Raw genomic sequence first — 51,870 nt, 5'->3', positions numbered from 1 at the left:
GGCCAATCAGCCGTTCTCTGGCTGGAATGACGTGTTCCCCGACCCCGGCATGACGGTTGCCGCCATCGACCGGCTCGTGCATCACTCGACGATCTTCGAGCTGAATGTTGAGAGCTATCGCCGCCGTAAGGCCAGCGACAAACAGAGCGCGCGCCGACGACAATTACCCAACGACAACTACGAAGAAGGAGCGACAACCATGGCCTCTTAACCAGCGACAACTACACCCGTCGACCGGCCAAGATGGTTGTCGCTGACCGGCCGTGCTGCTTGACGCCGTCTAGATATCGGTTGGTCCGCGATTGACGCTGCTTCGGCGTGGGTAGAGCCGCCCCATAAATCTTTGGAGTTGATTCGATTGAACTGAGTCTGCACAAGCGTGAAGCGCGGTCAGCGTGCACTTGCGGCGCGGGATTCCGGCACGGTGGCTCGCGATAGAGCGCAAGTGGTCGCTTCGCCGGTGGATACCCGAGTGACGTGCAAGGTATTGCAAACGATAGCGTTAACGCTGCAGAAAACCGCAAGACGACCCCGGCAAACCGATCCCAGCTGTCGTTGGGTCGTCTGCGCGCGGGCGTTCTCCGTACCTGTGAGTGTGCTTGCTACGTGCCAGGCGCGGGACTCCATAAAAAACTTGACTTCGCGAAAGAATGCTCGAATAGGTCAGAAATGCTGTCTGATTAAATCAATTGACGCAATAAATAAACTTAAAAGTCTATAAATCATACGGACTAGTTCTTTATTCGCAAAAAAGTTGCAGGCGCCTGCAACTTTTTGTGCCCTCATTGAGCGTAAATAGCGTTATAGCTATTTGATTTTAAAGGGATACGCGTGGAAAGCAGGTCGTTCTATTAGTGTGCAAATTTTGGAACACTTTTCGCGCCGTTTGGATCGTTCTCTGGTTCAGCGCGCGTCTAGTGGAAAGCTCCACAAAAACATCACCATTCTGCGAAAACCGTTGCAGGCGCCTGCAACTCGTCGCCTCGCCAGATCCCGTTGCGCAATGGTATGCAAAATAGCTCGGCTTTTACGGGCCGGTGACAGCGAGCAAAAGCCCCCCTGTTCCTGTGAGCATTCATCGACTTTCTCTCTCGTCGTACTGGATAGACTCGATACAGCAGAGTCGGAGTTAGATAGGAAAACGAAGCGAAGGAAAAGCTCGTCTCCGACTTTCGAACAATCTTGTCAACACCACGCTCAAGGACACCGAACTTGAAAACCCCCGTCTTCGCCGTTGACGTCGGCTACGGCAATACGAAGTACGCATACCGCGATGTGAATGGCGCGGTCACTAGCGGCATTTTTCCGTCACTCGCGCCGCTGGCCGCGAGCCGCACGCTTTCAGCCTACGGTGAGAGTGTGTTTCCCACACGCAAGGTCGCAAAGATCTCGATCGAGGGCATCGAATACGAAGTTGGCCCTGATGTGCCGATAACTGCGGCTTACGGCAGGACAGGCCGCGCGCTCGCAGACGCCTATGTGTCGACCGACAACTACGCGGCATTGCTTTTTGGCGCGTTTCATTTCGCCGGTGTCACGCACATCGAGCGTCTTGTCTTGGGCCTGTCTGTTCACAACCTGGAAACATATTCAACGGAGCTAAAGCTGCTGTTCGCTGGAGAACATGACTTTGGTCACGGCCGCGTCGTGGTCGAGAAGGTAGTAGTCATCCCACAGCCTTTGGGTTCGCTTGCGTTTGCTGCCAGCGGGCGCCGCGGTGGCTTTGGACATGACGATGCGCACCTTCTGGTCGATGTAGGCTACTTCACGACGGACTGGATCTGCGCGAAAGGCTTCACGATGGACGATAAACGCAGTGGCGGCATTCCCGGTGGCGTATCACACGTTTGTCAGCGGATCGCGAAACTCATTTCACGTGACGAAGGCGAGCAGCTCGACGACATCGAACGTATCGACAAGGCGTTGCGAGAGAGGGCCCCCTTCTATTTCTATGGCAAGAAGATCGATCTCGCACGGTATGTCGCATTGGCCGACCCGATCATGACCAGCGTTGCGACCGAAATGCAGAACGAAGTCGGTCGCTTGCACGACATCCGCTCGATCATTCTTTCGGGCGGTGGTGCAGCGCTCTACAGCATTGCAATTCGGCACACGTTCCCGCGTGCTGTCATCGAACTGATTGACTCGCCATGCCTCGCAAACGCGCACGGATTCCTGATCGTCGGCGAGGCTGGACTCGCGCGTGAACGGGAGGTGGCATGAACAACAAAATTGAGATGACGATTACGATCAATCCTCTTGTTTCGCCGCTGCTGTACGAACGATTGAGTCGCTGCACTACGCCTCGCGAACGCGCAGCAGTATTCAGATCGCTTGCCGAGGCGGAACTTCGTGAACAGCTGATGCAGCGTACGCGAGCATCACAGCGCGAATCGGTATTGTCCACGTCGGCGCGCCCCAAAACGTCGAGGTTACCAGCGAGCGACGCGATCGCGACCGAAGACTTCCAGACTTTGACCGCAGATGATGCGGCGCACGTTGCGCCGAAGTTCAGCGTAGAACTGCTCAATCAACTGGCCGGTTACCTCGACTAGCTACGCGAACTTGACTTTCCCAACAGCGTGCAAGGATGAGTTCTGACCCAGGTGACGCAGCGCGTCGCGCTGTGCACCCGGGTGTCTACGTCAAGGAAAAAATCGACATGGAATACGAACACCTATACGCCATCCTTCAAGGCCAACGTCTGGATGAGCCACTCTCCTGGATCTATCTTGCGGCGCTGGTCGCAGTGGCAATCGCGGGTTGGAAATTCGGCGGAGTTCTTTTCGACGCACGTCAGCGCCCGGAGGACGAGCAATGAAAAGCCTCCAGGCAGCAGTGAGAATATTTCTAGGCTGGCACTGGCTTGCGCGCCGTGCTTCGATTGCGATCTTCTGCTATCTGCTCGCGCTTGTCGGTCTGTTGTTTTACGCAGGGGGTATGCCGGAGGGCGGCAAGTTTCTTTTTACTGTTGGCAGCTTGGGCTTTAGCTGGGCGATCGGATTCCTCTATCTGATACGAATGATTTTTTCCCTGCTTCTGCGGTGCCGTCGCCTGTTTATGTAGATCTGGACGCTTCGGAAGGGCCACGAAGCAGTGGCTCGCAACAGAGGGGAAACACCGTCGCCCCGTCTTTTGCTCTACCGACCTTTGTCCATCGGATCGGATCAACGGAAGCGGCGGCTCCTCACCAAGCGCTGCTCGAATCGAAGGCGCGCGTGTCCAACGATGCGAGCGGATCGGCGATACGGCTCGACAAATCGCCTTGTCAGCGGCGGGCCTTTGAGATTACAGGGTGGAAAGGGCTGGAGACGAGTTCCGTGCTAGCGGACGAACCTCTGACTCCTTCCGCGGATAGACGACTGGGGCCGGCTTTTTACACCTGTGAATTGCACTCGTGATAGTCGGACCAGCACGCTCAACGCCCGTACTGCATGAAGAAGCGCGGCGGAGTTCTGCACCGGCTGCAGGACGTACGGCGAGAAAGCCGAGTGATTTTGCGCTTGTATCGCCAGACCAAGCGCCGAAAGCTCGACAGAAGTTGCATCATTCCGGGTTTAGCCTTTTAGGCGCCTAAACGGGAAATTGGCGAAACGGCGTGCGCTGCTTGGGGACACCGAGTTTGCCTATGCACGGGGACAGTGTTTTGCGGCGACATGAGGGGCGGTTCCCAGCATCAAGCGGCTGGAGCCAGCGCGCGCCTTGCCTGGACCCACTCGCGGGCGCCTGCGCGACCGGGTTTCAGCAGAAATTGACAGACTGGCTGGGGCAGCCCTTCGTCGCGAAGAGGGGCTGCCGCAGCCGTGATACTCTCAATACCGCTGTCATCTACGGACTGGGAATGACGATGGGTTGGAGTTTCTTCGCACTGGCTGTCGCCCTCGTGCTCGGCGCTTTGGGCCTGGTCATGGACCACAACGGTCGCAAGGCGGACCGCGAACGCGCAACCGGTGGGCGGCGATACAAAGGAGATTGAATACAGGTTTCCAAGCTCGTAGCTAAAGGTAGCGTTCGCGGATCTCCTCATGCATAGCATGTGCGGCACGCTTGTCGGCAACAGGCGACCCGGGAAGAGCAGGGGCATGTCGGATAGTGAAAGGAGCGGTTTATTCCCGCGTCCCTGTCAATGGACGACTAAAACGAGGCGATATGCGCGTCTTTCTGAGGCAATTGCGGGGATTTCCGGCAGAAAGTAGTGAAATCGTTGCAAATTTCGTATTAAAGGTTGCCGGCAGTCGCGTGTCGGATTGTTGGGCGCACACTAGTGGCTCCTCGGCGACGAACGGCGGATCAAAAGATGCGTGAAAAGCATCATCATTTCGCTAAAAGCGTTGCAGGCGCCTGCAACGCTTGGCCGCCCTTCACGTCGCACTATGGTTCCAAAATAGCTCGGCTTGGTATTGTCGCGCTGTTCGTCGCATTTGGGCTGTGCGGCCTGGCCATCATCCCGGATCGAAGCCGCCAGCAAAGCTGGGAGCGCCGTGCAAACAAAGGATGTACTCTCCGCGGAGGAAATAACAATGAGCTTCGCCGTTTTTGCTTTGATTGTCGGGTTGGCCATCTGCTGGTATGGCGGCTATATGACCAGGAAGGGCCGGGAGGCGGATCGTGAACGCCGTTCGCAATCGGACTGAGCGGACGACAGCAGCGTGAGCCTCAGCTGTCCCGTCGTTGTCGCGCATTCGAGTGCGGTTATTTACATTGCTGGGCGCTCTTTCGAGCGTTCCATGCTTTGGCGCCTACGCGCGCACGGGACGCTTCAGTGGCCATCCAAGTCGAAGGCTGGCAGGCGCTCTACATTGGGCGCATCGCAGTGGTTGCAACAGGATGCGCACTTTTCGACGAACAGGCGAGGGCGGCTGCTGATGGTTAAGCACTTACACCGGCGCGGTGTTACCCTATAACTGGAACGCATCCACGGTCGGAGAAACATGATGAGCTGGAGTTTTGGTGCACCGGGAGTCGCTATCTTACTTGCCGCGATGGGCCTGATCATGGACCGCAACGGTCGCAAGGCCGACCGCGAACGCGCAACTCGAGGACGTCGATAACAACGGAGACTTCATATGGGTTTCGGCATTGTCGCGATGATCGTTGCGTTGGGCCTGTGCGGGGTCGGCATGCTCATGGAGCGCAACGGTCGCAAGGTTGACAGCAAACGTGCCAAAAGAAGACATCTAGTCCGCGGAGAATAATCATGTATTTCGGACTCTTTGCTTTGGCTATTGGGTTGGCCTTCTACTTCTACGGTGGCTATATGGTGAAGAAGGGCCGTGAGGCGGATCGTGCGCGCCGCTCGCGGACGCAGTAAATGGGCACGGGCAGCCTACTCTGTACACCGCTATAGTCTACTGACGGAGAACGATGATGGGATGGAGTTTCGCGGCGCTGGCAGTCGTCATCATACTCAGCGCATTTGCCTTGGTTTTGCTCCATAACGGTCGCAAGGCAGACCGCGAACGCGCAAACAGAACGCGTCGACTTCACGGAGAATGAGCATGGGTTCTGCACTTTTTACCTTGTTTGTCACATTGGTCATCTACTTTTACGGTGGCTATATGGTGAAAAAGAGCCGTGAGGCAGATCGCGAGCGTCGCTCGCGTTGGCACTGAACGAACGACTGCTGTTTCAGCTTTCACTATCGATTTCAATCAAGGCCGCGTTTTCGTACGCGGCCTTCTGTATTTCTGGCCGGTTTCGTGGATTCGAAGCTTGGACTCCTGCGCCCTGCACGCCTTGCGTTACACCTGTCAGCGTAACCGACAAACCTCGCAGCCTGTCTTGCGTAGCTGGTGCGAAGGAGCGTTGCCTGCGTCGGTGCCTTACCCGGAGCCGCTCGCCGGTTGTGACACCACGACGAATGAACGGAACGTGAAGAACGTTGCGTTCCAACGCGATGCTGGTTCTTGACATATGCCGACGCCATTCCATTTAAAAACCGTAGCCACTCCCTAACGTCGGTGCTGCCGGTGGCTTGGCTGGCATCGTACTGGAATCATTTAGATATCCTGATGAAGTTCTCCGCCGCAAGCTTGACTTTGCGACGGGCGCGGAATACTAGGCTGGCGAACGTCCTCCGGAACGAGGCGATCGCTAACCTCGCTAACAGGAGAGTTGAGATGATGTTCGATGAAACGCCTCGATGCCAGCGTGTCCGGGATCTCGGGTTTGCTGCACACAGATGCGGTGTTGAGATGGCGCACGGACCACACGACGAACCATGCGTCTTCAATGGGGCAGCGGATGGTTTGCGTTGTCGCCGTTGCTTGATCGGATGCGTTGACAAACGGGACAGCTGGATAGCTTCCTATGTCCGTACGACGCTAAGAATGATGGCGGGCGATATCTTTTCGGTATCCCGCCACACCACCGACTTCGCTTCGCGTGCGTTGCAGGATCGTTTCATCTCGGACACGGATGCCGTGCTGAAACGAGTCCTTGACCTTGCCGCTCTGCGTTATCTGCGTGATGGTTCGACTACCGTCACGCAGGAGGACGTGACGGACGCGTTGCGCTTGTTACTCATGGAGGCCAGCCGCCCGTGAAGAGTTGGACATGCGACAGCCAGGATCCGATTCGACACGCGCCGGATCATGCGTAAGCCGATCGACGGACACTGAGTTGAAGTGTGCCGTCGATCCCCTTAGTAGCGGCGCAGTTGCGCCAAGTTGCGTTGAAAGCCCTCAATCAAACGCTGTCGCCTTCGTCCGTTTACGGTTCGTCGCCGGGGCGAACTCGGCACGCCACTCATCCTGCGAAATGCACGGTAGTCCGAGTGCCTCAGCGACGCGTTTAAACGCACCCGCCGTGTCGAGAAGATCGCGCTGCGCGATTACCTTGTGGGCGAGTCCATGCATGATTTTTTCGGGCGCGCCATTGAGTCGCGCCGCGGTCAATTCGGTTTCGAAATCGACAGCGCGGTTCAAGACAGCGGCGATCGGCATCTTGAATTGCTGAGCCTTCGCAAAAGACGTTGATCCCGGAAGCGTCGCCTCGGGCAATAGCGTGATCTCCGCTTCACGCGCATATTCGGCCACGATGGGGTAGACCTCCTCGAGGGCGGCGTTCGCTGGGGCGTCGGTACAGAGGATCCTGATGCAGGACGCAGCCACACCCGCCGCACTTAATTCCGCAAGCGTTTCTACGGCAGCCTGCTGTGATGCGGTGTCCGGAGACGTCGAAACGATGATCGTTTTCAGTTCGGTAAGAACAGGGCGCCTTGCCTGGATGAATGCGATCATGGCTTTCCGGTCTTCAGGCGTCACGTCGATAATCCCCCCGCGCCGGGATGTCATCAAGGTGCAGTAGTGATCCTGAAGTGCTGTTTCACTTGTCGCCAAATGTATGTTGCCCCCTTGTTCGTCGGACATATGAAGCGGGCGGGGATTGATAAGCAATCCTCCAGTCTGTGCGTGAAGAACTTGCGCTGCTGAAGTTTGCGCGGCACCGTTCGAGCTTTGAAAGTGAGCCACAATCAGATGAGTCATGGTTGATCCTTCGATGGTTGTAGATGGAGCGATGAAAGGCATTAAGAACGTTGCTTACTTGCGATTGACGTCGGCGCGAACCGTATCCTGTGCATACGCTTCGCGCTTGGCCCGGCGTCTGCGACTGCGGGCGAGTTGCGAGGATTCGAGCGGCAGGTAGGTTCGCAAGCGAAATGCGTCCCACTGTCGGTTCTCGATGGGGCGACGAATACGCGGGATCACAACGGAGCGCAGAACTTTGCCGCTGTAGCCTGCGTGCAGACACACAAGGAGCACGGCGCTTAGTGCGACCAGCGCGTCATCGACATGGCAGTCCTGGTGGTCGAGATGGTTGGCGTATGCACGAAGTGTGTCCTCCGGAATATCGAGGATGGAGGTGGGCGATAGGCCGCGCGATTGGAGGAAGTCTTCAAACTGTCGCCATAGTGGTAGCAGCGTTTTGACGGCGTTCTCGCTGCTGTATCGGCTAAGCACGCCGCGCGCTTCCTCAGTGAGTGGGGATTCCAGCACGTTGTCTTGCTCCTTTGTAAGTGTTTGCTTGGTAGCTGTGATGTAATTTGCAGTGCAGATTAAAAGAATTTTTGTCTGGGCCTTTTCCCTCCATGATTTGTTTGAAAACGGCGTCCACGCGCTGGCCTTCGCCGCCTGTCGGCAGGCTCGTGAGACGCGGATCGATCCTCGGGGCGGCTCGTCGCGGACAACGCGGCGTCCTTCGTTTGCTTGCGGGGAACGAAGTCGCTCGGCAAGTGGATTTTTTCTGGGAACCGATGGCGGATTTGCCAGCAGTAGACCTCGAGAATCATCCTCACCCGCGACGGTCCGTGACCGAGGCGGTCCGAGACCTGGGTCAGTACGTCGACAGGTGATACGCCGCGATCCAGTGCGGCGTTAGCGAAGTCGACTGCATACGTGAATCTCAGACTGTGGCTCGCGAGTTCGCGACGCATTGGCAATTGCTCAAAGCGCGATTTCAGGCGGGACTTTGCGCTTTTAAGATCGTCGTGGCAGCCGCTCACCAACTCAAAGTCGCGATCGCGGCAGAACGCCAGCGCTGCGTTGATTGCGTCGAGCGTCTCGTCGATATGGTCGGCCAGCACTTCGGTGCGGCGCGGGCGGCCGTTCTTGGCTCCGCGTTCGACAGGCAGGCGCCGATCTCCCTGCAAGATTAGATCGCGCCACGTTTCTAGTGACTTGCCGCACATGAGTGCCTCGCGCATGCGAAGTCCAAGCCAACGCATCAGGCGAATCACGTGCACGACGCTGCTGTCGAACGCCTGCGCTGCGACGAGCAGGTCGCTGAATTCCTGGGGCGTACGAGCTCGATGCCTGCCATGCCGGTCTCGTCGCTCGAGCTGGAGGTCTCGACTGCGGGTTGAGCGGGACACATCCTGGCCGGCCGTACCTTGAATCACTGAGAGCGACGCTCGATAGTTCGCGAGGGTGCCAGGTTTCATCGCGCCGGCAACGAGGAACCAGACGAAGTATTCGAGCATCCAGTCTTCCGCCTGGTCCACCGCTTCCAGCGTGTGACCAATGCGCGCGGCGAAACGCGAGAACTCGCTCCAGTGCAAGCGGCGGTGCTTCTGTGACTCTTTGCTTCCTCCGGCGTCCCGACTCATCTGCGCGGCGTGGTTGACGCCTCTTGATCTTCGTCCCATAGGGTTCCTTTCCTGTGGCTGGCTGGTTTCTCCGCCTGTACTTCAACCTAATGCGCGGGGCGGCGACGCGCATGAGGGCACCCTGTTGCCATCGGCCGCGATGGCGGCGTGTCCCAGGAGGACACGTGATTGCGCGGGATCAACGCGGGTGCGACGTTGATCTGCTGTGTGATTCGGAAGTGCAAAAAAATTGGGCAGAGGCGGTTTAGCTGAGGGTCCCCGGTTAGAACCGGTGGAGAGGTCTGCGCTTGGAAATGAGAGCCCGGGGGGCGGTATGAACACCGCGCGTTGTAAGGCGACGCATTCGATGTCCAACCGCATTTGTGTGCATGCAGCACGTGGGCGATGACGGCTCGCGTGAGGGCGAGCACGATGGGGGCGGAATCTCGGGTGAACAAGTCACGTCGGGATCGCGCTTGAGGGCGTGTGAACGGGTTGATGTGCGCCAGAGCGGCGCGTGGCAGACCAGAACGTTCAATGAGCTCGAGCGTTTCAAGGATGCGAAGAAGGACCACGATTGTCGGCAAGCGGACAATTGAGACACGCCGCTGATCCCGGTTGCACCAGGAGCTCAGTCATGCCTTCGGGTAGCCACCTTCGATTTGGGCAAGTAACGTGTGCAGCGTTCGGGCGGGAAAACGCAACCCCGCACAAAAATGCCACACGACGCTTCGGGAGCACTTGGCTCCAGCAAGGCGAGGAAAGGATGAGCGATCAGTGAATCGTCGGTGATCATCATTACGCTGGCCAAAGTCAGGCCGGAAGGCTGCAAAGCCTTCGTTTGCGCGCAAGTCAGATCTGCTTAGCGCCTTGCGGCGCGAGACTTTTCAAAGGTGTCGCAGGACCGTCAGCGGATAGACCGTCGGTGCCGGTTAGCGACTTATCAAGGGAGGTAAGCTTCGCGTTAGCTCACACCAAGGCTGTTGAACGAGCAGGCGTAAGTGACGACGAGAATGATGAGGCGACTTGGAAGCCACGAGCAGTCACAAAGCGGCATGCGGGGGGTAGCACGAATGCATAGGATATTCGCCTGCGTCGGAGAAAAAACCGATCACTCGACGGGCTCCCCGAAACGGAACATTGCATTCCTCGGTCTAGCTTGGTAAGGCTAGATCAACGTCTCAAAAGAATTTTGGGCGATAAGAGCCCTTACCCGCAAAAAGCGGTTTAAAGGTCGATGCTCTGGTGAGCACAAGCAGCGACATTAAATCTCAATCATATGAGGATAGTCAAGCGCTTCCTTTGCGATGTGCATCATTGCCGATGCCAATACGGTCATCGTTTCGTTTCCGGAACCGTGCTGACGGCCGTTGCCCGGTAGACCTTACGGCTTGCGCCATACGCGAGCCGCGCCTGGTGTTACGGCGCGCGGCAAGGACACGTCCCAGCAACCGCGGGCAAAGGCTCTTGCCTCGTTCCCCATGCCGTGTCCGCGGCTCAAATGCGCGGGGAGCCATATTGGGCTCTGTTCGCTGCCGGCGCGGGTCTGGACGGGTTGGGTGCGTGTGGAGGTCATCACCCTGACGCAATTCCACAACGAACAGCAGAATTGCCGCTGTGGTCCCTCGCTACGTGCCTTGGGCAAACAGCGCGCGCTTCATCTTCTGCAAGGTGCGGTACGGCGTCACGAAGTGAAGCAGGCTCTTCGCCACGCCCGCCCAGTCGCGCCAGTTCAGCACATTCAGATAACGCAGCTGCAGGCGCAGCGTCGAGACGATCTGCCGCCGCCGCTTCGTTGCGCTGATCCCGCCTTCATTCAGTTCGTAGTACAGCCCGAGTTCGGGCAGATTCGCGCACTCATAGCGCTCCATCAATCGCAGAAACAGATCGAGGTCCTCAGCGGCCGGATATTGCACCCGATAGTTGCCCACGGTGAGCACCGCATCGACGCGCAGCATCACCGAGGGATGCACGAGCGGCGAGCGCAAGAGGCGCGTGCGGCGCAACTCGCGTGCATCGCTGCTTGGACGCAGCATGAAAAGCGGCTCGCCCGCGCGATTGACCACCTGAGTCCACGTGCCGAGCGCCGCGAGCGCCGGCTCTGCTTCCATGCGCGCGCGCTGTTTCGCGAGGCGCTGAGGCGCAGCGAGATCGCCCGCATCGATACGCGCCGCATAACGAAACCCGCGCGCCGCAAGTGCCTCGATACCCGCCTGCAAGGCGCGCTCGATGCCGCCGTTCTTCGCCATGCGCAAGACTTCCACGCACATGGCGGGCACCTCGGGCGCGACGATGGCTGGCGTGCTCCCGTCGTCAACGACGAGGGCATAGATCGTTGCGTCCTCATCGAACGAAGCGAGCGTGCGCGCGACGTCGTCCTGGCCGTTGTACGCGGGCATGAGCACGGCGACGTCGGCAAGCACGCCCTCGCGTGCATCGCGCATGGGAAGCGCGGCGGAATTCATCATGAAGCGAGCTTGAAGCGGATGTAGTAGAGGTTCACGCAGGCCGCCGCGAGATAGCCCGCCGCGAGGCCGCACAGCGCGCCATACGAACCAAGCCGCGGTATCGCCACGAGATTCACCGCGAACGCCACCGCGAGCGCGAGCAGCCATTTCGCGAGTAGCACGAATTTCGCCTGATATTTGAGCACGACGAGGTTGCCTATAGCTTCGAGTCCGGCCGGCACCGACAGCCACACGGCCCAGCGGAAGATGCCGATCGCGCCTTCGTAGTCCGGCCCGAACACACGGCCGATGATGAAGCCCGCGAGGGCATCGAGCACGAGCGCGCCGGCCACCATCAGCACGGCCGTCATCGCGAAGAGGTGCACGAGGTTGCGGCGCAGCTGTGTGGTCTGCTGCACGCGGTAGACGAAGGCGGGCGCTATCGTCTGCGAGAGCATGAGGGCGAGCGTGATCCAGTTCTCGTTGAGCTGCTGCGCGGCCGAGTAGCGGCCGAGGTCGGCGAACGAGATCGTGCGCTCGAGCATCAAGCGGTCGAGCTTCAGGAACAGGTACATGCAGATGAGCCCGAGCCAGAACACCGTGCCCGCGCTCGCGAAATGCTTGAAAAGCGAGCGGTCCACGTGCCAGCCGAGCTTGCCGCCGTGGTGGCGCCGGAAGTAGAGCACGAGCGCCGCGCCGATCGCCGCCGATTCGAGCGCCCAGAGCCAGCCGAAGGTGGCGGGCGCGAACGCCGCGCGCGCAAGCAGAAACACAAGCAGCGCCTTGATCACGGCCGTCGTCATGCTCGCGAGCAATTGCGGCTTGCTGTAGGTCATGCTCTGCAGCCACGCGTTGATCACGCCCACGAACGGCTCACGAAACAGCATCGTCACGGCAAGCCCGGCGAGCATGGCGCCGACCATCGGATCGGTTACGCCGAGCGCAATGCCCGCCCACGTGACGAGAAGCGCCGCCGCCGACACGCCAATGCGCAGCGCAAACGCGCTCCCGAGCACGGTGCCGAGCTGCTCCGGCGGCCGGTTGACGATGGTGGGCACAAGAATCTCTGCGCCGCACACCCACGTAATCGGCGCGAGCACGAGCAGGAGCGTGTTGGCGTACTGCCACTTGCCGAATACGTCAGGACCGAAATAGCGCGCGAGCACGCCGCTGATGGCGATGGCCACCGCGATCTGCGTGACGCGCTCGAGCCCGAGCCACACGATGTTTGCAAACGCACGGGCGACGTCGGGGTTGCCAAAGCGCTTGAGGCTCAGCATCGCGCATCGCCATGGCAGGAGGCGCTAAAAAAGGGACAGGCACGCGGCACGCGCAATCTTTCCGCCATTTTTGACGAATATTTTGGCAATAAAAGGAAACGGCGAAGCATTAAAATGGGTGCATACCACTGCCGAAAAACGGCAATTATAGTTGTAACGGAACCCACTTTTCGTAACGCCAGAGGCTTACCGTCGCCTGTCTGTGTTACGAATAGACCCGAATTGCCATCAGGACGTGAGCCTCAACGTCAACTACCCCACCCTGAAAGGTGGAGCTTGAGGCGGTATATATCAAGCTCGGGTTGACCAGACCGAGCGCCGCAAGGCGCTACGTTGCGCAGAAGACAGCAGACCCACCGCCGGATGCTTCACCCAGTCCGGCGCACTGGAAGGGGCGGTTGCAGACAAGCGACCGGGTAAGCGCGAAACGGATCGTCCCCGTCAGCTTTTTCGCTGGCACCTGCTGCGCAACATCGTCGAGGGGAGACTTCCCGCAAGGGATGCGTCACAAGGCCCGTAAGGGCAACAGTTTTACAGGAGCAGCCGTGGCCGTATTTGTGCTGGATCGAAGGGGCAGACCGCTGATGCCGTGCACCGAAAAGCGCGCGAGGTTGTTGCTCGCCCGTGGCCGCGCGCGCGTGCATCGCGTCATGCCTTTCGTGATCAGGCTCACCGACCGCAAGGCCGACGCCTGCTCGTTCCAGCCGCTGCGCGTCAAGCTCGATCCCGGTAGCAGGGTCACCGGCATTGCGCTCGTGCGCGAGGCAGATGACGGCATTGCCGTGCTTAACCTCTTCGAGCTGGTCCACCGTGGCCGCCAGATCAGCGAGGCGTTGACAGCTCGGCGGGCGTTTCGTCGCCGTCGTCGAGGCACCAACCTGCGCTACCGTGCACCGCGCTTTCTCAACCGCAGCAAACCCGAAGGCTGGCTGGCGCCGAGCCTGATGCACCGCGTGCACACCACGATGGCGTGGGTGAACCGCATCCGCCGCTTAGCGCCGGTCGCAGCACTCTCGTCGGAACTGATCCGCTTCGACATGCAGGCGCTTGAGAATCCGGAAGTCTCGGGCGTCGGGTATCAGCAGGGCACGCTCGCGGGCTACGAGGTCCGTGAGTATCTTCTCGAGAAGTGGAACCGTACTTGCATCTACTGTGATGCCACGGATCGCCCGCTGCAGGTCGAGCACCTCACGGCCAGGGCGCGCAATGGCAGCAACCGCATCGGCAATCTGGGGCTTGCCTGTGGCGGCTGCAACCAGGAGAAAGGCTCGCTCAACGTGCGGGAGTACGTCAAGGATCCGAAGCGCCTCGCGCGCATCCTCGCCGCCGCCTCGCGTCCGTTGAAAGACGCCGCAGCCGTCAATGCGACGCGCCGGGCGCTAGCCGATGCACTGCGGGCCACCGGCCTGCCGCTCGAACTCGCCTCAGGTGGGCGAACGAAATTCAACCGTGTCACGCACGGTATTCCGAAAACCCATGCCCTCGATGCCGTGTGTGCAGGCTGCGTCAACGCGGTCCGCGACTGGCAGCGCCCGTCGCTGACGATTGCAGCGACCGGGCGCGGCAGCTACCAGCGTACGCGCCTTACGCGCTACGGCTTCCCCCGGGGCTATCTCATGCGGCAGAAGCAGGTGCAGGGATTCCAGACCGGCGACCACGTGCGCGCTGACGTGCCGCACGGCAAGAGAGCTGGCGTCCATACCGGTCGTGTTGCGGTTCGCGCGACTGGCTCGTTTAACATCCAGACAGCCACCGCTGTCGTTCAGGGCATCAGCCATCGCCACTGCACGCTCATTCAGCGTGGTGACGGCTATGCGTACCTTCAACCCAAGGATAGCTTCCGACAGGAAGACGCGGGTGATGGGCGTGCTTCGCACGCCGCGCTATCCCTCCCCGGCATGAATCCGGGGTTTCTCGCGCAATCTGATGATTTCGAAATCGATTTTCAAGGCATATGACATCCGCGGCGTGATCGGAAAGACGCTCGACACCGACACCGCGCGCGCCATTGGCCGCGCGTTCGGCAGCGAAGTGCGTGCGCAGGGCGGCGACGCCGTGGTGATCGCGCGCGACGGCCGGCTCTCGGGTCCCGATCTCTCGCGTGCGCTGGCCGACGGCCTGTGCGAGGCCGGCGTGGACGTGGTCGACGTCGGCATGGTGCCCACGCCCGTGGGCTACTTCGCCGCGAGCGTGCCGCTCAAGCTGGTGGGCGGCGAGCGTAGCGTCGACTCCTGCATCGTCGTGACGGGCAGCCACAATCCGCCCGACTACAACGGCTTCAAGATGGTCCTGCGCGGCAAGGCGATCTACGGCGACCAGATCCTCGCGCTGTACGACCGCATCGTTGCAGACCGTTTCGACGCGGGCGAGGGCAGCTACACGAAGTACGACATCGCCGACGCCTATGTCGATCGCATCTTGAGCGACGTGAAGCTTGCGCGTCCGCTAAAGATCGTGGTCGACACCGGCAACGGCGTGGCTGGCGACCTGGCGCCGCGCCTGTTCAAGGCGATGGGCTGCGAGCTGGTCGAGCTTTTCACGGAAGTAGACGGCACCTTCCCGAACCACCATCCGGACCCGGCGCACCCCGAGAACCTGCAGGACGTGATCCGGGCGCTCAAGGAAACGGATGCGGAGATCGGCTTCGCGTTCGACGGCGACGGCGACCGCCTGGGCGTCGTCACCAAGGACGGCGAGATCATCTACCCCGATCGCCAGCTCATGCTGTTCGCCGAGGAAGTGCTCTCGCGCAATCCGGGCAAGCAGATCATCTACGACGTGAAGTGCACGCGCAATCTCGCGAAGTGGGTGAAGGAAAAGGGCGGCGAGCCGCTCATGTGGAAGACGGGCCACTCGCTCGTGAAGGCGAAGCTGCGCGAAACCGGCGCGCCGCTCGCGGGTGAGATGAGCGGCCACGTGTTCTTCAAGGACCGCTGGTACGGCTTCGACGACGGCCTGTACACGGGCGCGCGTCTGCTCGAAATCCTCTCGCGCGTGGCCGACCCGAGCAAGCTGCTCAACGACCTGCCGAACTCGCACGCCACGCCCGAGCTGCAACTGAAGCTCGAGGAAGGCGAGAACTTCGAGCTGATCGCGAAGCTGCAGAAGAACGCGAAGTTCACGGGTGAGGACGAGGTCATCACCATCGACGGCCTGCGCGTGGAATATCCGGACGGCTTTGGTCTCGCCCGTTCGTCGAACACCACGCCCGTGGTCGTGATGCGCTTCGAGGCCGACAACGATGCCGCGCTCGCGCGCATCCAGGCCGATTTCAAGCGCGTGATTCTCGCCGAGAAGCCGGACGCGAAGCTGCCGTTCTAAGGCCCGGGGGCCACCACGCCCCTTGCGACTCCTTGCGGCCACATGACGCGCCCAACGGCGCCCCGCCAGTCACGGCGCGGCGCCGTTTGCATTCCTTTCCGCGCATTTCCCCGGTTTTTCTTTGCATTTGCGTGCGGCGCGCTAAAATTGCCCACCTTTTTAATCTGTCCGGCCCAAGAGCCTTGAGCGTGCAAAAGATCCTCATCGTGCGCGTGTCGTCGCTTGGCGACGTCGTCCACAACATGCCCGCCATTGCCGATATCCGGCGACGGTACCCCGACGCGCAGATCGACTGGCTCGTCGAAGAGAGCTTCCAGTCGCTCGTCGAGCTCGTGGAGGGCGTGCGCCGCGCGATTCCGTTTTCGCTGCGCCGCTGGCGCAAGGGCCTCCTCTCGGGCGCCAACTGGCGCGAGATCGGCGCGTTCCGGCGCGCGCTCGCAGCCGAAAAGTACGACCTCGTGATCGACTGCCAGGGGCTCATCAAGACCGCCTGGGTCGCAAGCTGGGCGCGCGGGCCGCTCGTCGGCCTCGGCAATCGCACCGATGGTGCGGGCTACGAATGGCCCGTGCGCTTCTTCTACGACCGCTCGATCCGCATCGAGCCGCGCACCCACGTGGTCGAGCGCACGCGCAAACTGGTTGCGGGCGCGCTCGATCTCGCGCCGCCGTCGCCCACCGACGACATTGAGTTCGGCCTCGACACCTATCGCGCCGCGCAGGCGCTCGCAGGCGTCGGGCTGAACCTGCCGGTGCCCTATGTGGTGTTCGTGCACGCCACGTCGCGCGCCGACAAGCAGTGGCCCGACCAGCACTGGATCGAGCTGGGCCAGGCGCTCGTGCGGCGCGGCGCGTCGCTCGTGCTGCCCTGGGGCAGTGAGGCCGAGCGCGCCACGAGCGAGCGCCTCGCGCGCGAATTCGGCGAAGCGGCGATCGTGCCGCCCAGGCTCTCGCTGCCTGCCGTGGTGGGCCTCATCGACGGCGCGGCGGCCACGGTGGGCGTGGACACGGGTCTCGTGCATATCGCGGCGGCGCTGAAGCGCCCGACCGTCGAGTTGTACAATTTCGCGACTGCCTGGCGCACGGGCGGCTACTGGTCGCCGAACGTCGTCAATCTGGGCACGGCAGGCCAGCCGCCGACGCTCGCGCAGGTGAAGGGCGCGCTGGCGGGCTTCGGGCTGCTGTAGCGGCGCGCCGCCGCGGCGCGGGCGCTGGACGGGCTGCGGCGCGTCAAGGCGAACCGTGGAGGCTGCGGGTATAAGAATCGGCGCGCGCGAGGGTCCACAAATGTGCACAAGCGAGCGCCAGGGCCTGGCCGGCAAGGGCCGCGCATGACGGCAATAAAGCGGGCAACAGGGCGGGCAACAAGGCACGCCACGCTCGCAGCGCGCCACACCGCCAGGCAATCAGATCCATCGCTTCCAGGGGCGACCATGAACGAATCCCAGATCATCGAAATCACTTCCGCCGACTGGCAGGGCCAGCAGCTCTCGCAACCGCGCGAGACGCTGCTCGACGCCGTCGAGCAGGGCAAGGTGCTGTATTTTCCGAACCTGGCCTTTGCGATCGAAGGCGGCGAGCGCGCGCTGCTCGACCCCGCGATCGCCGACCCCAAGCGCAAGAACATCAGCCTCGACCCGAACGGCGGCGCGCTGCACGGCGTGCTCGGCGACACCGTCACGCAGTCGGCCGTGCGCGCGTTGATCGCGCGTTACCAGACCTGCGCGCGCACGCTGGTGGACGGCCTCTTTCCCGAGTACACCGGCAAGCTGCGTGTCGCGCCCACGAGCCTGCGCCTGCATCAGGTGGAAACGCGCGAGACCTCGTGGCGCAAGGACGATTCGCGTCTGCACGTGGATGCGTTTCCGTCGCGCCCGAACTACGGCGAGCGCATCCTGCGGGTGTTCACCAACGTCAATCCGAACGGCGTGCCGCGCGTGTGGCGCGTGGGCGAGCCGTTCGAGGACATGGCCAGGCGCTTCCTGCCCAACATCAAGCCGCAGTTTCCGGGCTCGGCGTGGCTGCAGAACCTGCTGCACATCACGAAATCGCCGCGCAGCGAGTACGACCATCTGATGCTCAACCTCCACGACGGCATGAAGGCCGATCTCGGCTATCAGAAGTCGAGCCCGCAGGAGACCATCGGCTTTCCGCCGGGCAGCGTGTGGGTGTGCTTCTCCGATCACACGTCGCATGCCGTGATGTCCGGTCAGTTCATGATGGAGCAGACCTTTTTCCTGCCGGTGAAGGAGATGGTGCATCCCGAATGGGCGCCGCTCGGCATTCTCGAACGCCTGAAGGGCAAGGAACTGGTTTGAATCCACGCGCGATGAGCCTGCCGATACACGCATCCAGCCGCGCGGCCGCGGCGTTTCGCCTGACCCTGGCCGACGCGGAGGCCCGATGCTGAGAGTGATCTATCGCGCGGCCTGGTGGCTCATTGCACCGCTCGCGGTGCTGCGGCTGTTCATTCGCTCGCGCCGCGAGCGCGGCTATCGCGAGCATATCGGCGAGCGTTTCGGCTATTGCACAGGGCGCCTGCCCGAGGACGACGCGCCGCTCATCTGGGTGCATGCCGTCTCGGTGGGCGAGACCCGCGCGGCGCAGCCGCTCGTCGACGCGCTGCTGGCGGCGCGCCCCGACGCGCGCATCCTGCTCACGCACATGACGCCGGGCGGCCGTGCCACGGGTGAGCAGCTTTTCGGCAATCGCGTGCTGCGCTGCTACCTGCCGTACGACATGCCGCACGCGGTGCGGCGCTTCCTGCACGCATGGCGGCCGTCGCTCGGTCTCGTGATGGAAACCGAGGTCTGGCCTACGCTCATCGACGAGTGCAAGCACGCCGACGTGCCGCTCGTGCTCACCAACGCGCGCATGTCGGCGCGCTCGTTCAAGCGGGCGGCGAAGTTCGGCGCGGGCGCACGCGAGGTGTTCGGCGGCTTTGCACGCGTGCTGGCGCAAAGTCCCTCCGACGCGGAGCGCCTCACCGCGCTCGGCGCGCGCAGCGTGGCGGTGCTCGGCAACCTCAAGTTCGACATGGCGAGCCCGCCGGCGCTGATTGCGCGCGGCCGCGAGTGGCGCCGCGCGATCGGCGAGCGCCCGGTGTGGGTGGCAGCGAGCACGCGCGAAGGCGAAGAGGAACTCGTACTGCAGGCCTTCGCGTCACTCAATGTCCCAGACGCGCTGCTGATCCTCGTGCCGCGCCATCCGCAGCGTTTCGACGAGGTGGCCGCGCTCGTGGAGCGCAAGAACTTCAAGCTCGAGCGGCGCTCGCGCTGGGCGCCGGCTGCGGCTGCCGCGGCGTCCGTGCACGCGGGCGTGCGCGTGTTGCCGCAGGACGTGAGCGTTTTGCTCGGGGATTCGATGGGGGAGATGGGCGCTTACTACGCTGCCGCCGATCTCGCGTTCATCGGCGGCAGTCTCTTGCCGCTCGGCGGGCAGAACCTGATCGAAGCATGCGCCGTGGGCGTGCCGGTGCTGATCGGGCCGCACGTATTCAACTTCACGCAGGCGACCGCCGACGCCACGGCCGCGGGCGCCGCCCTGCAGGTTCAGGACCCCACCGATCTCGCGCGCGCCTTGTGCGAACTCTTCAACGACAAGCCGCGCCGGGTCGCCATGGGCGCGGCTGCCGCCGCATTTGCCTCGCGTCACCGCGGTGCGACGGCGCGCACGGTGGATGTCGTGCAGGCGCTCGTCTCAGATGTATGACTTTGCGTGCGGTAGCGCGTAGCCCGCTCAATTCCACTGCGCTCGCCGCACCTCAATGGCACTGTTGTACGTTCACCGCTTCCCGTCCCGAACGAGTTTGAATGACACCATGCTCGGACACAGCAGGCGATCGGCCTGCGAATTGAAGAGTGGCGGTCGGACCACGACTGACTTCGGCCACACGGTTTGCACGGTGATGAGACTCCTGTCGGTCTCATTGCGGAACTGGGCGAAAACCCTACCTCTCGTGGAGGACGTGGAAAGGGCGAACGACGAGCGCAAAGAGCGAATTCGGCACCGCAATTGGCGGCTCGACAAAATCCGCGGCGGACATCATCGGCGTGCCAAAGAAACGGCCGTCATGAAGGTGAAACGATGTCTGCAAATCGCACAATTCACCCAAGCAGAATATCTTTCATGACATTCACCACATCATTTGGCTCAATGCTCGTGACATCACTCGCCCCCGTCAGTGGAGAACATTTGAAAAAATCATTCTCGACGTAGCGGGTTCTTGGGTCAATGTCATTGCTAAACAAGGCGATGGTCGGCACGCCGCCCGCGTGCGCAATATGCAGAAGCCCGCCGTCCGCCCCTACAAATAGCCTGCTCTGCCTTATCAGGGAAAAGCATTCATGAATCTTCAATTTGCCAACCAATGAGGTGAGCTTCAGATTCCTGAGTTTCATGCCGATCAGATCGTTAGCTTGCTTGAGTCCATTCTCCGATCCGACTAGGACAAACTCGTAACGCGACAACCCTTCGTCGTCGTCAAGCCTTGCTAGAACGTCTGCCCACTTACTGTAGATGCGGTCGGATTCCCTGCCGCCGACAGAAATGGCGACTCTCCCGGCATAGCCTTCCGATGGAAAGTCATCGCCCTTGGGAGCGTCGAGAACGAGTCGGGCATTTTTATACAGGTCCATATCGGCGATCCCGCATTTCAGGATCTTGTTGAAAGCGTAGTAGCTGAACTGTATGTGATTGAAATTACGCCCTGCATACCATCCGATCAGGCTGGTAAATCTGGATTGGCTCGCATGCCTGATTTTCTCTTTTATTACACGAATTCCGAGCTTGTTCAGTATGACGAAATCGTATTCGCCGAAATCGACTTCACGATAATCCGTGTAGATTTTCGATAGGTACCGGTCATGCCGAAAGAGCTCGGCCAGAGACGGATCGAGCACAACATCCAGCTTGTACGGGGTTCTGCCAATTAACGCCCGCCCGGAAAGATCCATTAACGCGTCGCCGATGTTGTTGACGCCGCTGTACGCCAGTAAAATCCGGGCGCCATCATGCAAGTCCGCGGCTTCTGTATACAGACTGAGTTGCCGGTTAAATGAAAGTATCGACCATTTATGCAACTGCTTTTTCAGAAGCGAAATCTTCTTGTAAAAAGAGAGATTCTCGACCGCATCCTGAATAATTCCTGGATGAGGAACGCGTAGGCTTCTATCTATAAAACCATGGACCGGTTCGACTTTCCTTTTTTCACTCTGCATGAGCCTGCCCGCAACATCCCTAATCCTTTGACCGAAAGACTATTATGCCACCGTGTGTCTGATGTACTCGCCGTCCAGCAACGCCATCGTCAGGCCATCATCAGGTGCCGCACGAACGCCTGTGCGAGCCGCCGTCCGTCTCTCAATAAATAAGTGCCATATCATTGTGCGTGCAGACGATCCGCTTGGCTGCGGTGGCCTCGGCGCATGCGGGTGTGCGGTTGCCCCCTCAGGACTTAAGCGTCCTGCTCGGCGACTCGATGAGAGAGATGGGCGCTTACTCCGCCATCGCTGACCTTGCATTCATTGGCGGCAGCCTATTGCCACTCGGCGGGGAGAAACTGATCGAAGCGTGCGCCGTGGGCGTGCCGATGCTGATCGGGCCGCATGTCTTCAACTTCAAGCAGGCTACTGCCGGCGCCCCGGCCGCTGGCGCGGCCCTGCAGGTGCAAGAACCCGTCGATCTCGCATGCGCCTTGCACGAACTCTTCGACGAAAAACCACAGCGTGTCGCCATCGGCGCGGCTGCGGCGGCATTCACCTCGCGCCACCGCGGCGCGCACGCGCACGCGCACGGTGGATGTTGTGCAGGCTCTCGTCTGCGATGTATGAATTCGCGCGCGGTAGGGCATGCGAAAGTCGCCCAGCGTGAGCCTCACAATGTCCACCGTGCGCGCCGCACGAAGTCGATTCGATATGCTTTCGGCGTATTTCTTGACGCAACAGGTTCGTGATCTCAAACATATCCGCAGAAAAATAAATAGGATAGCTAATTATATTTTCATGCGATTGATAGATGGCAAGGCGAATGTGAGCATCAGAGCAAAGCATGCGAACCGGGAAAGAAACGTCCACTGGAAATGTAGTGAGACAACTGTCGGCAACACCGATAGAAAGGCGGCCTTCGCCGCGCAGACTCATCGCTCACAAGCTAAATGCGACTGAATTCCCTTCAAGAAAGCCACGGTTCGGCACGTGAATCACGGCGTAAAAAGCCTTCGTCTTCGCGTTGAAACACTTTGTTTGTTATTTGAAAGTCCGCTTTTTGAAAGGGGAGAGCGCGGCTACGTGAAGGGCAACGTATAGACGCATGAAGGGTGGCATATAGACGCATGAAAGGGTTGGGTCATTGCGTGCCTTCGCGCGCAGCGATGCGTACGTATGCGCACATACGCTCAAGCCAGAGCGCGGGTGTACTGGGTTCACGTGGCTAACTTGCGTTCGAGCCACGGCTGCGTAAGGAACGCATTGCTGATTATCGGTGTCGCTCCCCTCCGCTTCACCGATATGCAGTCACCGTAGGCTCGTTCATGTCACCGACGATTACCCCGCAAGTGCTGCCGGTTCCGTCCGCGACGGAAATCCTCGATAGTCCGCCGGATCGAGCCGCGACCCGCAGCGTAGCGACGCATGAATATCGCCCCCACGTCGACGGCCTGCGCGCCATCGCGGTGATGGCAGTGATTCTGTTTCATGCGTTCCCAAGCCGGATGGCAGGCGGATTTATCGGCGTCGATGTTTTTTTTGTCATATCCGGATACCTCATTACCACCATCATTCTCACCAATCTCGAGCGCGACAAATTCAGCATTGCTGATTTTTACGCCAAGCGCATCCGACGGATCTTCCCTGCGCTGCTTCTCGTCCTGTTCTTTTGCGCGGTTGCCGGTTGGCTCGTGCTGCTGCGAGACGAGTACCCGCAACTTGGGAAGCACATCGTCGGCGGGACTTCCTTCGTCCAGAATTTTGTCTTGTGGAGCGAGAGCGGTTACTTCGATAGCGGTCACGAGGCCAAACCGCTGTTGCATCTCTGGAGCCTTGCGGTTGAAGAGCAATACTACATATTCTGGCCCCTACTATTGAGCTATGCGTGGACGCATCGCTGGCGCTTCCCGGTCGTCAATGGGGTGATTCTGGCGGCGTCCTTTGGCATTAGCGTGTGGCTTGCGTGGCGCGATCCTGTTGCGGCCTTCTACTCGCCGCTTTCCCGCTTCTGGGAACTCATGGTTGGCGGCTCGCTCGCCTATTTCGCTTTGCGTCGCCCGGATCTGGTCGGCCGATATGGCAACCTGCTCTGTGCAACGGGAGTGAGTCTCTTGCTGTCTGGATTCTTGCTGATCAACCATGAGCGGCCATTTCCAGGATTTTGGGCATTGTTGCCGACGATGGGCACATTCCTCGTCATCGCAGCGGGTTCAGGCGCGTGGATCAATCGCACTATTCTCTCGAGTCGCCCCTTCGTGACTTTCGGGCTGATTAGCTACCCGCTTTATCTCTGGCATTGGCCGTTGTTGTCTTTCGCACATCTGGTCTGGCCGGACAATGGTCACCCCACGAAGATTGCCGTGGTATTGCTATCAGTCTTGCTCGCCTGGCTCACACACCGCTTTGTCGAGAGGAAGATTCGCTGGCATCGCTCTGCGAATCGAACGGCGCTTCTGCTGGTTCTCGGCCTCGTGCTGATGATGGTTAGCGGCGTGGCGATCAAGGACGCGCTCATCAGTCCCCGTTTCGACGCTGTCAACCTCGCAACGCGGACCGGGTGGTACTTCCTCGCGCTAAGAAGTCCAGATGGCGAGGCTCGGGACGGCATCTATGCCTTGCACGAAGACCGGAAGACTACGACGCTATTTCTCGGGGATTCGCATGTCGCCCAGTATGCCGAACGAGTCTATGCGGATGAGGAGCGCGACCCTTCAAAAAACGGCGCCATCTTTGCTGTTGCTGCGGCTTGCCCTCCCATTCCGCACGTTATCGATCATGATTTGCCGGTCGATTCGGAGTGCGGGTCGGTCCGGCGCGAGGCGCTGGCGAAGGCCGCGAATAGTCGAATCACGACGGTTGTGATCGGCGGTTACTGGAGTTACTACTTCAACGCCGCGGGCTATTACGTGGCCAGCGGTCAAAAGGAGTTGAGTCTGGCCACGCCCGAAGGAAGAGCGGCAGCGTTCGCCGAGCTCGATCGGGAAGTCAGGGAACTGCAGGCGCAGAACAAGAAGGTCTATGTGCTCCTCGACAATCCGATAGGTGACCCGTTCGACCCACATGTATTTTTGTCGAGAATCGGGCGTTTCGACCCACGCCAGGCTGAGCAACGGGTGAAAATCGACGGCCTGCAACAAAGCGTTCGCAAGGAACTGATCGCGCTTGCCGAGCGCGATCATGCTTCACTCATCGACCCCGACGCACGACTGTGTGTGGATGAAGCGTGCATCCGCGTGACGGGAAAATGGTCGGCCCTCTATGAGGACAGATCACACCTGAACCCGGACTGGATCGTGAAAAACGCCGACTACATCGATCCGTCAATCTGAAAGACCGGTGGTGTGACGTCGATGCGTTCAAGCGTTATCGGTGACGAGGAGGCCGCGCTTTTCGATGAACGCGACGACCTCACCAAGTCCCTCGAGCGCCTTCAAATTGCACATCACGAACGGCCGCTCGCCGCGCATCTTTTTAGCGTCGGAGGCCATCACGTCGAGGTTCGCGCCCACGAGTGGCGCGAGGTCGGTCTTGTTGATGACGAGCAGGTCCGACTTCGTGATGCCGGGGCCGCCCTTGCGCGGGATCTTTTCGCCGCCCGCCACGTCGATCACGTAGATCGTGAGGTCCGAAAGCTCGGGGCTGAAGGTGGCCGCGAGATTGTCGCCGCCCGATTCGATGAAGACGATGTCGGCATCGGGAAAGCGCGTGAGCATCTGGTCGACGGCTTCGAGGTTGATCGACGCGTCTTCGCGGATCGCCGTGTGCGGGCAGCCGCCCGTTTCCACGCCCATGATGCGCTCGGCGGGCAGGGCGCCCGCGACGGTCAAGAGGCGCTGGTCTTCCTTCGTGTAGATGTCGTTGGTAATGGCGACGAGGTCGTAGCGTTCGCGCATGGCCTTGCAGAGCATTTCGAGCAAGGTTGTCTTGCCTGAGCCGACCGGTCCGCCCACGCCGACGCGCAGCGGCGGCAGTTTCTTCGTTCGTTTGCTGGGTGCGTGCGAATTCATGGTTCGTGTGTCTGTTTCAGGAGCGGAAAAGCCGCGAGTACTGCGATTCGTGGCGCGCAGAAAGCACGCCGAGCTGCGGCGCAAAGGTGTTGAGCGCCTCGGGCGGCGTCGCGCGCGCGCGCGCCACGGCTTGTTCGATTGCGGGCCGCAGCGCGACGATGATGCGCTGGCCCGCGAGCTGGCCGAGCGGCACCGCCTTGAGCGCGGCGGCCGTCTGGTTCTCGATCCAGCTGAACGCGTAGGCGGCGAGCGCGGCGTCTGGCACGGCCGCGTGCGCCCACGCGGCGAAGGCGAAGGCCGTGGGCTGCGCAACGGGCGTCATGCGCTCCAGCGTGGCGCGCCGTTCGGCGTCGCCCCATTCGAGCTGCGCGCAGAGCTGGCGCAGCGACCAGCCCATCTGCGCGGTTTCGCGCCGAAGTTCCGCCGACTCGCGGCTAGCGACGAATTCCTCGTTCGCAACGATCAGCGCGCGTGCGTCATGCGCGCGCCAGCGTTCCATCTGGTGCGCCACGAAAGGTAGCTCGCCGCTAGCGAGCACGTTCGCGAGGCCGCCCGCTATCCAGTGCGCGGCGTCGTCGGCGTTCGTGACGAGTTGCGCATCGATTGCGGCTTCGAGCCCCTGCGAGTAGCTGAACGCGCCGATGGGCAGCGCCGGCGACGCGAGATGCAGCAGGGCGGTGAGCTCAGCGATGTTCATGGCTGTGGTCGTGCGCGTGGCCGTCGCAATGACCGTGATCGTGTCCGCAATCGTGGTCATGCGCGTGATCTTCGCCATGCGCGTGATCGTGCGAATGACCGTGCGCAGGGTCGTGCGCGTGCGCGTGGTCGTGCGAATGCGCATGACCATGGTGCTCCTCGTACACCCGTTGCGCGAGCGCGTAGTCGTCGGCGAAGGTTGCGTCGTGGCCGTGGCGATGACCGCCGCCGCTTTGGCCACTGTACGCGCCCGATTCCGGCTGGAACGGCAGTTCCAGGCGCTCCACCTGCGCGCCCAGCCGCTTGAGCATGTCTTCGAGCACGGGGTCCGCTTCGAGCCTGAGTTCGTCCGCGCCCACTTCCACCGGCGTATGGCGATTGCCGAGGTGATACGCGGCGCGCGTGAGCGTGAGGCGGTCGGGCGCGCGTACCCGCAACACGCTCTCGGGCGCCGCGATCACGCGCACGAGGCCGCCGTCGTCGGCCACGAGCAGGTCGCCGTCGCGCAGCACCGTGCCGCGCGGCAGCACCACGCCCACTTCCTCGCCCGTGTCGAGCGTGGCCGCCAGGCGGCTCTTGCAGCGCGCGTCGTAGGGCAGCGTGAGCGTGGGCGCGCGCTTCACCAGAACGGGCGCGAGCTTCGCATTGAGTCGTTTGTCGATCGTGCGCATGGCTAAACTTTAGAACAGGAAATAGCGCTGTGCCATCGGCAGCACCGTGGCGGGCTCGCAGGTAAGTAACTGGCCGTCGGCGACGACCTGGTACGTTTCGGGATCGACGCTGATCGTGGGCTGCCAGGCATTGTGAATCATGTCGGCCTTCGTCACGCTGCGGCAGTTGCGTACCGCCACCACCCGCTTTTGCAGGCCATAGCGCTCGGGCATGCGCTTGTCGAGCGAGAGCTGCGAAACGAAGGTGAGCGACGTTTGTGCGAGCGCCCGCCCGCGCGTGGCGAACATTTCGCGGTAATGCACGGGCTGGGGCGTCGGAATCGAGGCGTTCGGGTCGCCCATCTGCGCGAGCGCGATCATGCCGCCCTTGAGGATCAGCGAAGGCTTGATGCCGAAGAACGCCGGCTCCCAGAACACCAGGTCGGCCCATTTACCCGGTTCGAGCGATCCCACTTCGTGCGCGATGCCATGCGTGAGCGCAGGATTGATCGTGTACTTCGCCACATAGCGCTTCACGCGGAAGTTGTCGTGGCGTGCGCTGTCTCCGGTCAGTGCGCCGCGCTGCACCTTCATCTTGTGCGCGGTCTGCCACGTGCGGATGATGACCTCGCCCACGCGGCCCATTGCCTGGGAATCCGAAGAGAGCATCGACAGTGCGCCAAGATCATGGAGGATGTCCTCGGCGGCGATGGTCTCGCGGCGGATGCGCGACTCGGCGAATGCAATGTCCTCGGCAATCGACGGGTCGAGGTGATGGCACACCATCAGCATGTCGAGATGCTCGTCGAGCGTGTTGATCGTGTACGGGCGCGTGGGATTCGTCGAGGAGGGCAGCACGTTCGCTTCACCACACACCTTGATGATGTCGGGCGCGTGGCCGCCGCCCGCGCCTTCCGTGTGGTACGTGTGGATCGTGCGGCCCTTGAAGGCGGCCACCGTCGCTTCCACGAAGCCCGACTCGTTGAGCGTGTCGGTGTGAATGGCCACCTGCGTGTCCGTTGCGTCCGCCACGCTCAGGCAGTTGTCGATGGCGGCGGGCGTCGAGCCCCAGTCCTCGTGCAGCTTCAGGCCGATCGCGCCCGCGGCGATCTGTTCTTCGGCGGGTTTCGGCAGGCTCACGTTGCCCTTGCCGAGAAAGCCGAGATTGATCGGCCAGCCGTCCGCGGCCTGGAGCATGCGCTCCATATGCCACGGGCCCGGCGTGCAGGTGGTGGCGTTGGTGCCGGTGGCGGGGCCGGTGCCGCCGCCCAGCATGGTCGTCACGCCCGAGGCGAGCGCTTCGTCGATCTGCTGCGGGCTGATGAAGTGAATATGCGTGTCGATGCCGCCCGCCGTGACGATCTGGCCTTCGCCCGCGATCACTTCGGTCGCGGCTCCAATGGGAATCGTCACGCCCGGCTGCACGTCGGGGTTGCCCGCCTTGCCGATCTTCCAGACGCGGCCGTCCTTGATGCCGATGTCGGCCTTCACGATGCCCCAGTGATCGATGATCACGGCGTTCGTGACCACGGTGTCCGCAACTTCCGAGTGCGTGCGCTGCGACTGGCCCATGCCGTCGCGGATCACCTTGCCGCCGCCGAACTTTACTTCGTCGCCGTAGACGGTGTAGTCGCGCTCGATCTCGATGATGAGTTCGGTATCGGCAAGGCGCACGCGGTCGCCGGTGGTGGGGCCGAACATCTCCGCGTAGGCGCGGCGGCCGATCTTCAATGTCATGTCGGATTCCTGATGAAATCGCCTGAAAACGCCAGTCCGCGCTCAGAGCGGACCCATCACCTGGCCGTTGAAGCCGTACACGGCGCGCTCTCCCGCAAGCGCCACAAGTTCCACGGTGCGCTCCTGTCCTGGCTCGAAGCGCACGGCCGTGCCCGCGGCAATGTTCAGACGAAAGCCGCGCGCGGCTTCGCGGTCGAACGAGAGTGCGGCGTTGACCTCGTAGAAGTGGAAGTGCGAGCCGATCTGCACAGGGCGGTCGCCCGTGTTGGCCACCTTCACGGTGAGGGTTTCGCGGCCTGCGTTGAGTTCGATTTCGCCGTCGTCGATCAGCATTTCGCCGGGGATCATGGCTGGCTCCTCCCGGCTCAGGGGATCGGATGGTGGACGGTGACGAGCTTGGTGCCGTCGGGGAAGGTTGCTTCGACCTGGATGTCGGGGATCATCTCGGGCACGCCTTCCATCACGTCGTCGCGCGTGAGAAGCGTGGTGCCGTAATGCATGACCTCGGCGACGGTCTTGCCGTCGCGGGCGGCTTCCATCAGCGCGGCGCTGATGAAGGCGACCGCCTCCGGGTAGTTGAGTTTGAGGCCGCGCTCGCGGCGCCTTTCGGCGAGCAGCGCGGCGGTGAAGATCAGGAGCTTGTCTTTCTCGCGTGGCGTGAGCTTCATCGCGTCATCGTATTGGGTCGGTTGGGCAAGTCTGTCGACCCAGCTTACGGGAGCGAGGTTACGTGCAGCTTGCGGCCTCGCGCGCAGCGCGCACGAATCGATGCAAGCTCACAGCAAGGTATGTGCCAATGAAGGGGACAGCGTGTATGCACCAACTGCGAGGGGCTTGTGCACCGCGTTGGCGTTGCTGCGCTGCGTTATCGTGCGAGGAGGCGCCGATGCGCACCGCTGCGGTGCGTGCAATGTGCCTTCAGGTCGTCCACAAGCGCAGCGGTGCGGCCTTTACGCCATGCACGAACGGCCGCAGCGCCGTCCAGCACTGTGTGAGCGTGTTCTGCAGCGGTTCCATCGAACGCCCGACCACGCGCACGAGCACCACGCCCGGCGCGATGCAGGTCGCGCCCGAGCGCAGCGTGTCGTCGAAGGGCAGGATAGCGGCGAGGTCTTGCGCGAGCGCCTCGTTGCACGCGGGGCCGATCGCCCACAGCACGCCGAAAGCGGGGTAGCCCGCGAGGCCTTGTGGCGCGTCGCGCAGCGGGTCGTTGGCGTCGATGAGGGCGCGTTCGAGCCAGAGCAGTTGCTCGCCGGCTTCGCTTTCGGGCGCCGCGCGCGTCACGCGCGTGAGCGCTCGCACCATGCCCGCCGACCAGCGTTCGCCCGCGGCCTGGCGGCCCAGTTGCGTGGCGTCCCAGCCGATGGCCGTGGCCCCCGCGCCAAGGGTGAGCGCGAATTCGAGTTCGGCGTGGGCGTGGTCGAACACGAGGTTGTTCTGCGGCAGCCAGTCGAGCTTCGCGCCCGCGCCCACGCGCACGTTGATGCGCTGGCGCGCCACGCGCCCGTTCGACTTGTACCACTTGGTGGCGCCTGGCGTCGTGAGCACGGCGTGAGCGCCTTCGCCCACATTCACGTCGATGTCGAGCCGGTCGCCGCCTGCGATGCCTGCCGGCGGATGCACGATCACCGCGTGACAGATCCCGTCGCCTTCGGGGTAGAGCGGCCGTTGCACACGCAACGGCCCCACGTGCAGGCGATGCGTGAGCGCCGTACGTGCACCCTGGCGCTCGAAGCCGAGCTCGAGCTTCGCGGCCCATTCCTGGTGAGCGGTGCTGCGAAACGTGGTGTTGGCGAGTGCGGCGTGATCGACGTGGAGCGACATGCGTGGCGAGGGGGACGGGGCAATGGCGGGGAGGATAGCACGCGCGCTCGAGCGCGCTGATCAGGGGCCAGGGAGCGTGCGGGTCACGCCGGCGGTTCAACGCTCAGACAGATGGCGTCTTGTACGTCCAGAACGCGAGAAGTTCGCGCGATCCGGTCCTTGACCATCAGGAACGGGCCAGCACTTTCGCCTGTCAGTATCTCGTAGCCGGGGCGCTCGAGCATTGTGCTCATCAGGTCGCGATTGCGATGCGTTGATTTGCCGCATGGATTACGGGTGCGGCACCGTTGCGAAGCTCAGCCGCGCAAGCACCAAGGTTATGGCGACAGCGCATATCGGGAACCGGGCGTTTGCACGTAGCCGCGCCACAGGAGTCCTCGCGGGTGCGTCGAAGTTCGTGCGGCCGGCCGACGTCTGCGCCAAAAGTCGCAGCATTTTTTCCGATGCGATCGGCGCCAGCCGGCCGCACTTCTGCCGTTGAGCGGTTCCCGGCAAACGGTCTGCAGCACGCTGCAGATCGGACATCCGGGCGGTGTTCGCAGGCGCCCGCCGCCCGCCATCCTCTTCGTCGCTTCCTGAGAAGGCCGGTTGCCCTGGCTTCGTTCAGGGCGGCTATTGAGCGGCGCTCGCGTCGACGCCAGTGCGCCGCAGGATCGGAGCCAGCCAATCGCCGCCACCGAGCAACGTTGGCGGCGAGGTCGCGCCTATCAACAAGGCGTGGAGCGACGATTTTTCGAGTATTCGTCATTCGAAATGGCTATTTGCGAGAATATTTCGAGACTTCTGAATGTTTTTCGAGTCGCATGGCCGAACTGGAGCCCGTTGGCTACCAGCACCTCATCGAGCAAACCTGGAACCACGGGTTCGGCCGCTTCAGGCGCGCTTATCTCGACGATTCCGTGAATCAGAAAGTGCGCGGCCACAATGGATTCTGTTATCCGCGCAAGGCCGCGGTGGAGCAAACACTTATCAGACACGTCGAATTCGCGCTTCGCACTAAGGTGGTGAGTCTTGAGGTGCTTGAGGCGGTGTTCGAGCACCTGGCCGAGGTGGAACTTCTACGCCGGTGGTCCGGGTCGCCGAACAGTGCGTTCGTTTGGAAGGGCATGCGCGCCGCACGTAATTTCGTCACCGGGAGGGCGACCCTACCGGCTCTTCGACGCGACAGGGGAAGTCCGTTTCCTGCACCGCATGCCCATCGACGCTGCTAAGGACCAGGTTGTCACGCGAACTGCCGGCTAAGCGGATTGGATGCCGCGTTTGAGCAGTTGAACGGCGAACTCAATCTTCCCCGCCCGGACCTGTCCGCGCTCATCCGCATGGTGCAATCGAACAACGGAAAGCTGTCTTCGAACAAACGCAAGACGTACTCGCATCTGCCCGATGAGGTCATTGCCCGGATCGAAGAGGTGGTGCGCGAGGCCTTCAAACCGGCATCGGCACACCCCAGCGGTGACGGCGAATCCTCGCAGCCCTGAGAGCCGGAGTACCGCGGCGCGCCTCCCGAAGCGACCGTTCTTCGAGGAAGAAGCGCCAATGGCAAGGCGGAGTGAAGAATTTTCAGGCAAAACGACAGAATTTCGTATGGCAACAGCGATGTCGACGCGAACGGGGTTCCCAATGTCCTGAGGTGCTCGCCTGTTCCGAACGCCCGATGTTGCGCTGAGCGGGGGCGCCACATGCTCCAGGAGTACGCCTGGCTCGACGGGCTGGCTACGTACCAAAGCTATCACCCGAGACTGGGGGGCCGTGATGCGTGCCACCTTGTGAGCAAAGGGCAGCACAAGGTCTTCCGTGTACCGATTGCCGCCAGGATAGAGGTTTACTATTTGAGAAAAAAGATCATCATTAGTGATCTTTTTTCATTTCAGTTAAACCGGTTCGCCCTTGGCAACAGTTTATAAAAGTTGTATTTTGAACACTATGAATGATCGAAATCCAGGAAAGCTGAACCTCCTGCTAGCCGAACTCGGAGACACACGCCTGATATCGAGTCGCTGGCTGAGGGCACACGGCTATTCCAACAGCCTGGTTGCGCGCTACGTGAGTAGTGGCTGGCTGGTGTCGCCTGCACGCGGCGTCTACATGCGCAAGGGTGGGCGCCTGCAGTGGGAGGGCGTGGTCCGCAGTCTGCAGGTCGGCGAGGGCATGCCGCTGCACGTGGGGGGGCGCTTCGCGCTAAGTCTGCAGGGGCACGAGCACTACCTGCGTCTAGGCGATGCCGGCACGATCACCTTGTATGGGGGGGGGCGGCCACCGTCATGGCTCGGCAATCTGTCCTTGGCGCAGCGCTTCGAGTATCTGGGCAAGGGGCCGTTCGATTGGCCGCCCGTGTCGCTCACGGTGGAGGTGTCCGCGACGGTGCTGTCCGAACAAGGCCTGGCGTGGCACCAGGCAGCCCCCGGCACCGACGCACTGGTTTGTTCCGCGCCGGAGCGGGCTATGTTGGAGTTGTGCGATAACGTCTCAGACGCGGCGTTGGTCTACGAGGTGGACGCGCTGATGCAGGCCATGACCACGCTGCGGCCTCAGCGGGTCGGCCTGCTGTTGCGCCACTGCTACAGCATCAAGGCCAAACGACTGTTCCTGGCGCTGGCCGAGCGCCACAGGCATGCGTGGCTGCCGCACGTGCCACTGGATGGCGTCGATCTGGGGCGGGGAAAGCGCGCGCTGGTGCCCGGCGGCCGCCTGCATCCGATCTACCAGATCACCTTGCCGGGAGACCTCGATGAACACCTGGCTTGATCGTTGGGATCGGCGCTACACCGACCGCGTACGACTGCTTGTCGAGATTCTGCCGGCCTTGGCGCAAGAGCCTCACTTCGCGCTCAAAGGCGGCACGGCGATCAACCTGTTCGAGCACGACCTGCCCCGATTGTCAGTGGACATTGATCTGGCCTGGTTGCCAGTGCATGACTATGCTGAGGACGCAAAGCTCATTGCCGAAGCGCTTGGGCGGCTGGCCGATGTGCTGCGCAGCCCGCCTTTACAACTGCAGGTGCAGTTGTCGGCAGCCGAGGGCGCGAACTTCACGCGGCTGGTAGCCAGTCGTGGCCGTGCGCGCGTTCAAATCGAAACGACACCGGGTATGCGCGGTACGGTGCATCCGGCGCGGAACATGGTGGTGCGCCCGAGGGTCGAGGAGGCGTTTGGCTTCGCCTCGGTGCAGGTGCTGAACTTTGCCGACCTCTATGCGGGCAAGCTGGCTGCGGCATTGTCGAGGCAGCATCCCCGCGATCTTTTTGACGTCGGCTTGTTGCTGGAAGACGAACGGACGGATCAGGTGCTCTGGCGGACTTTTCTCGTCTACCTGACGTGTAGCCCCAAGCCTGCCTGGGAGATGCTGGCGCCACGCGTGCCGGGAGATTTCGCCGCGACCTTCGAAGCGCACTTCAAGGGCATGACGGCCGAGCCTGTTAAAGCCGAAGTCTTGCTGGACATTCATGAGCGCCTGCTGGTGCGGGGGGCCGGTTGGCTGGATGAACCGTCATGTGAGTTCCTGCGATCCATCGAGGATCAGCGGCCGGACTTCGATCTGATCGAACTTCCGCAAGCAGCCGATTTGCCGGCGGTGCGGCGCAAGCTGCACAACATGGCGCAGCGCACCGATGCCAAGCGCGCGGCGGATCGGAGTCTGCTGGAAGAGACGCTGGCCAGGATTGTCTGTGTCAGATGAGACGATAGTTCACGATTTCACATCGGCCTATGAGATTGGCCAATGCCTGGATTTCAGGCGGTATGCGCCAACTGGCGGGCAGCGAGCGTGCCGACGCTGCGGTCGGCGAGGGGCGGGTGGTTATGTCGCTTTGGTGTACAGCGGCGAGGCTGGTTGTCGCGAGGCAGCGTAGGAGCGGTTGACGTCCCGTGGCTTTGCATCTGCGCTTTGTAAGCGCGCCCAACCCGTTGAGTTGAGACCGAAACGATACGCTTACCTGGATCAGATGGATAAGGCCGGTCACGGGTGACGACGATACTGGTACACCGTTGGGACCCAGGGAGATGCCTGGACAGTCGCTACGCGCGATGGGCAGCTGTCCGCGCATTTTGAGCGCACCGTAGCCGTTACCCGGGACGGCGTAGCGGTATAACGGGAGAGGTCTTCACTCATCGGGAAGTCGAAGCTCTCAGGCTTCACACCGCGATCAACTCCCGCACCCCATCCGCATCCATGCTTGCGCCGGCACCGCCCGCCACGATTTCGCCGCGGCTCATCACCCAGTAGCGGTCCGCAATGGCCTTGGCGAAGTCGTAGTACTGCTCGACCAGCAGCACCGTCATGTGCCTCTCTTCCACGAGCCGCCGCAGCGTGCGGCCGATGTCCTGGATGATCGAAGGCTGGATGCCTTCGGTAGGCTCATCGAGTATGAGCAGCTGCGGATCGCTCATCAGCGCGCGGCCGATGGCGAGCTGCTGCTGCTGGCCGCCCGAGAGGTCGCCGCCGCGCCGCGCCTTCATGTCCTTGAGCACGGGAAAGAGTTCGTAGATATGGGCAGGCACGCTTGACGGCATGCGCTTCTTGCTCGCCGCGCCCACCAGCAGATTCTCTTCGACGCTCAGGCGCGGAAAGATATCGCGCCCTTGCGGCACGTACGCGAGGCCCTGAGCCACCCGCGCATGCGTGGGCAACTTCGTGAGCGCCTCGCCGCGCCACGCGATCGAGCCGTTCTTCGTCGGCACGACGCCCATGAGGCAGCGCAGCAGCGTGGTCTTGCCCACGCCGTTGCGGCCGAGCAGCACGGTGAGTTCGCCCTCGGGCACCGTCATCGAGACGTTGCGCAGGATGTGGCTGCCGCCATAGTACTGATTCAGCGATTCGATAGTTAGCATGGCTGATATTGTCGAAACGGCCCTAGCGGCCCAGATACGATTCGATGACCGCTTCGTCGCGCTTTACGTCCTCGAGCGTGCCGTGCGCGAGCACGCTGCCTTCGGCCATCACCGTGACGCGCCCGGTATCCCCCGCGAGCGCGGCGACGAACTCCATGTCGTGCTCGACCACCATCATCGAGCAGCTGCCGCGCAGGCGGTTGAGGAGCGTGGCGAGTTCCATGGTTTCGTCGTCGGTCATGCCGGCGGCGGGCTCGTCGAGCAACAGCAGTTGCGGCTTTTGCATGAGCAGCATGCCGATTTCGAGCCGCTGCTTCTGGCCGTGCGATAGCTCGCCCGCGAGGCGTCGCGCGTCGCTCTCCAGCCGGATCACCTCGAGCGTCTCCTCGATCTTCGCCTGCGCCTCGCGCCCCAAGCGCGCGCGCAGCGTGGCGAACCAGCCCTTGTCGGCCTTCATCGCGAGTTCGAGGTTCTCCCAGACGGGATGCTGCTCGAACACGGTGGGCTTCTGGAACTTGCGGCCAATGCCCGCGCGCGCGATGGCCGGCTCGTTCATGCGCGTGAGGTCGAGCGTCTGCCCGAGGAACACCTTGCCCGAATCGGGCGCGGTCTTGCCGGTGATGACATCCATCATCGTGGTCTTGCCCGCGCCGTTCGGGCCGATCACGCAGCGCAGCTCGCCCGCGTCGATCACGAGCGAAAGCTTGTTGAGCGCGCGAAAGCCGTCGAAGCTCACGGTCACGTCTTCGAGATACAGGATCGTGCCGTGCGAGATGTCGATCGCGCCGGGTTCGACCACGTGCCCGAGCTCCGCCACGCCGGAGAGGGCGATTTCGTCGTACTTGAGGGCGTCGTCGAAGGGGTTGTGGTTGAGCGGGTCGCTGATCACGCTGTGTCCGTTCATGGGCGTTCGCTCCGCGTGGTGATCCGGTTCCGGATGAGTTCGATGAGCCCCATGATGCCGTTGGGCAACAGCAGCGGCACGAGCACAAACATCAGGCCGAGGAAGAACAGCCAGTACTCGGCGAAATGCGCGGTGAAGAAGCTCTTTGCGCCGTTCACGGCGAACGCGCCGATGATCGGCCCGATGAGCGTGCCGCGTCCGCCCACGGCCACCCAGATCGCCATTTCGATCGAGTTGCCGGGCGACATCTCGCTCGGGTTGATGATGCCGACCTGCGGCACATAAAGCGCGCCCGCGATGCCGCACAGGACCGCGGAGATGGTCCACACGAACAGCTTGTAGCCAAGCGGGCTGTAGCCGAGAAACATGAGGCGCGTTTCGCCGTCGCGCACCGCACTCACCACACGCCCGAGCTTCGAGGTGACGATGGCGCGCGCGCCGAGAAACGCGAGCACGAGCACGGCGAATGTCAGCAGGAACAGCACGGTGCGCGTGCCCGGATGCGTGATCGGCATGCCCGCGATGCGCTTGAAGTCGGTGAAGCCGTTGTTGCCGCCGAAGCCCGTTTCGTTGCGATAGAACAGCAGCATCGCGGCGAAGGTCATGGCCTGCGTGATGATCGAGAGGTACACGCCCTTCACGCGCGAGCGGAACGTGAAGAAGCCGAATACCCAGGCGACCACGGCCGGCACGAGCACGACGAGCAGGAGCGCATAGCCGAGGTGCTGCGTGCCTTGCCAGTACCACGGCAGCGCATGCCAGTCGAGAAACACCATGAAGTCGGGCAGATCGCTGCCGTACTTGCCGTCGTGACCGATCTCGCGCATGAGGTACATGCCGATGGCGTAGCCGCCCAGCGCGAAGAAGAGGCCGTGCCCGAGGCTCAGAATGCCGCAATAGCCCCATACGAGATCGAGCGCGAGCGCGGCGATCGCATAGCACATGAGCTTGCCGCCCAGCGTCATCGCATACGCAGAAAGATGCAGCGCGCTCGCTTGCGGTAGCACCAGCGCGCAAAGCGGCACCCCCACGCCGATGACGAGGATCAGCACGATGAGCGCGAGCCAGGCGCGCGGCGAGAGCAGGGCCGGCCGCGCGGGCAAGCCGAGGGCGAACGTTTCGGCGCTGTCGCCCGAAGCCCGCGAGGCGCCCAGCGTGTGACGCGCGGAAGAGGAAGTGACGCTCGTCATGTCATGCCTCCGCGCTGCGGCCCTTGAGGGCGAAAAGCCCCTGCGGACGCTTCTGGATGAAGAGCACGATCAGCACGAGCACGGCGATCTTCGCGAGCACGGCGCCCCAGAACGGCTCGATGGCCTTGGAGACGAGCCCGAGACCGAAGCCGCCGAGCACGGTGCCCGCAATCTGCCCGACGCCGCCCAGCACCACGGCCATGAACGAATCGATGATGTAGCTCTGGCCCAGATCGGGACCGACGTTGCCGATCTGCGAGAGCGCGCAGCCGCCAAGGCCCGCCACGCCCGCGCCGAAAGCGAAGGCCCAAGCATCCACGCGCGCGGTGCGCACGCCCACGCAGGCGGCCATGCGGCGGTTTTGCGTGACGGCGCGCACGAACAGGCCAAGACGCGTCTTGGTGAGGACGCTCCACGCGATGCCCACCACGATCAGCGAGAACGCGAGGATCGCGAGGCGGTTGTACGGCAGGATGAGGTTGGGCATGACGGCGACGCCGCCGCTCATCCACGAGGGGTTTTCGACCTGCACGTTCTGCGCGCCGAAGATCATGCGCGTGGCCTGAATGAGAATGAGGCTGATGCCGAACGTGGTGAGGAGCGTCTCGAGCGGGCGGCCATAGAGGTGGCGGATCACGAGCCGCTCGATCACCGCGCCCACCAGCGCGGCGACGACGAACGAAGCGGGAATCGCGAAGAGCGGATACCAGTCGAACGCGCCGGGCGCATAGCGCTGCACGAGCGTTTGCACGACATAGGTTGCGTACGCACCGATCATCAGGAACTCGCCGTGCGCCATGTTGATGACGCCGATGAGCCCATAGGTGATGGCGAGGCCGAGCGCCGCGAGCAGCAGCACGCTGCCAAGCGACAGGCCCGCGAACAGCGTGCCGGCGATCTCGCTGCGGCGCTGGATGGCGTCGAGCGCGTCGATACCCTGAAGCGCCGCGGCGCGCACATCGGCATCGGGCTCGTTGTACGCGCCGCTCGCGTTCTTCGCGAGGAGCGGGCGCAGCAGTTCGTACATGTCGAGATCGCGGCGCGCCGCGACGAGCTTCGCCGCCTCGAGGCGCGTGACCGCATTCGGGTCGTGCAGCGCGGTCATCGCCCAGAGCGTGTCGAGACGGCGCTTGAGCGCCGGGTCGGTTTCCTTCGCGCGCGCGGCATCGATCATCGGCTTCATGGCCGGGTCGGGGTTCTTCAGCAACCCGTTGATGGCCGCCCGGCGCGTTTCCAGATCGGGCGAGGCGAGTTGCAGGCCCGAGACCGCGCCCGCGACCTTCGAGCGCAACAGGTTGTTCAGCGTGATGGGCTGCGCGCTCGAAGCGACGTTTGCGGCGACGGGCTGGCCCGTTGCGGCGTCATGCGCGCCTTGTCCATCCGCGCCATCCTGCACGAGCACTTCGCCGGCATCGGTTGCCGTGACGGTGTCGTCGGCGAGCGCTTTGAGGAGCGCAAGCGACGCGGCGTCGTGCGTCGCGATGAGCTTGTCGATGGCCGCGGATTTCGCGTCGAAATCGTCGCCGCCGAGCGGCGCGACGTCGGCCGCTTCGAGTGCGTGCGCGCATGTGCATAGCGCCGTGAAGAGCGCAGCCGCGGCGAGCGCGTGGCGCAAGCCCGCGCGCGCGTACCTCGGGAGTGAGAGAGCCATGATATTTTCTTTTTGGTGCGGGCGACAGCAACAGCCTGGCCGTTACGCTGCGGCCCGTAGACGGGGCACGCGAGCGCGCGCCACATTGCGGCGCGGCGCTCGCGAAGACAACGTCAGGCCACGCGCGAGCGGCGCAGGAAGGCGGGCAGCGCGTTCGAGGTGACCACGTCGGGCTTGCCTTCGTTGCCGGCGATGAACGGGCTCCACGGCTGCGCGCGCACGGCGGTCTTCGTTTTCCACACGACGTTGAACTGGCCGTCGCCGCGAATCTCGCCGATCATCACCGGCTTGTGCAGGTGATGATTGCCGTCCATCGTGAGCGTGAAGCCCGAGGGCGCCGCCACGGTCTGGCCGATCATGGCCACGCGCACCTTGTCGACGTCGGTGCTCTTCGCCTTTTCCACGGCCTGCTTCCACATATGGATGCCCACGAAGGTCGCTTCCATCGGGTCGTTGGTCACGCGTTTGCTGCCGCCGGGCAGGTTGTTCGCCTGCACCCAGGCTTCGAACTGTTCCTTGAACTTCGTGTTGTTGGGGCCTTTCACCGACATGAAGTAGTTCCACGCCGCGAGGTGCCCCACGAGCGGCTTCGTGTCGATGCCGCGCAGCTCCTCCTCGCCCACGGAGAACGCGACTACGGGCACGTCGGTCGCCTTGATGCCCTGGTTGCCGAGCTCCTTGTAGAACGGCACGTTCGAGTCGCCGTTGATGGTCGACACGACGGTGGTCTTGCCGCCTTGCGAGAACGTCTTGATGTTCGCGACGATGGTCTGATAGTCGCTATGGCCGAACGGCGTGTAGACCTCCTGAATATCGCTGTCCTTCACGCCCTTCGAGTGCAGAAAAGACCGCAGGATCTTGTTGGTCGTACGTGGATACACATAGTCGGTGCCGAGCAGGAAGAAGCGCTTCGCGCCGCCGCCTTCGGCGCTCATCAGGTATTCCACCGCGGGAATGGCCTGCTGGTTGGGCGCCGCGCCCGTGTAGAACACGTTGCGCGACATTTCTTCCCCTTCGTATTGCACGGGGTAGTAGAGCAGGCCGTTGAGCTCCTCGAACACCGGCAGCACCGACTTGCGCGACACCGAGGTCCAGCAGCCGAACACGCAGGCCACCTTGTCCTGCGTGAGGAGCTGGCGCGCCTTTTCGGCGAAGAGCGGCCAGTTCGAGGCGGGATCGACCACCACGGGCTGGATCTGACGCCCCATCACGCCGCCGTTCTTGTTGATGTCGGCGATCGTCATCAACGCGGTGTCTTTCAGTGAGGTCTCCGAAATGGCCATCGTGCCCGAGAGCGAATGCAGGATGCCGACCTTGATCGGCCCGCTGCCGGTGTCCGCGTGCGCGAACGGCATGCGCCCCGCAGCCGCGAGTGCGCCCGACATCGTCCCGAGTTTCAACAGACTGCGACGTTTCATTTTTGTGCCTCTTGTCCGTGAGTGAGTCGTGGGCCGTGGCGCGTGGTCGTTTGTCGTCTTGCGCGCCGCCCGGTGTGTGTGGCGTGTCTTGCGCACACCCTTCTGCAAGCGTTGTGCCAGCGCGAAGGGAAAGCGCCAGGCTTGCCCCATCAGGCGCGCGGCGATGCGGGGCGCATCGGCGGCCACACAATGGGCGGGCGATTGTGGTGCAATGAGATGCATGTTCGGGCGCGCTGCATCGTCTCAGTGCGCGCATGCATGAAGCGGGACGAACGGTGCGGCACGGCGCGCTGCATCGTTGTGCATGAGGGGCGTGCGGGTGCTGCACGCCGTGGGCCGAAGCGGGCGGCCCAGAAATGACAAAGGGCGCGGCCTGAGCCGCGCCCTTTCGCGCCTTTTCGTTAAGCTGGTGTGCGCCTGCCTAGTACGTCGGCACCTTGGGGTCGACCTGACGCGACCAGGCGTCGATGCCGCCTTGCAGGTTGAACACCTTCGTGTAGCCGCGCGACTCGAGGAACATCGCCACCTGGGCGCTGCGTGCGCCGTGGTGGCAAATGCAGACGATCTGCGCCTCGTCGTCCAGTTCCTCGCTGCGCGCGGGGATCTCGCGCATGGGGATCGACAGGCTGCCGGCGATCTTTGCCGTTTCGATTTCCCACGGCTCGCGCACGTCGAGCAGTACGGGAGTCTCGCGCGAGGTGTCGGCAAGCCATTCGGCGAGGGCGGGGGCGGTCAGATTCTGCATGGAACACTCAATCGGGTAAGTAAGCCGGGCTGCCGTGCATGGAACCCGGCGATGCGGCAGGTTGGCAGCGCCTTAGAACTTGAAGCGCGGCGGATGCACGGCGTTCTGCAGCGGCTCGACATACGTTTCGAACACGCCGGCAATGCGGAACTGCTTTTCGTCGATGCGCGTGATGATCTGCGCTTCCATGACGGGCGCGCCGCCCACGAAAGCGGCCAGACGCCCGCCCACCTTGAGCTGCTCGAGCAATTCCTGCGGCACGACCGGCAGGCCGCCCGAGACGCAGATCACGTCGTACGGCGCATTCGCGGCCCAGCCGCGTGCGCCGTCGCCGACCACGACTTCGGCGTTCAGCACGCCGTTCTTGACGAAGTTCGCGCGCGCGAATTCGGCGAGTTCCGTGTCGATCTCCACGCTCAGCACTTTCTGCGCCCGGTGCGCAAGCAGCGCCGCCATGTAGCCGGAGCCCGCGCCGATTTCCAGCACGCTCTCATGCTTCTTCACCGCGAGTTCCTGCAGCACGCGCGCTTCGACGCGCGGCGCCATCATGTGCTGGCCGTTCGGCAGCGGCACCTCGAGGTCGGCGAACGCGAGGGCGGTATAGACCTCGGGGACGAAATGCTCACGCTTGACGATCGAGAGCAGGTTCAGCACGTCCTGGTCGAGCACTTCCCAGGGGCGAATCTGCTGTTCGATCATGTTGAAACGCGCTTGTTCGATGTTCATGGTGACTCGGCGTTGTGGTCGGGATCGGTTCGGGTCGAAGCCCGGCAAAAAGGGCGTCGGGCAATCGGAGAATTGTAGCAAACCGGCTTCTGGCCTGGCCGTGCCGACGGCAGCGGGAGGGGGTTCCGGGGGCATTAGCGGATCGGTGTTTGTCCTGGCTTCATGCGCCTTGCGGTTTTGCGGTTCTCGTACCAAAAATGTAATCGATTACATTTTGACGCGTCCGAACGGCTCACGCCGCGGCCGTCGCAGGTTTCCGAACCGGTCACGATCGCCTTCGCCCATGTCCGCCCGCTCGTCCCGATCAGCGCAACCGCAACAGGAAGACGCCAGCGCCGACACCGCCGCGCGCGGCGGCTCGATCGCGGCGGTGGCGCTGCGCGCGGGCGTCTCGGTTGCGACGGTCTCGCGCGTGCTCAACGGCCATGCGAACGTGCGCGCCGCGACCCGCGAGCGCGTGCTCGCCGAGATCGAGACGAGCGGCTACCGCGTAAACGAACTCGCGCGCAACCTGCGCACCGCCGAAAGCCGCCTGCTCCTGACGATGGTGCCCGACTTCGGCAACCCTTTTTACGCGGAGATCGTGCGCGGCATCGACAGCGTCGCGCGCCAGCACGGCTTTTTCCTGCTGCTGTGCGACACGGGCGCCGACGCCGGCCGCGAGCGCAGCTACTTCGACCTGCTGCGCCGCCATCGCGCGGACGGGGCGATCTGCCTCGACCCGGCGACCGTGCAGCACGCGCTAGCGGCCGAATCGACGGCGCTGCCGTGGGTGGCGTGCTGCGAGTTCGACCCGGACGTGGGCGTGCCGTATGTGGGCATCGACAACTACCGGGCCGCGCATGACGCGGTGCGGCATCTGATCGCGCGGGGGCGGCGACGTGTCGCGCTCATCAACTCCGACGAGCACTACCTCTACGCACAGCAGCGCCGCGACGGCTGGCGCGATGCGCTCGGCGAAGCGGGCATCGCGCTGCGCGACGCCTGGCGCGTGAATGTGAACTGCCTCGACTACGACGCGGGCGCGCAGGCCGCCGCCGCGCTCATGCAGTTGCCGGCAGGCGAGGCGCCCGACGCGATCTTCGCGGTGTCGGACACGCTCGCGGTGGGCGTGGTCAACGGACTGCGCGGCGCGGGGCGGCGCGTGCCGCACGACGTCGCCGTGGTCGGCTTCGACGATATCGCGCTCGCCGCGCAGATCGACCCGCCGCTCACGACGATCGCGCAGCCCATGCGGGAGCTGGGCGAGACCGCCGCGCGCCTGTTGCTGCGGCGTTTCGCCGACCCGCGCGCGAGCGTGCCGGGCGTGCTGCTGCCGCATCGGCTGGTGGTGCGTGAGAGCGGGTGAAGTCAAAAAAACGCAAGCGAACACATAGCAGGGGAGACCAGCGGCGTGATGGTGGGTGGCGCAAGCCGCCCGCCGGAGCCCGCCGACAAAGCCACTGGAGGAGCGCACGCGCATGAGCGTCGCCGTGAAGTTCAACGACATCCGCAAGGACTTCGGTCCCGTGCGCGTGCTGTACGGCGTGAGCTTCGAGCTCGCGCCAGGGCGCATTCATGGGCTGCTGGGCGAGAACGGCGCGGGCAAGTCCACGCTCATGAAGATCCTCGCGGGCTACGAAAACGCGAGCGCGGGCGAGATGCTGGTGGACGGCGTGGCGCGCCGCTTCGAAGGTTCGCGCGAGGCCGAAGCCGCCGGCATCGTGCTGATCCACCAGGAGTTCAACCTGGCCGAGCACCTGACGATCGCGCAGAACATCTTCCTCGGCCACGAGAAGCGCAAAGGCTGGCTCGTCGACGACACCGCCATGCGCCGCGAAGCGCGCGAACTGCTCGCGCAGGTGGGGCTTTCGCGCGACCCGGACGTGAAGGTGCGCGACCTGATCGTCGCCGAGAAACAGCTCGTGGAGATCGCCAAGGCGCTCTCGCGGCACGCGCGCCTGCTCATCATGGACGAGCCCACGGCCACGCTCACGCCCGCCGAAACCGCGCGCCTTTTCGCGCTGATGACGAAGCTGCGCGCCGCGGGCACGACGCTCGTCTACATCTCGCACAAGCTCGACGAGGTGGAGAAGATCACCGACGACGTGGTCGTGATGCGCGACGGCCGCTTCGTGGCCGCGAGCGCGACGGCGGGTCTTGCGCGCCAGCAGATGGCGAACCTCATGGTGGGCCGCGACGTTTCCGACATGTTTCCGGAGAAGAGCGAAGCGCCCGAGATTGCTCCCGTCGCGCTGCGCGTGACGAACCTCGCCGTGCCGGGCTGGGTCGAGGATCTGAGCTTCGAGGTACGCGCGGGCGAGATTCTCGGCTTCGCGGGGCTCGTGGGCGCGGGGCGCAGCGAGGCGTTCGAGGCGATCGTGGGCTTGCGCCACAAGCACGCGGGCGAGATCGAGATCGACGGCCGCGCCGTGACGCTGCGTCACCCGCGCGACGCGATGCGCCATGGCCTCACGTACCTGAGCGAAGACCGCAAGGGCCGCGGCCTGCACATGAACCTTACGCTGCAGGACAACCTCACGCTCATGACGCTCGAGCGCTACGGCCATCCGCTGCTCGACCTCAAGGCGGGCCGCCGCGCGCTGGAGAAGGCGGTGCGCGAATTCGGCATCCGCACCGGCGACCTCGACAGCCGCGCGCGCATGCTCTCGGGCGGCAACCAGCAGAAGCTCGCGCTCGCCAAGTTCCTGCAGCCGGACCCGCGCGTGATCGTGCTCGATGAGCCCACGCGCGGCGTGGACGTGGGCGCGAAGCGCGACATCTATTTCCTGATCCAGCGGCTCGCGGCCTCGGGCCGCGCGGTCGTCGTGATCTCGTCCGAGCTGGTCGAGCTGATCGGGCTCGCGCATCGCGTGGCCGTGATGCGCGCGGGCCGGCTCGTCGCCACGCTCGGGCACGAACATCTGAACGAAGAGGAGCTGATCGCTCATGCAACCGGCACCCACTGACGCGGCGTCCGAAGGCCGTGGCGCGCGCTCGGCCGCAGCGCGATTCGTGCACCGGCTCGCGGGCGTCGGCCCGCTCATCGGCCTGATCCTGCTGTGCGTGCTCGGCACGCTGCTCAACCGCGATTTCGCCACCGCCGGCAACCTGCTCAACGTGCTCACGCGCACCTCGTTCATCGGCATCATTTCCGTGGGCATGACGTTCGTGATCATTTCGGGCGGCATCGATCTTTCGGTCGGCTCGATGGCCGCGCTGATCGCGGGCGTGATGATCTGGGTAATGAATACGCTGGCCGCGAGCGAACACGCGTTAGCCCCTTTGGCCATCGTCGCGATCGGCATTGCGATCGCGCTCGTGCTCGGCGCGGTGTTCGGTCTTGCGCATGGCTTGCTGATCACGCGCGGGCGTATCGAGCCTTTCATCGTCACGCTCGGCACGCTCGGCATCTTCCGCTCGGTGCTGACCTGGCTCGCCGATGGCGGCGCGCTCACGCTGCAGAACAATCTCGTCGACTTCTACGGGCCGGTCTATTACGCGAGCCTCTTTGGCATTCCGGTGCCCGTGTGGGTGTTCGCGCTCACGGCGGCGGGCGGCGCGCTCATTCTCAACCGCACGGCGTTCGGGCGGCACGTGCAGGCGATCGGCTCGAACGAGCAGGTCGCGCGCTATGCGGCGATCCGCGTCGATCGCGTGAAGTGTGCGACCTACGTGCTGCTGGGCGTGTGCGTGGGCGTGGCGACAGTGCTCTATGTGCCGCGCCTCGGTTCCGCGACGCCGACTACGGGCTTGTTGTGGGAACTGGAGGCGATCGCCGCCGTGGTGGTGGGCGGCACGGCGCTCAAGGGCGGCGAAGGGCGCGTGGCGGGCACCGTGGTGGGCGCGGTGCTGCTCTCGGTCATCGCCAATATTCTCAATCTCACGAGCATCATCAGCGTGTATCTGAACGCGGCGGTGCAGGGCGTGGCGATCATCGCGGTGGCCTTCCTGCAGCGTGGCAGACGGTAAGGATATCGAAGCAGATCTGGCAGGGCGGTGGGGAAGTCGAAGGAGGCAGCGAAAACTCAACGCAAGAACGGGCGCTGGCCCGCACGATAGGAGACGGCATCATGAAGAAGATGATTCGAACGATGTGTGCGGGCGCGCTGGCGCTTGGCGTAGCGGCGACGTTCGGTGCGGGCGCGGCGCGCGCCGACGACAAGGTCACGCTGGGCGTGGCGATTCCCACGGCCGACCATGGCTTCACGGGCGGCATCGTGTGGTGGGCGAACGAGGCGAAGAAGGACCTCGAAAAGGCGCACCCCGACCTCAAGGTCATCGTCAAGACGGCGGCGAACGCGCCCGATCAGGCGAACCAGTTGCAGGACCTCGTGACCGTCAACAAGATCAACGCGCTCGTGATCTTCCCGTATGAATCGGCTTCGCTCACGCAGCCGGTCGCGCAGGTGAAGAAGCAGGGCGTGTACGTGACGGTGGTCGATCGTGGCCTGACCGACACGAGCGCGCAGGATGCCTATGTGGCCGGCGACAACACGGCGTTCGGCAAGATCCCCGCCGAATATCTCGCGAAGCAGTTGGGCGGCAAGGGCGATATCGTCGCGCTGCGCGGCATTCCCACCACGCTCGACAACGAGCGCTGGACCGCGTTCACGTCGGTGCTCAAGGGCGATCCCGGCATCAAGATCCTCGACGCGAAGTACGCGAACTGGAACCGCGACGACGCGTTCCGCACGATGCAGGACTACCTTACGCGCTTCAAGCACATCGACGCCGTCTGGGCCGCCGACGACGACATGGCCGTGGGCGTGCTCAAGGCGATCGATCAGGCCAAACGCAACGACATCAGGATCGTGTTCGGCGGTGCGGGGTCGAAGGAGATGGTCAAGCGCGTGATGGACGGCGACCCGCTCATCAAGGCCGATGTGTCGTACTCGCCGAAGTTCATCTACGACGCGATCAAGCTCACGGCCGAAGCGCGTTTGCAGGGCAAGTCGCTGCCGCCCACGACGATCATCCCTTCGGTGCTGATCACCAAGGAGAACGCGAAGCAGTTCTACTTCCCCGATTCGCCGTTCTGAGGACGGGGCTTGCGATGAAGACGATCAAAGGCCCAGCGATATTCCTCGCGCAGTTTCTCGGCGACGACGCGCCGTTCGACAGTTTCGCGCACATGGCCGGCTGGGCGGCCCAGCTCGGCTACAAGGGCATCCAGGTGCCCACCGATGCGCGCCTCGTCGATCTCGCGCAGGCCGCGTCGAGCGTGGCGTACTGCGACGACCTGCGCCAGCAGGCCGACGACGCGGGCGTGACAATCACCGAGCTTTCCACGCATCTGCAAGGACAACTCGTGGCCGTGCATCCCGCCTACGACACGCTGTTCGACGGCTTCGCGCCGCCGCAGGTGCGCGGCGATCGCGAAGCGCGCACGGCGTGGGCCGTCGAGCAGTTGATGCTGGCCGCGCGCGCCTCGAAGAATCTGGGGCTTGCCGCGCACGTGACGTTTTCGGGCGCGCTGGCGTGGCCGTACTTCTATCCGTGGCCGCAGCGGCCGGCGGGGCTCGTCGAAGCCGCCTTCGATGAACTCGCGCGCCGCTGGCGGCCGATTCTCGACGCGTTCGATGCGGCGGGCGTCGACGTTTGCTACGAACTGCATCCAGGCGAGGATCTGCACGATGGCGTGACATTCGAGCGCTTTCTTGCGGCAGTGGGCGATCATCCGCGCGCGAACATCCTCTACGACCCGAGCCACTTCGTGCTGCAGCAGCTCGATTACCTCGCGTTCATCGACATCTATCACGCGCGCATCAAGGCCTTTCACGTGAAGGACGCCGAATTCCGCCCCACGGGCAAACAAGGTGTGTACGGCGGCTATAGCGGTTGGGTGGAGCGCGCGGGACGCTTTCGCTCGCTCGGCGACGGGCAGATCGACTTCGGCGCGATTTTCTCGAAGCTCACGCAGTACGACTATCCGGGCTGGGCGGTGCTCGAATGGGAGTGCGCCCTCAAGCATCCGCACGATGGCGCGCGCGAAGGCGCGGAGTTCATCAGGCGGCACCTCATCCGCGTGGCCGGGCGCGCGTTCGACGACTTCGCGGGCAGCGGCGTCGATGCGGCGCAGGTGAGGGGCGTGCTGGGCCTTTGAACGCGATTCTCTGAGGAGCTACGCAATGTCTCGAAGACTCAGGCTCGGGATGGTCGGCGGCGGCGAGGGGGCGTTCATCGGCGCCGTGCATCGCATCGCGGCGCGTCTCGACGATGGTTTCGAACTCGTCGCGGGCGCACTGTCGTCCGATGCGGCGCGCGCGCAGTCGAGCGCCGAGGCGCTCGGCCTCGCGCGCAGCTACGCCCACTGGCGCGAGATGGCGAGCGTGGAAGGCGCGCGCGAGGATGGCATCGACGCGGTGGCCATCGTCACGCCGAACCATCTGCACGCGCCGGTGGCGCATGCATTCATGGAGGCGGGCATTCACGTGATCTGCGACAAGCCGCTCGCGGTCTCGCTCGCCGAGGGCGAGGCGCTCGCGCAACACGCGCGCGACGCGAATCTCGTGTTCGCGCTCACGCATACGTATTCGGGCTATCCGCTCGCGCGCCACGCACGCGAACTGGTCGAGGCGGGTGAGATTGGCGAGGTGCGCATCGTGCAGGTCGAGTATGCGCAGGACTGGCTCGCCAATCCCGTCGAGCGCAGTGGCGCAAACCGTCAGGCGACGTGGCGCACCGATCCGGCGCTCGCGGGGCCGGCGGGATGTCTGGGCGACATCGGCACCCATGCTTATCAGCTGGCGGCGTTCGTGAGCGCGCTCGTGCCGGAATCGCTCGCGGCAGAAGTGCATACCTTCGTGCCCGGACGCCGCGTGGACGACCACGTGCAGGCCATGCTGCGCTACGCCAACGGCGCGCGCGGCATGTTGTGGGCGAGCCAGGTGGCGAGCGGCGCGGAGAACGCGTTGCGGCTGCGCGTGTATGGCACGAAGGCGAGCCTCGCGTTCGATCAGGAGGAGCCCAACCTGCTGTGGTTCACGCCGCAGGGCGGCGAGGCGCAGCGGCTCACGCGCGGCCGCGTGACGGGGGCCGCCGCGCGGCACGCCACGCGCGTGCCGCCGGGGCATCCGGAAGGTTATCTGGAGGCGTTCGCGCAGCTTTATCGCGACGCCGCCGCGCAGATCGTGGCGCGCGAGGCCGGCGATCCCGCGCCGAGCGCAAGCCGGCTACTGACGACGGTCGACGACGGCGTGGAGGGACTGCGCTTCATCGAGGCCGTGCTGGCAAGCAGCGCGGCGGGCGGTGCCTGGTGCAGCATCGTGCGGCCGTGACCCGCCGTGCGGATCAATTGAGCGAAAAGGCTATTGCCCCAGATACACGAACTTGCCCCCGCGTACCGTGCCCATCACGCTCGCGCGCTGGTCGAGACCCACGTGGTCCGTCGGGCTCGTGTTCACCATGCCGTTGGGCACGACCACTTCGTGCGCGTGCTCCAGCTCGCTGCGCAACGCCACGCGGAACGCCTCGGTGCCCGGCTGCGCGGTCTTGAGCGCGCGCGCAACCGCGTCCTGCAAGCGCGGGTACACGCCAGCCGCGTCGCCTGCGAATTGCGTGACCGTGCCCGGGCCGTACTTTGCCTCGTAGGCGTCGACGAAGGCGAGCGCCGCCTTTTGCGCCGGCTGGTCGGCCGGCAGCGTGCGCGCCACCACCACCGGCTGGGTCGGGAACAGGGTGCCTTCCACGTCCTTGCCGCCCAGCTTGATGAATTCAGGCGTGGCGATGCCGTGTGTCTGGTAGATCGGCCCCTTGTAGCCGCGCTCGATCAACGTGCGTTGCGGCAGCACGGTCGGCGTGCCTGCGCCGGCAATCAGCATGGCGTCCGGTCTGGCCGCCATCAGCTTGAGAATCTGGCCCGTCACGCTGGCGTCGGTGCGGTTGTAGCGCTCGGTCGCCACGATCTGGATGTTGCGTTCCTTCGCGTACTTCGTGAATTCGTTGAGCCAGCTGTCGCCGTAGCTGTCCGCGAAACCGATGAAGCCCACGCTCTTCACGCCGTGCGTGGCCATATAGCGCGTCATGACATCGGCCATCGCGGCATCGGTCTGCGCCATCTTGAAGGCCCACACGCGCGCGCCCTGCTGCGGTTCGACCACCGAGCCCGAGCCGACCAGCGTGATCATCGGCGTCTTGCTTTCCGCCACCGGGTCGAGCGCCGCGAGCGCCGCCGGCGTGATATTCGGCCCGACGATCACGTCCACGTGATCTTCGTTGATGAGCTTGTGGATGTTGCGCACGGCGGCGCCCGGGTCCGAGCCGTCGTCGAGCACGATGTAGTCGGCCTTCTGGCCCGCGATCGTCTCGGGCCACATCAGCATGGCGTTCTTGCTCGTGATGCCGATGACGGCAGCGGGCCCCGTGCTCGAGAGGTCGATGCCGACCTTGATGTCGGCATGCGCGGCCGGGGCGAATGTGGCGGCGGCAAGGGCGGCAGCCGCGGCGAGCGGGCGCAAAAGCGTGGACAGCTTCATCCGTTGGGTCTCCTGTCGATCAGAGTTGGCGCTTCAGCGCCTTACTCTGATCCCATGCAGAGCTGGCGAAGAGCGAAGCGAGAAGTGATGTTGTTGTATTGCGGATTTTGTCTGATTTTTCTTCCGACGCGGCCCGGTAATAGGCAAAACGGGGGCAAAACGGCCCGCTACAGCTCGTAACTCTCGTGCTCGCCCTTGAGCGCCTGCTCGATGAGCTTGCGATTCAGGCTCGGCGAAAGCAGCTCGACGAGCGTATACACATAGCTGCGCAGGTAAGCGCCCTGCTTGAGCGCGACGCGCGTGACGTTGCTGCCGAACAGATGCCCCACGGGCAGCGCGCGCAGGTGCCGGTCGCGCTCGGCGTTGAAGGCGATGTCGGCCATGATGCCGACGCCGAGGCCCAGCTCCACATAGGTCTTGATCACGTCGGCGTCGATGGCTTCCAGCACGATGTCGGGCGAGAGCGCGCGCAGGCGGAACGCGTCGTTGATCTTGGTACGCCCGGCGAACGCATTGTCGTAAGTGATCAGCGGATATTGGGCCAGATCGTCGAGCGAAAGCGGCTTGCGTTCGAGCAGCGGGTGGTCGGGCAGCATCACCGCTACGTGGTGCCACGTAAAGCAGGGCAGCGACACCAGTTCCTTGTACCCGGAGATGGCCTCGGTCGCGATGCAGAGATCGGCCTGGTCATGGAGCACCATTTCCGCGACCTGGGTGGGGCTGCCTTGCAGGATCGAGAGATGCACCTTCGGAAAGCGCCGCTTGAACTCGGCGATGGCGGCGGGCAGCGAGTAGCGCGCCTGCGTGTGCGTGGCGGCGATGGTGAGGTTGCCCTGGTCCTGCGCCGCGTAGTCCTTGCCCACGCGCTTTAAGCTCTCCACTTCCTGGAGAATGCGCTCCACCGAGGCGAGGATGATCCGGCCCGGCTCCGTGAGTGAGCGCACGCGCTTGCCGTGGCGCGTAAAGATTTCGACCCCAAGTTCGTCTTCCAGCTCGATGATCGCTTTCGAGACGCCCGGCTGGCTTGTATACAGTGCCTTGGCCGCTTCCGTGAGGTTGAAGTTCTGGCGTACCGCCTCACGCACGAAGCGGAACTGGTGCAGGTTCATAGATAACCCTTATAACCTGTTTGCATATCGACCTGATTTTTGAGTCGTTTGAAATATAAGGCGAGTTTATTACCATTCCTCCAACTTTTCCAATATGGATATCTGTTTTGGTCATTAGCAAATGACCGGCGCGGTTGAAGGCGCGGCCGCCTCTCAGGAGGCAGGACAGAGCGGAAAGAGCGAAGTCGAGAAGTCGGAGCGCGGCGTAACCGGAACGCCGCGATTGAACCAACCCTGGGGTCCCCGAATGTACCAATACGATCAGTACGACCAGACCATCGTCGACGAACGCGTCGCGCAATACAGCGACCAGGTTCGCCGCCGCCTGTCGGGCGAATTGAGCGAAGAAGAGTTCCGTCCGCTGCGCCTGCAAAACGGTCTGTACTACCAGCGCCACGCCTACATGCACCGNATCGCGATTCCGTACGGCAATCTGCGCAGCGACCAGCTCCGCATGCTCGGCACGATCGCGCGCGAGCACGACCGCGGCTATGGCCACTTCTCGACGCGCTCGAACATCCAGTACAACTGGATCAAGCTGGAAGACACGCCGGAAATCCTGCGCAAGCTGGCTTCCGTGCAGATGCACGGCATCC

The 51,870-nt window shown here is 63.2% G+C and carries 44 protein-coding genes and 3 pseudogenes; 25 read left to right on the top strand and 22 right to left on the bottom strand.

The window, feature by feature from the left end; all coding sequences use genetic code 11:
• The 6 genes from A3CW_RS49145 to A3CW_RS50485 form a co-directional block, all read left to right on the top strand.
• Positions 1–211, top strand: a 211-nt coding sequence (locus A3CW_RS49145; protein ID WP_028205332.1) for an ATP-binding protein, incomplete at its 5' end; no start/stop codon positions are given.
• Between the two features lie 1,001 nt (positions 212–1,212).
• Complete coding sequence (locus A3CW_RS0139745; RefSeq protein ID WP_028208502.1) at positions 1,213–2,223, top strand: PRTRC system protein D; 1,011 nt, start codon at positions 1,213–1,215, stop codon at positions 2,221–2,223.
• The gene (locus A3CW_RS0139740; RefSeq protein WP_028208501.1) at positions 2,220–2,555 is read left to right on the top strand and encodes a hypothetical protein; all 336 of its coding nucleotides are present in this window, start codon (positions 2,220–2,222) and stop codon (positions 2,553–2,555) included. The genes A3CW_RS0139745 and A3CW_RS0139740 overlap by 4 nt, the downstream gene beginning before the upstream one ends.
• A 107-nt stretch (positions 2,556–2,662) precedes the next feature.
• Entirely contained in the window at positions 2,663–2,821 is a 159-nt protein-coding gene (locus A3CW_RS52810; protein WP_154678182.1) for a hypothetical protein, read from the top strand.
• Entirely contained in the window at positions 2,818–3,066 is a 249-nt protein-coding gene (locus tag A3CW_RS0139730; RefSeq protein ID WP_028208500.1) for a hypothetical protein, read from the top strand. Before A3CW_RS52810 ends, A3CW_RS0139730 begins: the two co-directional genes overlap by 4 nt.
• Positions 3,067–6,329: 3,263 nt before the next feature.
• Entirely contained in the window at positions 6,330–6,545 is a 216-nt protein-coding gene (locus tag A3CW_RS50485; protein ID WP_028208499.1) for a hypothetical protein, read from the top strand.
• Between the two features lie 138 nt (positions 6,546–6,683).
• Here the strand turns inward: A3CW_RS50485 and A3CW_RS0139700 are convergent, their stop codons facing one another.
• The 5 genes from A3CW_RS0139700 to A3CW_RS0139675 form a co-directional block, all read right to left on the bottom strand.
• The gene (locus A3CW_RS0139700; RefSeq protein WP_028208498.1) at positions 6,684–7,487 is read right to left on the bottom strand and encodes a hypothetical protein; all 804 of its coding nucleotides are present in this window, start codon (positions 7,485–7,487) and stop codon (positions 6,684–6,686) included.
• Between the two features lie 54 nt (positions 7,488–7,541).
• Positions 7,542–7,997 (bottom strand): hypothetical protein, encoded by a 456-nt coding sequence (locus tag A3CW_RS0139695; protein ID WP_028208497.1) that lies wholly within the window; start codon positions 7,995–7,997, stop codon positions 7,542–7,544.
• Positions 7,998–8,056: 59 nt separating this feature from the next.
• Positions 8,057–9,145, bottom strand: coding sequence for an integrase domain-containing protein (locus A3CW_RS0139690; protein WP_028208496.1), 1,089 nt, complete (start codon positions 9,143–9,145; stop codon positions 8,057–8,059).
• A gap of 1,568 nt (positions 9,146–10,713) precedes the next feature.
• Positions 10,714–11,550, bottom strand: coding sequence for a glycosyltransferase (locus A3CW_RS0139680; RefSeq protein ID WP_407669812.1), 837 nt, complete (start codon positions 11,548–11,550; stop codon positions 10,714–10,716).
• Positions 11,550–12,812, bottom strand: a complete 1,263-nt coding sequence (locus tag A3CW_RS0139675; protein ID WP_028208494.1) for an oligosaccharide flippase family protein — start codon at positions 12,810–12,812, stop codon at positions 11,550–11,552. The genes A3CW_RS0139680 and A3CW_RS0139675 overlap by 1 nt, the downstream gene beginning before the upstream one ends.
• 545 nt (positions 12,813–13,357) lie before the next feature.
• Between A3CW_RS0139675 and iscB the strand changes: the two genes are divergently transcribed.
• The 6 genes and pseudogenes from iscB to A3CW_RS54105 form a co-directional block, all read left to right on the top strand.
• Positions 13,358–14,770 carry an RNA-guided endonuclease IscB gene (gene iscB / locus A3CW_RS0139670; RefSeq protein ID WP_081772027.1) on the top strand — a complete coding sequence of 471 codons (1,413 nt, stop codon included), beginning with the start codon at positions 13,358–13,360 and terminating at the stop codon, positions 14,768–14,770.
• Positions 14,739–16,133 (top strand): phosphomannomutase/phosphoglucomutase, encoded by a 1,395-nt coding sequence (locus A3CW_RS0139665; RefSeq protein WP_028208492.1) that lies wholly within the window; start codon positions 14,739–14,741, stop codon positions 16,131–16,133. The genes iscB and A3CW_RS0139665 overlap by 32 nt, the downstream gene beginning before the upstream one ends.
• 182 nt (positions 16,134–16,315) lie before the next feature.
• Positions 16,316–17,317: a lipopolysaccharide heptosyltransferase I gene (waaC, locus tag A3CW_RS0139660; protein ID WP_028208491.1), complete on the top strand. Its 1,002-nt coding sequence runs from the start codon at positions 16,316–16,318 to the stop codon at positions 17,315–17,317.
• Positions 17,318–17,563: 246 nt separating this feature from the next.
• Positions 17,564–18,448: a Kdo hydroxylase family protein gene (locus tag A3CW_RS0139655; protein ID WP_028208490.1), complete on the top strand. Its 885-nt coding sequence runs from the start codon at positions 17,564–17,566 to the stop codon at positions 18,446–18,448.
• 85 nt (positions 18,449–18,533) lie between these two features.
• A complete protein-coding gene (gene waaA / locus A3CW_RS0139650) occupies positions 18,534–19,841 on the top strand; it encodes a lipid IV(A) 3-deoxy-D-manno-octulosonic acid transferase (RefSeq protein WP_028208489.1) in 1,308 nt (435 codons plus the stop codon).
• 24 nt (positions 19,842–19,865) lie between these two features.
• A pseudogene (locus A3CW_RS54105) lies at positions 19,866–20,262 on the top strand (hypothetical protein); the annotation flags it as partial.
• Here A3CW_RS54105 and A3CW_RS0139640 read toward each other — a convergent pair.
• Positions 20,237–21,349 (bottom strand): glycosyltransferase family 9 protein, encoded by a 1,113-nt coding sequence (locus A3CW_RS0139640; RefSeq protein ID WP_028208488.1) that lies wholly within the window; start codon positions 21,347–21,349, stop codon positions 20,237–20,239. The pseudogene A3CW_RS54105 and the gene A3CW_RS0139640 overlap by 26 nt on opposite strands.
• A 233-nt stretch (positions 21,350–21,582) precedes the next feature.
• Between A3CW_RS0139640 and A3CW_RS52805 the strand changes: the two are divergent.
• Together A3CW_RS52805 and A3CW_RS0139630 are read left to right on the top strand one after the other, a co-directional pair.
• A pseudogene (locus A3CW_RS52805) lies at positions 21,583–21,961 on the top strand (3-deoxy-D-manno-octulosonic acid transferase); the annotation flags it as partial.
• Between the two features lie 698 nt (positions 21,962–22,659).
• A complete protein-coding gene (locus A3CW_RS0139630; protein ID WP_081772026.1) occupies positions 22,660–24,663 on the top strand; it encodes an acyltransferase family protein in 2,004 nt (667 codons plus the stop codon).
• A 27-nt stretch (positions 24,664–24,690) separates the two neighbouring features.
• On the opposite strand, the gene ureG is transcribed toward A3CW_RS0139630, so the two are convergent.
• The 7 genes from ureG to A3CW_RS0139595 all read right to left on the bottom strand — a co-directional run bounded on the left by ureG (position 24,691) and on the right by A3CW_RS0139595 (position 30,248).
• Complete coding sequence (gene ureG / locus A3CW_RS0139625) at positions 24,691–25,341, bottom strand: urease accessory protein UreG (RefSeq protein ID WP_028208485.1); 651 nt, start codon at positions 25,339–25,341, stop codon at positions 24,691–24,693.
• A gap of 16 nt (positions 25,342–25,357) precedes the next feature.
• On the bottom strand, positions 25,358–26,038 hold the full coding sequence (locus tag A3CW_RS0139620; RefSeq protein WP_028208484.1) for an urease accessory protein UreF: 681 nt from the start codon (positions 26,036–26,038) through the stop codon (positions 25,358–25,360).
• Positions 26,025–26,708 carry an urease accessory protein UreE gene (gene ureE / locus A3CW_RS0139615; RefSeq protein WP_028208483.1) on the bottom strand — a complete coding sequence of 228 codons (684 nt, stop codon included), beginning with the start codon at positions 26,706–26,708 and terminating at the stop codon, positions 26,025–26,027. The genes A3CW_RS0139620 and ureE overlap by 14 nt, the downstream gene beginning before the upstream one ends.
• 9 nt (positions 26,709–26,717) lie before the next feature.
• Entirely contained in the window at positions 26,718–28,424 is a 1,707-nt protein-coding gene (gene ureC, locus A3CW_RS0139610; RefSeq protein ID WP_028208482.1) for an urease subunit alpha, read from the bottom strand.
• A gap of 42 nt (positions 28,425–28,466) precedes the next feature.
• Positions 28,467–28,772 (bottom strand): urease subunit beta, encoded by a 306-nt coding sequence (locus A3CW_RS0139605; protein ID WP_028208481.1) that lies wholly within the window; start codon positions 28,770–28,772, stop codon positions 28,467–28,469.
• Between the two features lie 17 nt (positions 28,773–28,789).
• Complete coding sequence (gene ureA / locus A3CW_RS0139600) at positions 28,790–29,092, bottom strand: urease subunit gamma (protein ID WP_028208480.1); 303 nt, start codon at positions 29,090–29,092, stop codon at positions 28,790–28,792.
• Positions 29,093–29,342: 250 nt separating this feature from the next.
• Positions 29,343–30,248: an urease accessory protein UreD gene (locus tag A3CW_RS0139595; protein ID WP_028208479.1), complete on the bottom strand. Its 906-nt coding sequence runs from the start codon at positions 30,246–30,248 to the stop codon at positions 29,343–29,345.
• An 803-nt stretch (positions 30,249–31,051) separates the two neighbouring features.
• On the opposite strand from A3CW_RS0139595, the gene A3CW_RS50480 reads away from it, so the two are divergent.
• The 4 genes from A3CW_RS50480 to A3CW_RS0139560 all read left to right on the top strand — a co-directional run bounded on the left by A3CW_RS50480 (position 31,052) and on the right by A3CW_RS0139560 (position 33,924).
• Positions 31,052–31,459: a hypothetical protein gene (locus A3CW_RS50480; protein ID WP_028208477.1), complete on the top strand. Its 408-nt coding sequence runs from the start codon at positions 31,052–31,054 to the stop codon at positions 31,457–31,459.
• 36 nt (positions 31,460–31,495) lie between these two features.
• On the top strand, positions 31,496–31,726 hold the full coding sequence (locus A3CW_RS50475; RefSeq protein ID WP_028208476.1) for a hypothetical protein: 231 nt from the start codon (positions 31,496–31,498) through the stop codon (positions 31,724–31,726).
• Positions 31,727–32,171: 445 nt separating this feature from the next.
• Positions 32,172–32,993 carry a type IV toxin-antitoxin system AbiEi family antitoxin domain-containing protein gene (locus A3CW_RS0139565; RefSeq protein ID WP_028208474.1) on the top strand — a complete coding sequence of 274 codons (822 nt, stop codon included), beginning with the start codon at positions 32,172–32,174 and terminating at the stop codon, positions 32,991–32,993.
• Positions 32,977–33,924, top strand: a complete 948-nt coding sequence (locus A3CW_RS0139560) for a nucleotidyl transferase AbiEii/AbiGii toxin family protein (RefSeq protein WP_028208473.1) — start codon at positions 32,977–32,979, stop codon at positions 33,922–33,924. Before A3CW_RS0139565 ends, A3CW_RS0139560 begins: the two co-directional genes overlap by 17 nt.
• Positions 33,925–34,379: 455 nt before the next feature.
• Here the strand turns inward: A3CW_RS0139560 and urtE are convergent, their stop codons facing one another.
• From urtE to A3CW_RS0139525, 7 genes are all read right to left on the bottom strand, one after another.
• Positions 34,380–35,075 carry an urea ABC transporter ATP-binding subunit UrtE gene (urtE, locus tag A3CW_RS0139555; protein WP_028208472.1) on the bottom strand — a complete coding sequence of 232 codons (696 nt, stop codon included), beginning with the start codon at positions 35,073–35,075 and terminating at the stop codon, positions 34,380–34,382.
• Between the two features lie 22 nt (positions 35,076–35,097).
• The gene (gene urtD / locus A3CW_RS0139550) at positions 35,098–35,979 is read right to left on the bottom strand and encodes an urea ABC transporter ATP-binding protein UrtD (RefSeq protein ID WP_028208471.1); all 882 of its coding nucleotides are present in this window, start codon (positions 35,977–35,979) and stop codon (positions 35,098–35,100) included.
• Entirely contained in the window at positions 35,976–37,169 is a 1,194-nt protein-coding gene (gene urtC / locus A3CW_RS0139545) for an urea ABC transporter permease subunit UrtC (RefSeq protein WP_028208470.1), read from the bottom strand. The genes urtD and urtC overlap by 4 nt, the downstream gene beginning before the upstream one ends.
• Position 37,170: 1 nt before the next feature.
• Positions 37,171–38,820 (bottom strand): urea ABC transporter permease subunit UrtB, encoded by a 1,650-nt coding sequence (urtB, locus tag A3CW_RS0139540; RefSeq protein ID WP_051482026.1) that lies wholly within the window; start codon positions 38,818–38,820, stop codon positions 37,171–37,173.
• A 113-nt stretch (positions 38,821–38,933) separates the two neighbouring features.
• Positions 38,934–40,238, bottom strand: coding sequence for an urea ABC transporter substrate-binding protein (gene urtA, locus A3CW_RS0139535; RefSeq protein WP_028208468.1), 1,305 nt, complete (start codon positions 40,236–40,238; stop codon positions 38,934–38,936).
• A gap of 421 nt (positions 40,239–40,659) precedes the next feature.
• Positions 40,660–40,983 (bottom strand): rhodanese-like domain-containing protein, encoded by a 324-nt coding sequence (locus tag A3CW_RS0139530; RefSeq protein ID WP_028208467.1) that lies wholly within the window; start codon positions 40,981–40,983, stop codon positions 40,660–40,662.
• Between the two features lie 72 nt (positions 40,984–41,055).
• A complete protein-coding gene (locus A3CW_RS0139525; RefSeq protein ID WP_028208466.1) occupies positions 41,056–41,709 on the bottom strand; it encodes a protein-L-isoaspartate O-methyltransferase family protein in 654 nt (217 codons plus the stop codon).
• 283 nt (positions 41,710–41,992) lie between these two features.
• Between A3CW_RS0139525 and A3CW_RS0139520 the strand changes: the two genes are divergently transcribed.
• From A3CW_RS0139520 to A3CW_RS0139495, 6 genes are all read left to right on the top strand, one after another.
• Complete coding sequence (locus tag A3CW_RS0139520) at positions 41,993–43,057, top strand: LacI family DNA-binding transcriptional regulator (RefSeq protein ID WP_028208465.1); 1,065 nt, start codon at positions 41,993–41,995, stop codon at positions 43,055–43,057.
• 112 nt (positions 43,058–43,169) lie between these two features.
• Positions 43,170–44,657 carry a sugar ABC transporter ATP-binding protein gene (locus tag A3CW_RS0139515; RefSeq protein ID WP_028208464.1) on the top strand — a complete coding sequence of 496 codons (1,488 nt, stop codon included), beginning with the start codon at positions 43,170–43,172 and terminating at the stop codon, positions 44,655–44,657.
• Positions 44,638–45,660, top strand: coding sequence for an ABC transporter permease (locus A3CW_RS0139510; protein WP_028208463.1), 1,023 nt, complete (start codon positions 44,638–44,640; stop codon positions 45,658–45,660). The genes A3CW_RS0139515 and A3CW_RS0139510 overlap by 20 nt, the downstream gene beginning before the upstream one ends.
• A gap of 101 nt (positions 45,661–45,761) precedes the next feature.
• On the top strand, positions 45,762–46,730 hold the full coding sequence (locus A3CW_RS0139505) for a substrate-binding domain-containing protein (protein WP_028208462.1): 969 nt from the start codon (positions 45,762–45,764) through the stop codon (positions 46,728–46,730).
• Between the two features lie 14 nt (positions 46,731–46,744).
• Positions 46,745–47,794, top strand: a complete 1,050-nt coding sequence (locus tag A3CW_RS0139500) for a sugar phosphate isomerase/epimerase family protein (protein ID WP_028208461.1) — start codon at positions 46,745–46,747, stop codon at positions 47,792–47,794.
• Positions 47,795–47,819: 25 nt separating this feature from the next.
• A complete protein-coding gene (locus tag A3CW_RS0139495) occupies positions 47,820–48,968 on the top strand; it encodes a Gfo/Idh/MocA family protein (protein ID WP_035515312.1) in 1,149 nt (382 codons plus the stop codon).
• A gap of 30 nt (positions 48,969–48,998) precedes the next feature.
• Here A3CW_RS0139495 and A3CW_RS0139490 read toward each other — a convergent pair whose 3' ends face one another.
• Together A3CW_RS0139490 and A3CW_RS0139485 are read right to left on the bottom strand one after the other, a co-directional pair.
• On the bottom strand, positions 48,999–50,165 hold the full coding sequence (locus tag A3CW_RS0139490; protein ID WP_028208459.1) for an ABC transporter substrate-binding protein: 1,167 nt from the start codon (positions 50,163–50,165) through the stop codon (positions 48,999–49,001).
• A 167-nt stretch (positions 50,166–50,332) separates the two neighbouring features.
• Positions 50,333–51,274, bottom strand: a complete 942-nt coding sequence (locus A3CW_RS0139485) for a CysB family HTH-type transcriptional regulator (RefSeq protein ID WP_028208458.1) — start codon at positions 51,272–51,274, stop codon at positions 50,333–50,335.
• 247 nt (positions 51,275–51,521) lie between these two features.
• Here A3CW_RS0139485 and A3CW_RS49120 point away from each other — a divergent pair.
• Positions 51,522–51,870: pseudogene (locus A3CW_RS49120) on the top strand (nitrite/sulfite reductase); the annotation flags it as partial.

This window comes from Paraburkholderia nodosa DSM 21604 (assembly GCF_000519185.1).
Taxonomy (GTDB): domain Bacteria; phylum Pseudomonadota; class Gammaproteobacteria; order Burkholderiales; family Burkholderiaceae; genus Paraburkholderia; species Paraburkholderia nodosa.
This window is presented reverse-complemented; position numbering and strand designations above follow the sequence as displayed.

What these genes read in the sequence shown, in the direction of transcription:
- A3CW_RS0139740 (WP_028208501.1), top strand. Translation starts at nt 2,220, where the DNA reads ATGAACAACAAAATTGAGATGACGATTACGATCAATCCTCTTGTTTCG.
- ureA (WP_028208480.1), bottom strand. Translation starts at nt 29,092, where the DNA reads ATGAAGCTCACGCCACGCGAGAAAGACAAGCTCCTGATCTTCACCGCC.
- A3CW_RS0139565 (WP_028208474.1), top strand. Translation starts at nt 32,172, where the DNA reads ATGAATGATCGAAATCCAGGAAAGCTGAACCTCCTGCTAGCCGAACTC.
- A3CW_RS0139495 (WP_035515312.1), top strand. Translation starts at nt 47,820, where the DNA reads ATGTCTCGAAGACTCAGGCTCGGGATGGTCGGCGGCGGCGAGGGGGCG.
- A3CW_RS0139520 (WP_028208465.1), top strand. Translation starts at nt 41,993, where the DNA reads ATGTCCGCCCGCTCGTCCCGATCAGCGCAACCGCAACAGGAAGACGCC.
- urtB (WP_051482026.1), bottom strand. Translation starts at nt 38,820, where the DNA reads ATGGCTCTCTCACTCCCGAGGTACGCGCGCGCGGGCTTGCGCCACGCG.
- A3CW_RS0139680 (WP_407669812.1), bottom strand. Translation starts at nt 11,550, where the DNA reads ATGAATTCCGCCGCGCTTCCCATGCGCGATGCACGCGAGGGCGTGCTT.
- A3CW_RS0139595 (WP_028208479.1), bottom strand. Translation starts at nt 30,248, where the DNA reads ATGTCGCTCCACGTCGATCACGCCGCACTCGCCAACACCACGTTTCGC.
- A3CW_RS0139605 (WP_028208481.1), bottom strand. Translation starts at nt 28,772, where the DNA reads ATGATCCCCGGCGAAATGCTGATCGACGACGGCGAAATCGAACTCAAC.
- A3CW_RS0139620 (WP_028208484.1), bottom strand. Translation starts at nt 26,038, where the DNA reads ATGAACATCGCTGAGCTCACCGCCCTGCTGCATCTCGCGTCGCCGGCG.
- A3CW_RS50480 (WP_028208477.1), top strand. Translation starts at nt 31,052, where the DNA reads ATGGCCGAACTGGAGCCCGTTGGCTACCAGCACCTCATCGAGCAAACC.
- A3CW_RS52810 (WP_154678182.1), top strand. Translation starts at nt 2,663, where the DNA reads ATGGAATACGAACACCTATACGCCATCCTTCAAGGCCAACGTCTGGAT.
- A3CW_RS0139560 (WP_028208473.1), top strand. Translation starts at nt 32,977, where the DNA reads ATGAACACCTGGCTTGATCGTTGGGATCGGCGCTACACCGACCGCGTA.
- A3CW_RS0139655 (WP_028208490.1), top strand. Translation starts at nt 17,564, where the DNA reads ATGAACGAATCCCAGATCATCGAAATCACTTCCGCCGACTGGCAGGGC.
- urtA (WP_028208468.1), bottom strand. Translation starts at nt 40,238, where the DNA reads ATGAAACGTCGCAGTCTGTTGAAACTCGGGACGATGTCGGGCGCACTC.
- ureG (WP_028208485.1), bottom strand. Translation starts at nt 25,341, where the DNA reads ATGAATTCGCACGCACCCAGCAAACGAACGAAGAAACTGCCGCCGCTG.
- A3CW_RS0139510 (WP_028208463.1), top strand. Translation starts at nt 44,638, where the DNA reads ATGCAACCGGCACCCACTGACGCGGCGTCCGAAGGCCGTGGCGCGCGC.
- A3CW_RS0139505 (WP_028208462.1), top strand. Translation starts at nt 45,762, where the DNA reads ATGAAGAAGATGATTCGAACGATGTGTGCGGGCGCGCTGGCGCTTGGC.
- waaA (WP_028208489.1), top strand. Translation starts at nt 18,534, where the DNA reads ATGCTGAGAGTGATCTATCGCGCGGCCTGGTGGCTCATTGCACCGCTC.
- A3CW_RS0139730 (WP_028208500.1), top strand. Translation starts at nt 2,818, where the DNA reads ATGAAAAGCCTCCAGGCAGCAGTGAGAATATTTCTAGGCTGGCACTGG.
- A3CW_RS0139525 (WP_028208466.1), bottom strand. Translation starts at nt 41,709, where the DNA reads ATGAACATCGAACAAGCGCGTTTCAACATGATCGAACAGCAGATTCGC.
- A3CW_RS0139630 (WP_081772026.1), top strand. Translation starts at nt 22,660, where the DNA reads ATGTCACCGACGATTACCCCGCAAGTGCTGCCGGTTCCGTCCGCGACG.
- A3CW_RS0139690 (WP_028208496.1), bottom strand. Translation starts at nt 9,145, where the DNA reads ATGGGACGAAGATCAAGAGGCGTCAACCACGCCGCGCAGATGAGTCGG.
- A3CW_RS50485 (WP_028208499.1), top strand. Translation starts at nt 6,330, where the DNA reads ATGATGGCGGGCGATATCTTTTCGGTATCCCGCCACACCACCGACTTC.
- urtC (WP_028208470.1), bottom strand. Translation starts at nt 37,169, where the DNA reads ATGACGAGCGTCACTTCCTCTTCCGCGCGTCACACGCTGGGCGCCTCG.
- A3CW_RS0139640 (WP_028208488.1), bottom strand. Translation starts at nt 21,349, where the DNA reads ATGCAGAGTGAAAAAAGGAAAGTCGAACCGGTCCATGGTTTTATAGAT.
- A3CW_RS0139665 (WP_028208492.1), top strand. Translation starts at nt 14,739, where the DNA reads ATGATTTCGAAATCGATTTTCAAGGCATATGACATCCGCGGCGTGATC.
- ureC (WP_028208482.1), bottom strand. Translation starts at nt 28,424, where the DNA reads ATGACATTGAAGATCGGCCGCCGCGCCTACGCGGAGATGTTCGGCCCC.
- A3CW_RS0139490 (WP_028208459.1), bottom strand. Translation starts at nt 50,165, where the DNA reads ATGAAGCTGTCCACGCTTTTGCGCCCGCTCGCCGCGGCTGCCGCCCTT.
- urtE (WP_028208472.1), bottom strand. Translation starts at nt 35,075, where the DNA reads ATGCTAACTATCGAATCGCTGAATCAGTACTATGGCGGCAGCCACATC.
- A3CW_RS0139675 (WP_028208494.1), bottom strand. Translation starts at nt 12,812, where the DNA reads ATGCTGAGCCTCAAGCGCTTTGGCAACCCCGACGTCGCCCGTGCGTTT.
- urtD (WP_028208471.1), bottom strand. Translation starts at nt 35,979, where the DNA reads ATGAACGGACACAGCGTGATCAGCGACCCGCTCAACCACAACCCCTTC.
- A3CW_RS0139485 (WP_028208458.1), bottom strand. Translation starts at nt 51,274, where the DNA reads ATGAACCTGCACCAGTTCCGCTTCGTGCGTGAGGCGGTACGCCAGAAC.
- A3CW_RS0139515 (WP_028208464.1), top strand. Translation starts at nt 43,170, where the DNA reads ATGAGCGTCGCCGTGAAGTTCAACGACATCCGCAAGGACTTCGGTCCC.
- A3CW_RS0139500 (WP_028208461.1), top strand. Translation starts at nt 46,745, where the DNA reads ATGAAGACGATCAAAGGCCCAGCGATATTCCTCGCGCAGTTTCTCGGC.
- A3CW_RS0139700 (WP_028208498.1), bottom strand. Translation starts at nt 7,487, where the DNA reads ATGACTCATCTGATTGTGGCTCACTTTCAAAGCTCGAACGGTGCCGCG.
- ureE (WP_028208483.1), bottom strand. Translation starts at nt 26,708, where the DNA reads ATGCGCACGATCGACAAACGACTCAATGCGAAGCTCGCGCCCGTTCTG.
- A3CW_RS0139530 (WP_028208467.1), bottom strand. Translation starts at nt 40,983, where the DNA reads ATGCAGAATCTGACCGCCCCCGCCCTCGCCGAATGGCTTGCCGACACC.